The following is a 56,321-nucleotide window of genomic DNA, read 5'->3' as shown; positions in this document are numbered from 1 at the left end:
CCGCCGTACTGGTCGCGGCGGCCCTGATGGTTGCCGGCGCCGCGCACGCCGAGGTCAAGATCGGTTTTTCCGGGGTGCTGTCGGGCCCCATGGCGGCGCTGGGCCAGGACCAGTACGACGGCTTCATGCTGGCTGTCGAGCAACTGGGCGGCAAGCTGGGCGGCCAGCCCGTGACCGTGCTGCGCGAGGATGACCAGCTCAAGCCGGACGTCGGCGCGCAGATCGTCCAGAAGTTCATCGAGCGCGACAAGGTCGACGCCATCGTCGGGCTGGGCTTCTCGAACGTGCTGATGGCCGAGACCCGCCGCATCAAGGATTCGGGCGTCGTCGCGCTGTCGACCAACGCCGGTCCGGCCCCGATCGCCGGCAAGGGCTGCATGGCCAACCTGTTCGTGATGGGGTGGCAGAACGACGGCATGTCCGAAGCCATGGGCAAGTACGCCAAGGAACAGGGCTACAAGAACGTCTACCTGATGACGTCGAACTACCAGGCCGGCAAGGACAAGCTGGCCGGCTTCAAGCGCTTCTACGGCGGCGCGATCCAGAACGAGGTCTACACCCCGCTGGGCCAGCTCGACTACGCGGCCGAGATCGCCGCCGTCCAGAGCGCCAAGCCGGATGCCCTGTTCGTGTTCTATCCCGGCGGCGTGGGCGTGAACTTCGTGCGCCAGTTGAACCAGGCCGGCCTGATGGGCAAGCTGCCGTTCCTGTCCGAGAGCCTGATCGATTCCAACTCGCTGGCCGCGCTCAAGCAGCAGGCGGTCGGTTCGATCTACGGCACGCCGTGGGCGCCGGTGCTCGACAATCCGCAGAACAAGAAATTCGTGTCGGGCTACGAAGCCAAGTACAAGCGTCCCCCCACCGAGTACGCGGTGGCCGCCTATGACGCCGCCTACCTGCTGGATGCCGCCATCACCAAGCTGGGCGGCAAGGTGTCGAACAAGAAGGCCTTCGCGGCCGCCGTCAAGGAAGCCGGCTCCAAGTTCCCCACGGCCCGTGGCAAGTTCGCCTTCAACACCAACAACATGCCCATCCAGCACTACTACGCCTACGAGATCGTCAAGAACGGCGACGGCGTGGGCTACAAGCAACTGTCGCAGGTCCTGACGGACCACAAGGACGCGTACGCGGCTGAATGCAAGATGTAGACCCCCCCCTACGCGCTTACGCGCGCAAGGAAAGCCCACCCCCTACGCCCTTCGGGCGCCCCCTCAAGGGGGCGATGCGGGTGGACCGGCGGAGCCGGATCCACCGCATCCTGGGTCTAGGTCCCTTATCCTGGGTTGGGGCTTCCCTTTCAGGGGTGGCACCGATGGATGATGGGGGCGGGCGCCGGTATGCTGGGTGGCGATCGCCGCCACGGGATCGGGGAGTGCATGGGCACTAAGAACGAAAGAACCGGGTATGCGGGGAAGACCCGGGTTTTGACACGGAAGTCTGTCAATGAATAGTTCGCTGTTTTTGTCGCAGTTGCTCAATGGTGTGCAGCTCGGCGTCTTGTTGTTCCTGCTGTCATCAGGGTTGACCCTGATCTTCGGCATCATGAATTTCATCAATCTCGCGCACGGTTCGCTGTACATGGTCGGCGCGTTCATCGGCGCCGCCACCTACAACGCGAGCGGGTCCTTCATCTTCGCCATCGCCGCGGCCATCATCTCGGCCGGGCTGGTGGGGCTGCTGCTGGAGCACCTGGTCGCCAAGCCGCTGTACCGGCACGACCACCTGTACCAGGTGCTCGCGACCTTCGGCCTGATGATGTTCTTCAACGAGCTGGCCATCGTCATCTTCGGCAACCGTCCCTACTACGCGGCCATTCCGTCGGCGCTGGACGGCGCCGTGACGCTGTTCGGGTCGCAGTATCCCGTCTACCGGATCCTGATCATCGCGGTCGGCGTGCTGGTGGCGCTGGGTGCCTGGTACCTGATCCAGAAGACGCGCTTCGGCATGCTGATCCGCGCCGGCGCCAGCAATTCGCCCATGGTCAGCGTGCTGGGCGTGAACATCGACCTGCTCAAGAAACTGCTGTTCATGCTCGGGGCGGGGCTGGCGGGACTGGCTGGCGCGCTGGCCGGGCCCATCCTGTCGGTGCAGTCCGGCATGGGCGAACCGGTCCTGATCCTTGCGCTGGTGGTCATCGTGGTGGGCGGTATCGGGTCCATCCGCGGCGCATTGGTGGCGGCGATGATCATCGCCGTGATCGATACGCTGGGGCGCGCCTACATTCCGCACCTGCTCGGCTCGTTCATGCAGCCCGCCTCGGCCAACGCCGTCGGCCCGGCCATGGCCTCCATGCTGATCTATGTGCTGATGGCGCTGGTGCTGGCTTTCCGCCCCAATGGCATCCTGAACAAGAAGTAGGCCCCCCCTACGCGCTTCGCGCGCCCCCCAGGGGGCGGCACTGACGGACCGGCGGAGCCGGATCCGCGGTGCCCTGGGTCTGGTTGCGGCGGTAACTGATATTCCTGCAAGGTAGACGATATGAATCGCGTCAAATTCGGGGCCTGGATGATCCCGGTCCTGTTCATAATCCTGGCGGCCGTGCCGTTCGTCGCGCAGGCGATAGGCGAGCCGTTCTACGTGACGTTCTTCGCCCGCGTGCTGATCTATGCGCTGGCCGCCTGCGCGCTGAACCTCGTGCTGGGATTCGCCGGCCTGGTCAGCTTCGGCCATGCCATGTTCATCGGCCTGGGCTGCTATGCCGTGGGCATACTCAGCTACTACGGCATCAGCGATGGCTGGCTGCAACTGCTGACCGCCGTGGTCGTGTGCGCGCTGGTCGGCCTGGTCGTGGGCACCGTATGCCTGCGCACCTCGGGCATCGGCTTCATCATGATCACGCTGGCCTTTGCCCAGATGTTCTACTTCCTGATGGTCAGCATGACCACCTTCGGCGGCGACGATGGCCTGAACATCAATGAGCCGAGCAACTTCGGGCTGTTCGAGCTGTCGGGCAGTTCCGAGGTCTACTGGGCGGCCTGGGCCGTGCTGCTGGCGGTCACGGTGTTCCTGGCGCGGCTCAAGAAGTCGCCGTTCGGCATGGTGCTGCAGGCCACCCACATCAACCCCCGCCGCGTCAACGCCTTCGGCTACTCGGTCTTCCGCGTGCAGCTGGCCGCCTACGTCCTGTCCGGCGTGCTGACCGGGCTGGCGGGCCTCCTGCTGGCGAACCTGACGGCCTTCGCCTCGCCCAGCTACATGTCGTGGCCGGTGTCGGGCGAACTGATCGTCATGCTGGTCATCGGCGGGCTGGGCACGATCACCGGTCCCATCGTGGGCGCGATCGCCTTCCTGGTCATGGAAGAGTTCTTCAAGGGCCTGACCCAGCACTGGATGCTGATCATGGGGCCGGTCATCGTCGTGATCGCTCTGCTGACCAGGAACGGCTTCGCGTGGCTGATCCGCCCGCGCGAAGCGTCCGCCCCGGCGCCGTCCGCGGCGCCTGCCGCGGCGCCCAAGGTCGCCGCCGTTTCCGCGGGAGAATCGCAATGAACGCCATCGGACTGCGTACCCAGGACCTGGTCAAGCGCTTCGGCGGCTTGCGCGCCACCGACGGCGTGACGCTGGAGATCGAGCCGGGCGAACTGCACGCCATCATCGGCCCCAACGGCGCCGGCAAGACCACGCTCATCAACCTGCTGACCGGCGAGCTGCGCTCGGACGAAGGCAGCATCGTGCTGGGCGGCGAAGAAGTCAGCGGCACGCCCGTGCAGCACCGTGTGGGCATGGGCCTGCTGCGGTCCTACCAGATCACGTCCATCTTCGACGCCTTCACCGTGGTCGAGAACGTGTGCCTGGCGGCGCTGCGCAAGAAAGGCGTGCGCTGGGCCGTCTGGAAGCCCATGTCGTCCTACGGGGATGTCATGGAAAAGGCCCGCGCGATCATCGAGCAGTGCCACCTGTCCGACGTGGCCGACACCGTGGTGTCCAACCTGGCCTACGGCCAGCGGCGCCAGCTCGAGGTCGCCATGGCGCTGGCGGCGGATCCGCGCATCCTGCTGCTGGATGAGCCCATGGCCGGCATGAGCGCGGCCGAAGGCGCCGCGGCCATCGAGCTGTTGCGTTCCCTGAAGGGCCGCTACACCATCCTCCTGATCGAGCACGACATGAACGCGGTCTTCTCGCTGGCCGACCGCATCAGCGTGCTGGTCTACGGCAAGATCGTCGCGACCGGCTCGATCGAGGAAATCCGCAACCATCCCGAAGTGCGCCGCGCCTATCTGGGCGACGACGCCGATGCCTGAGGCAGGAGTTCACGCATGCTTTCCATACAAGGACTGGCGGCCAAGTACGGTTCCTGCCAGGCACTGTTCGACATCGACATGGAGGTCAAGCGCGGCGAGGTCGTGGGCCTGATCGGCCGTAACGGCATGGGGCGCACGACGGTGATCAACTGCCTGTTCGGCCTGCTCAAGCCGGCGGCCGGCAGCATCACTTTCGACGGGCAGACGCTGAACGGCATGGCGCCGTACCGCGTGGGCCGGCTGGGACTGTCGCTGGTGCCGGAAGGGCGCCAGATATTCCCCACGCTGACCGTGGAGGAAAACCTGATCGCCACGTCCAAGCGCACCGACGCCTCGGCCTGGACGCTGGACAAGATCTACGGCCTGTTCCCGCGCCTGAAGGAGCGGCGCTCCAACCTCGGCACGCAGTTGTCGGGTGGCGAGCAGCAGATGCTGGCCATCGGCCGCGCGCTGATGACCAACCCCCGCCTGCTGGTGCTGGACGAAGCCACCGAGGGCCTGGCCCCCATCGTGCGCGCCGAGATCTGGAGCGTGCTGGCCCAGCTCAAGCAGGAAGGCCTGACCATGATCGTGGTGGACAAGAACACCAAGGCCCTGCTGCGCTTGTCCGACCGCAACTTCATCCTGGACAAGGGCGTGACGGTCTGGCGCGGCACGTCGCCGGAACTCTCGGCACGTCCCGAGCTGATCGCCCAGTACGTCGGCGTCTAGGACCCACCCCCTACGCCCCCTCAAGGGGGCGGCACTGACGGACCGGCAAAGCCGGATCCGCCGTGCCCCCGGGGCACCATCCGGCTGACGATGGCCGGCGTTTTTCCCGCTTGTAGTCATGGGATCGATTGGAGTAGCAATGAGGTTGAAGGACAAGACGGCGCTGGTGACCGGCGCCGCGGGCGGTATCGGGCTGGCGATCGCCAAGCGGTATAGCCAGGAAGGCGCCAACGTGGTGCTGGTGGATCGCGCCGAGAAGGTCGAGGGCGAGGCCTTGGCGGCCATGCCCGGCCCGGCGCGCGCGATGCGCGGTGACGTCACCGATCCGGCCCAGGTGGCCGAGATGGTGGCGCTGTGCGAGCGCGAGTTCGGCGGGCTGGACATCTGCGTCTGCAATGCCGGCGTGATCCGCGCCGCCGAGTTCCTGGACGTGACGCTGGAGGACCTGGACTTCGTGATGAACGTCAACGTCCGCGGGACCTTCCTCGTGGCCCAGGCCGCCGCCAAGGCCATGGTGCGGGGTGGACGCGGCGGCAGCATCATCACGCTGTCGTCGATGACGGCCGAGCTGGCGATGTCCAACCAGCTGGCCTACGGCGCCAGCAAGGGCGCGGTGCGGCAGATGACCAAGGCCATGGCGCTGGCGATGGCGCCGCACGGCGTACGCGTCAATGCGCTGGGGCCGGGCAGCATCGATACCGACATCATGTCGACCATCACCGACAATCCCAAGGCGCTGCACACGGTGTTGTCGCGCATCCCGATGACGCGGCTGGGGCGGCCGGAAGAAGTGGCCGGCGCTGCGGTGTTCCTGGCCAGCGAGGACGCCAGCTACGTGACCGGGCAGACGGTATTCGTCGACGGCGGCCGCCTGGCGCTGAACTATACGGTGGAAGTCCCGGGCGCGGCCCGGGAGTAGGCATCGCGCGGTGATCGACAAGGGCCTCGGGGCATGCGCCGCCGGGGCCTTTGCATTTCAGCGCGGGATTTCCGCTTGGCCGGTCAGTCGAGTGAAATGTTCGCCTTCCTGATCACCGGCCCCCACAGCGCATGATCGGCCTTGATGCGCGCGGCGAACTCCTCCGGGCTGGAGGTGTAGACCACCGAGCCGTGCGCGTCGTAGAGCTTCTTCATGTCCTCGGCCCGGACCGCCTTGGCGATCTCGCGATTCAGCCGCTGGACGATGTCGGCGGGCACGCCGGCCTGGGCCACGACTCCCAGCCAGACGGTGTCTTCCAGGCCCTGGTAGCCCTGCTCGGCGAAGGTGGGGACGCCGGGCAGGCCGGGCAGGCGTTCCCGGGTGTTCACGGCCAGGGCCTTGAGCCGGCCGTCCTTGACCTGCGGCTCGATCAGGGCGGAGCCGGCCAGGTAGAGCTGGGTCCGGTCGCTGATGGTGGAGTTGAGCGCGTCGGGGCCCGACTTGAACGGGACGTGGAGGATGTCGGCCCCGGTCTGCAGCTTGAACATCTCGAACAGGACGTGAGGCGGCGAGCCGGTGCTGGAGGAGGCGTAGTTCAGCACCCCGGGCCTGGCCTTGGCCAGCGCGACCAGTTCCTTGAGCGAGCCGGCGGGCAGGGCGGGGCTGGCGGTCAGCACCATGGGGATGACGGCGATGGGGCTGACGGCCTGGAGGTCGGCCTGCGGGTGGTAGGGCAGCTTGCTGAACAGATACTGGTTCCAGACGGCATGCGCGTTGGTGACCACCGCCAGCGTGTAGCCGTCGGCGGCGCTGTTCTTCAGGTTCGTCATGGCGAGCAGGCCGCCCGCGCCGGGGCGGTTGTCGATCACCACGGCCTGCCCCAGGGATGTCCGCATCTTCTCGGCGATGGGGCGGGCGAACAGGTCGGGCAGGCTGCCCGGCGCACCGTTGACGATCAGGTGGATGGGGCGCGTGGGGTAGGCGGTCTGGGCCTGCGCCGGCGCGGCGGCAAGCATGAGGAGCCCCAGGACGGGGGCGGCAAGGTAGCGGGATGCGTGCATGGCGGAGTCCTCGGTTTGGGGTCAGGCCACCAGACGGCGGCGCGCGATCTCGATCATCATCGACATGCCGACGGGCAGCACGTCGTCGTTGAAATCGAACTTGGGGTGGTGGCACATGTGGCCGCCATTGCCCAGGAAGAAGTAGCAGCCGGGTTTTTCCTGCAGCATGTAGGCGAAGTCCTCGGAGGCCATCAGCGGCGGAATGTCGGGCTCCAGGCCGTCCGGGCCGACGACGGCCAGCGCGGCCTCGCGTACGACCTGCGCCTGTTCGGCGTTGTTGATGGTGGCGGGGGAGGTCTGCAGATGCTCGAACTCGATGCGGCAGCGGTGGGCCTGTTCGGCGCCGGCGCAGATTTCCTTCAGTCGCTTGAGGACCTCCGCCTGCACGCCGTGGTCCAGCGTGCGCACCGTGCCCTCCAGCACGGCCTGGTCGGCAATGACGTTGATGGCGGTACCGGCGTGGAACTGGCAGACGCTGACCACCGCGGTCTGCAGCGGATCCACCGAGCGGCTGACGATGGTCTGCAGCGACTGCACCAGCGCGCTGCCGACCACCACGGGATCCACCGTGCGGTGCGGGCTGGCGGCATGGCCGCCGACGCCGTGGATGCGGATGCGGAACAGGTCGCAGGCCGACAGCGTGGCGCCGTTGCGCACGCCGACGCGGCCGGGCTCCAGCGGGGGGTGGTTGTGCAGGCCGTAGAGTTCGTCGCACGGAAAGCGTTCGAACAGGCCGTCCTGGATCATGGTCGAGCCGCCGCGCAGCGTTTCCTCGGCAGGCTGGAAGATCAGGTTCAGCGTGCCGCGGAAGTCGCGGTTCGACGCGAAATGGCGAGCCACGCCCAGCAGGATGGCGGTATGGCCGTCGTGGCCGCAGCCATGGAAGCGGTTGGGACGCACCGACTGGTAGGGCAGCCCGGTCTGTTCCTGCATGGGCAGCGCGTCCATGTCGGCGCGCAGGCCGAGGTTGCGGCCGGGACCCTGCGCGCCGTGGATGACGCCGACCACGCCCGTTCCGCCGATGCCGGCATGGGTTTCGATGCCCCATTCACGCAGGCGTTCGGCGACGAAGGCCGCCGTCTCGTGTTCCTCGAAGCCGAGTTCGGGGTTGCGGTGGAGCGTGCGCCGCCATGTGGTCATGTCCTGGGCGTGCGTGTCCGAGACCTCGATTTTCATTGCAATCCTATCGTCTGAAGCGAAAAATAGGATGCTATTTCAACTATTGAAAATTGCACTCAGTATTTACCCCGCTGGCGAGGCGCGGCATACAATGCCGCGATGCCCCGCCGCCCGCACGAGACCGCCGTGACCAAGAAACTCGAGACCTACTTCACCTACAAGCTCGATCTCATCAAGAGCGAGGCGGTGCGGCAGGTCAACGAGCTCTATCGGAAGGAACTCGGGCTGGTGGTGCGCGACCTGCGGGTGTTGCGCCAGATCGGCGATGCGCCCGGCATCAGCGTGTCGGCCCTGCAGGCCGCGACCTTCATAGAAAAGACCGTGTTGTCCAAGGTCGTGTCGCGGCTGATCGAACTCGGCCTGGCCGAGCGCAGCATCAGCGCGCGCGATGCGCGGGCGTTCGAGCTGACCCTGACCGCCCGTGGACGCCGCGTGCGCGAGCAGGCCGACCGCATCGGCGGCGGCCATGAGCGCGAGGTGATGTTCGGCGATTTCAGCGAACAGGAATTGCACCAGCTCGACGCGCTGCTGGACAAGCTCATGCGGTCGCTGCGGGCTGCGCGCGACGGCGGGACGGGAGAAGCGGCCTGACCGGTCAGGCGGGAGCAGGCGCGGACGGCGGGGCCGCGATGCTGCGCGCCAGTTCGTCCCACAGGGCACGCGCGGGCCGGCTCAGCGTCGTGTCGCGCCGCCGCACGAGGCAGATGCGGCGCGCGATGGTCGGGGCCGTCAAGGGGATGGTGGCGACCCGGGTCGTCGCTGCCAGCGCCAGGCGGGGCAGCACCGCCATCCACCCGCCGTGTTCCAGGAATCCGATCATGGACGACAGGTGCTCCACCTCGTCGAACCAGGGCGCGGGCACGCCCGCCACGGCCAGAGCGGCGTCGATCTGCTGGCGGTTGGCGCTGCTGCGGCGCAGGGCCAGCACCCGCTGCCCCGCCAGGTCGGCCCAGGCCGCCTGGGCGCGCGCGGCCATCGGGTGGCCGGGAGCGCATGCCAGCACGTAGGGGTCGTCGCGCAGCGACTGGCAGGCCAGCTCGGGTTCGTCTTCCCACAGAACCGTGATGCCGAACTCGGCTTCCCGCCGCAGCACGGCATCGCGCACGCGCGCCCCCGTGTCGTCGCGCAGATCCACGCGCACGTCGGGATGCCGCTGCCGCAGGCGCGACAGGGCTGCGGGGAACAAGGAATACGCCACGGTGGTGATGCAGGCCACGGTCATCTGGCCGCCTTCGCCGCGCGCCATGCGTGCGGTTCCGGCCAGGCAGTCGTCCAGGCTGTCCAGCAGCGGCGCCAGGCGCTCGTGCAGGGCCAGGCCCAGCGGCGTCAGCACCATGGTGCGCGTGGTGCGTTCGACCAGGCGTCCCCCCAGGGCTTCCTCCAGTTTGCTGATGCGCCGGCTCAACGCCGAGGGCGAGAGCGCCAGCAGGTCGGCGGTCTTGTTGAAGCCGCCGCAGCGCACGAGGGCGCAGAAGGCCTGGAGGTCGGGAAGGTCGCAATTGGTGCGCATGACGCAATAATATCGCAATAATTTGCACTGGATTTCATTATTGGCCGTCGGCATCATGGTCGTCATCTTTCGTTCGTGATCGCCATGCCCGTCATCAAAGCTTTCGTTTCCAGTCCCTTGCTGGCCGGCGCGCCGCTCGATCCGCTGGGCAGCGCCACCGAGCGCGCCTGCGTGGACTTGTTGGGCGCGCAGGCCGCCCAGGTGCAACTGGTGGTGGTGGCGGCGCACGCCGTCCCGCGCGGCTGCCCCGTCTACCTGGAGGTCCAGTTCCGCCGCAACGAACGCCGCGACGCCCAGGTCGTCGCGCGTTTCATGGCGGCCATGGAGGACGCCCTGGGCGCCTGCTTCGGCGCCGTGCCCCGCATACGCTGCTTTTCCGAGGACCAGGATTTTCTCCATGCCCGCAACTGAACCGGCCCCGGACGAGATCTGCCTGCGCGCGATCGAAAGCTTCCACGTGGGGGGCGAGGTGCGCACGCTGCGCGGCCTGCCCACCGAGGCCAGGCGCCTGGCGCAGGGGGCCGAGCCCAGGCCGGTCGATCCCAACGGCGACCATGTCGTCGGCCAGATGTACGTGCAGGCCTACCGGCTGGCGCGGCCACGGCACGCGCTGCCCGTGCTGTTCTGGCACGGCGGTGGCATGACGGGCGCCAACTGGGAGACGACTCCCGACGGGCGTCCGGGCTGGCTGTGGCGCTTCCTGGGCGCGGGATACGACGTCTATGTGTCCGACGCCGTGGAGCGCGGCCGCGCTTCCTGGGCGCGCTTTCCCGAGTTGTATGCCGGTGCGCCGCTGTTCCGCACCATGGACGAGGCCTGGGACATGTTCCGGATGGGGCCGGCCCACGGCTACCGCACGGATCCGGCCGCCCGCCTGGCCCACGCCGCGCAGCAGTTCCCGGTCGGCGCCTTCGATCAGTTCGCGCGTCAATGGGTGCCGCGCTGGGCCGGCCACGAGGCCGTCACCAGCGCCGCCTACCGCGCGCTGCTGGATCGGGTGGGGCCTTGCATCGTCGTCGGGCACAGCCAGGGCGGCGGGTTTGCACTGCTGGCGGCCCAGGAGCGGCCCGAGTCCGTGCGCGCCGTGGTTGCGCTCGAACCTTCCGGTGCGCCTGCCGCCCCGCCGGCGGCGATCCCGCCGCACCTGATCGTGTGGGGCGACCATATCGGCGACCACCCTGTCTGGCGCCGATATCGCGCCACGGTGGACGCGTACGCCGCCGTGCTGGCGCGCAGTGGCGCGGCGGTCGAGTCCCTGGACCTGCCCGCAGAAGGCGTGCGCGGCAATTCCCATTTCCTGATGATGGACCGCAACAGCGGTCTCATCGCCGACCGGGTGCTGCGCTGGCTGGACGCGCTCGACCCGCGGCACCCTTGAACCATAAACCGGAGACAACATGACCAAGAGCATCCGCATGGGCGCGTACGCCCTGGCTTCCCTGGCCGCGCTCGGCGCGGCGGGCGCCATGGCGGCCGATTCCTATCCCCATCGTCCCGTGACCGTGCTGGTGCCGTTCGGACCCGGCAGCGGCGTGGACACGACCGCCCGCATCGTCGGCGAGGCGCTGTCGCGCGAACTGGGCCAGCCGCTGGTGATCGAGAACCGCGCCGGCGCGCAGGGCGCCATCGCGGCCCAGGCGGCGGCGCGGGCCGCTGCCGACGGGTACACCCTGTTCTTCACCACGCAGACCACCCAGGCGGCCAATCCCGCCCTGATGAAGACGCCGGGCTACGACCCCGTCAAGGACTTCGCGCCGGTGGGGCGCGTGGCCTACACGCCGGCCTTGCTGGTCGCCAATCCCGCGCTGCCGGTCAGGACCCTGGCCGATCTGGTCAAGCTGGCCAAGGCACAGCCCGGCAAGCTGTCCTATGCCTCGGGCAGTGCCGGCACCCTGGTGCCGGGCGCGATGCTCACGACCGCCGCTGGCATCCAGATGCTGCACGTGCCCTACAAGAGCATTCCGCTGGGATTGAACGACGTCATGGCCGGCCACGTCTCGGTCATGTTCACCGACATCGTGACGGGCACCCAGCAGGTCAAGGCCGGCAAGGTCCGCGCGCTGGGCATCAGTTCCGCCAGGCCGTGGCCGCTGCTGCCCGAGGTGCCGCCCATCGCCGAGCAGTATCCCGGATTCGAGCTGCTGGCCTGGTATGCGCTGTATGCGCCGGCGGGTACCCCCGCGCCGGTGATCGAGCGGCTCAGCCGTGCGCTGGAGAAGACCACGCGCGATCCGGCCGTGCGCGAACGCCTGGTCGGCCTGGGGCTGGAGATGTCCTACAGCACGCCCGCGGAACTGGCGGCTTTCGGCCGCTCCGAACTGGACAAATGGAGCCGGGTCATCCAGGCCGCGGGCATCGAGAAGGAGTAGGGCCTGCCCGCGGGGAAAGGGGGCGCAGGGGGTGTCCCGGACCCTGCGCCGAGAGGCTAAAATGCCGGCATGTCCCAGTCGCCTACCCCCCCATTCGTCCACCTGCGCGTCCACTCCGAGTTCTCGGTGTCGGACGGCATCGTCCGCATCCCCGACCTGGTCAAGAAAGTCGCCGCGCTGGAACAGCCGGCCATCGCGCTGACCGATCTTTCCAACCTGTTCGGGTTGATCAAGTTCTACAAGGCGGCGCGGGGCAAGGGCATCAAGGCCATCGCCGGCTGCGACGTCTGGGTGTCCAACGACGCCGACCGCGACAAGCCCTACCGGATGCTGCTGCTGGTGCGCGATCGCGCCGGCTACCTGAACCTGTGCGAACTGCTGACGCAGGCCTTCCTGACCAACCAGCATCGCGGCCGCGGCGAGATCCGGCCCGAATGGCTCGAGACCTACGGCGCGGGGCTCATCGCCCTGTCCGGCGGACGCCAGGGCGACGTGGGCCAGGCGCTGGAGGCCGGCAACCACGACGCGGCGCTGGCGTTCGCGCGGCACTGGCTGAAGGTGTTTCCGGGCGGCTACTACATCGAGCTGCAGCGCGCCGGCCGCGAAGGCGACGAGACCTACGTGCAGGCCGCGATGCGGCTGGCGGCCGAATGCGGCGCGCCGGTGGTCGCCACGCACCCGGTACAGTTCCTCGAACGCGACGACTTCCGCGCCCACGAGGCCCGCGTCTGCATCGCCGAAGGCGAGATCCTGGCCAATCCGCGCCGCCAACGGCTCTACACGGAAGAGCAGTACCTGCTGTCCTCGCAGGAAATGGCCGAACGCTTCGCTGACGTGCCCTCGGCGCTGGCCAATACGGTGGCGATCGCCACGCGCTGCAACCTGACGCTGGAACTGGGCAATCCCAAGCTGCCCAATTTCCCCACGCCCGAGGGCGTGACGCTGGCCGAATACCTGGTGCAACTGTCCAAGGAGGGCCTGGCGCGCCGCATGGCGCAGCTCTTCCCGGACGAGAAGGAACGCGCCGCGCACCAGGAGGAATACGACCAGCGGCTGGACAAGGAATGCCAGACCATCATCGACATGGGCTTTCCTGGCTACTTCCTGATCGTTCAGGACTTCATCAACTGGGGCAAGAACAATGGCGTGCCGGTGGGGCCGGGCCGGGGATCGGGCGCAGGCTCGCTGGTCGCGTTCAGCCTGGGCATCACCGATATCGATCCGATCCGCTACGACTTGCTGTTCGAGCGCTTCCTGAACCCGGAGCGGGTCTCCATGCCCGACTTCGATATCGATTTCTGCCAGGACAACCGCGACAAGGTCATCGAGTACGTCAAGCAGAAATACGGGCGCGACGCGGTCAGCCAGATCGCCACCTTCGGTACGCTGGGCGCCAAGGCGGTCATCCGCGACGCGGGGCGGGTGCTGGACCTGCCTTACCTGTTCTGCGACGGCCTGTCCAAGATCATCCCGCACTCGCCGGCCGACCCCTGGAGCCTGGAGCGGGCGCTGAACGAAGAGCCCGCCTTCAAGGAGCGCTACGACAACGACGAGGAAGCGCACGCGCTGATCGACCTGGCCCAGCCGCTCGAGGGACTGACGCGGAACATCGGCATGCACGCCGGCGGCGTGCTGATCGCCCCGGGCAAGCTGACCGATTTCTGCCCGCTGTACTGCCAGCCTGGCCAAAGCCACATCGCGGTGTCGCAGTTCGACAAGGACGACGTGGAAGCCGTGGGCCTGGTGAAGTTCGACTTCCTGGGCCTGCGCAACCTGACCATTCTCGACTGGGCCGTGCGCTACGTGCGCGAGTTCAACGAGGGCATGCGCGACTTCGACGTCATGGCGCTGCCGCTGGACGACCTCGATTCCTACAAGCTGCTGAGCGACGGCAACACCACCGCCGTGTTCCAGCTGGAATCGCGCGGCATGAAGGAACTGCTCAAGAAGCTGCGCCCCAGCAACTTCGAAGACATCATCGCCGTGCTGGCCCTGTACCGGCCGGGCCCGCTGGGCTCGGGCATGGTGGACGATTTCGTCAACCGCAAGCACGGCCGCGCCAAGGCCGAATACTTCCACCCGGACCTGGAACCGGTCCTCAAGAGCACGTACGGGGTCATCGTCTACCAGGAACAGGTGATGCTGATCTCGCAGATCATCGGCGGCTACACGCTGGGCGGCGCCGACATGCTGCGCCGGGCCATGGGCAAGAAGAAGCCCGAGGAAATGGCCAAGCACCGCGAGATCTTCCAGTCGGGCGCGGAAAAGAAGGGCTATGACCCCGAGATCGCGGTCACGCTGTTCAACCTGATGGAGAAGTTCGCGGAATACGGCTTCAACAAGTCGCATACCGCGGCCTACGCGCTGATCGCCTACCAGACGGCCTGGCTCAAGGCCCACCATCCGGCCGAGTTCATGGCCGCCACCATGTTGTCCGACATGGACGACACCGACAAGGTCCAGATATTCTGGGCCGACACGGTGGCCAACAAGGTCAAGGTGCTGCCCCCCGACATCAACCTGTCCAATTACCGCTTCGAGCCGGTGCTGGACGAATATTCGGCGCGCGGGCAGCCGCCGCGCACCATCCGCTACGGGCTGGGGGCGGTCAAGGGCACCGGGCAGAGCGCGGTCGAGGAAATCCTGCGCGCGCGGGCCGAGAAGGGGCCGTTCACCGACCTGTTCGATTTCTGCCGGCGCATCGATCGCCACGTGGTGAACCGCCGCGCCATCGAGGCCCTGATCAAGGCCGGCGCCTTCGACACGCTGTCGCCCAACCGCGCCGCGGTCCTGGCGACCCTGGGTACGGCGATGGACGCCGCGGAACAGGCCGCCCGCGCGGCCAGTCAGGTGTCGCTGTTCGGCGGCGACGACCACGCCGACCTGGCGGGCGAGCTGGCCGATGTCGAGCCCTGGGACGAGCGCGAGCGCCTCGGCCAGGAAAAGACCGCGCTGGGTTTCTACTTCAGCGGCCACCTGTTCGACGCCTATCGCACCGAAGTCCGCCGGTTCGTGCGCACCCCCCTGTCCAACCTGCAGCCCAGCCGCGACCTGCAATGGATGGCGGGCATCCTGTCGGCCGTGCGCACGCAGATGACACGGCGCGGGAAGATGGTGTTCGCCGTGCTTGACGATGGCACGGCGCAGGTCGAGATCTCGGTGTTCAACGAGCTGTACGAGCGGCACCGCAGCCGGCTGCGCGAAGACCAGTTGCTGATCGTCTCCGGCAAGGTCAGCAACGACGAGTACTCCGGCGGCATGCGTATCGTGGCCGACGAACTGTTCGACCTGCAGATGGCGCGCGAGGCCAAGGCCCGCGCGCTGTCCATCCGCCTGAACGGCAACGCGCACGCGGACTCCCTGCGTGAAGTCCTCAACCCGCATCGCGCCGACCCCGAGAACGGCTTCCCGGGTACGCCGGTCGAGATCGTCTACAACCGCGGCGATGCCAAGTGCGTGGTGCGCCTGAGCGAGGACTGGCGGGTACGGGTGCCCGACGTGCTGATCCAGCAACTGGGCAAGCTGACGGGGCAGCCGGCCGACGTCGGGCTGGAGTACTAGGGCCTAGGCGGCCGGCTCGTGCCGGCCGGCGCGTATCACGATGGCCATCAGCGCCGCGATCATCAGGGTGTAGAACGCGGCGACCATCGACATCGCGAACATGACCTCGGTCATGCCGAATACCAGGAAGCCGATCGCCAGCAGCAGGCCCATGGTGCCGGCGATTCTTTCATCGCGGCCGCCACGGCGCGTGGCCCGCGCGAAGAAGAAGGCGGGCACCAGCCAGGCCGCCGCGATCGCCAACCCGCCCAGGATGCCGAGCGTGGCCAGGTTGAACAGGAACTCGTTGTGCGAGTGCCGGAACTCGGCGGCGTGCTTGGTGATCAATCCCTGCCTGGCCGCCTCGCGCATCGTGCGGCGGTAGTCCTGCCGGCTCACGCCGACCAGCGGATGGGCCTCGAACACTTCCAGCGCCGCGGACCAGAGCTGCAGGCGGTTGCCCACCGATGAGTCGAGGGCCTGGCCCTTGCGATACTCCTGTATCTCCGTATAGGCCTCGTCCACGCGCTGGTTGACGAGGTCGCTGGCGTGGTACACGGCCAGCACCGCACAGGCAAGCGCCGCCATGGCCAGGAGCTTGCGCCAGACGCTGCCCGACATCAGGAAGAAGAACACCAGCGCGAAGGCCCCCAGCGCCAGCCAGCCGCCGCGCGTGCCGGAGGCATAGGCGACGTACAGGCCCGCCGCGCCGCCCAGCAGCTTCAGCGCGATGCCGATCCGGCCCCGCACCGTGGCGCGATCGGACCAGCCCAGGGTCAGCAGCGAGAACAGGCCCAGCAGGAGCGTGATGTTGCTGAACGGCAGCAGGTTGGAGAACAGGATCTGTGCGGGGCGGCCCTCGGGCGACAGGCCGATCTGGTAGTGGAGGATGCCGGCACCGATCAATGCGCCGGCCACGCAGCCCCATTGGATCTGCCTGAGCCAGCGCGACGGCACGTTCAGCAGCAGCCACAGCAGCGGACCGAACAGGGCCATGCGCAGCGGGGTATCGAGCACGCTGGGGTCGTCGAACACGCGCGCATCGCGCAGGCCCACCACGACGGTGCTGACACAGGCGGCGAGAAACTGCGCAGCCAGCGCGGCCCAGACCGGCCAGTACCGGCGGACGACGGGAACGAAACGATCCCGGGGCGCCAGGCGGCCCCGCCACGCGGTGCCGACCAGGGCGAAGAGCAGGAGCAGGAACAGCAATTGGTTGGCGCTTCCCCGCATCCACAGCGCGAGGGCGGGTACCAGGGAAACGGCCAATGCGGAAAGAAACAGCAGCGGGACAGGGAGCCCGCCGTGCTGGGGCATGGAACGGCTCATGAAACCTCGGAAGGAGAGCGCAGGAATGCGGACAGGTCCAGGAGGGCCTCGACATGGGCGCGGGTGTCGGGGGCGTAGGAGAGATGGCTCAGCGGGCTTGCCAGGCGGGCACGGCCTTCCCGTGCCCGCGATTCTGCCCGCCTGACGGCATCCGCGAGCGACGCCGGCGCATCGACGTCGAAGGCCAGGCAAGCTTCCTCGGACAGCGCCTCGGTGCTGCCTATGCCGCGGGGCAGCACGGTGGGCGTGCCGCACAGCACCGATTCCGGCCCGACCAGGCCGAAGGGTTCGTAGCGCGAGGCCAGGATGGTGTAGTCGGCCGCCCGATAGCAGTCGGCGATGTCCTGGCGGTAGCCGACGTAGCGGATCTTCGGGGAACGCGGCTCCACCGGCCGGCCGGCCACCAGCAGCGAAACCGGCAGGTCGGTCGCGCCGAAGCAGGCTTCCAGCATCGGATAGCCCTTGCGTTCGTGGCCGGTGGAGGGAAACAGGAAGGCGGTGGTGCCTTCCGGAATGCCCAGTTCGCGGCGAAGCTCGGCCCGCCGCGCGGCGTCCACGGGGCTGAATGTGTCCACGTCCACCGGTGGGTACAGTACGCGTATCCGCGCCTGCGGCACGTCGTAGTAGCGGCGCAGTTCGTCGGCCATCATGCGCGAATGCGCCAGCACCAGGTGCGCCTGGGCGTAGTGTGCGCGTTCGAGCCGGATCTGCCAGCGGTCCCAGCGCGTGGGCCGCCGGTTCGCATGGGCCAGATGTCCCAGGTGCGTGCCGCCGCAGATGGCCACGTCGGAGACGGCCGTGCGGCTGCAGCCGATCAGCAGGTCAACGCCATGGGCGGCCTTCAGCGTTCGCAGGCGCCAGGAGAAATAGTGATCGCGCAGTTTGCCCGGCAGGGCCCGGACCGCGATACGCACCGGTTCGATGAACGCGTATTCCGGGATGTCCGTATCGAAGCTGCGGGCGAAGACGACCGGGCGGATGCCGAGCTGGCGCAGGCCCTTGACTAGGTCCATGGCGTAGCGCTCCATGCCCCCGCCGTAGCCGAAACGATGGCAGGCGATCGCCAGCTTCATGCGCCGGCTCCCTGCCCGGCCGGCACGGCGGCGTCCACCAGGGACTGCGCCGCGGCGACCACGGTGGCGGTCGCGAGCCCGTCCAGGCAGTCGCTGTGGCTGCCGCGATGCCGGTCGCACCCTTCGCGCTGACAGGGCACGCAATCGCGGACCAGTTCCTGCAGCATGAGCACGTTGCCGCGTATCTGCCGCGGCGCGGCCTTGGACCACGGCTGATCCAGTCCTGCGGCGGGGCTCGGACCCCATTGCCGCGGGTCGGTGGGACCGAACAGTGCCAGCGTGGGCGTGCCACAGGCCGCCGCCAGGTGCGTGGTGGCGGTGTCGGGGCCGGCGTAGACCGTGGCATGGCGCAGCAGGTCGGCCAGTTCGGCCAGGCTCAGCCGGCCCTGGACCCGGACGATGGCCTGCCGGACGTTTTCGTCCAGGCCCTCCAGCAGGCTGTCGAGATACTGCGACTCGGTTTCGCCGGGCCCTCCGCTCAGGACCAGTTGCAGGCCGCGCGCGTGCAGGCTGGCGAACAGGCCGCGCCAGCCCTCGGCGTGCCACTGCTTGTAGCGCCAGCGCGGAGAGGGGTGGATGACCGCATAGGGCCGGCGTGCATCGAAGGGGGGCGCTTCGGGCGCCAGGGCGGCCAGCCGGGCGCCCCAGGCGTCGCGCAGGACGTGGGCCGTGGGCGGCACGAGCGTGCGCGCGGGCGCAAGGTCCAGCAGGGCGGCCACCCTTTCGTTCTCGTGCACGCGGTGCATGTGCTCGTCGATGACCAGCGGATGGCGCAGCGACAGCCGCTTCCACCAGGCATGGCCGGCCTCGGGCGGCACCAGTCCGACGCGTACCCGCGCCGATGTCAGGCCGAACAGATGGGGCTTGTCGCCGGGCTGCGGGACCAGCGCGAGATCGTAGCGGCGCCAGAGCCGGCGGACCATGGCGCGGACTTCGCCCTTGGCCGGGCGTTCGGCAATGGTGAAGACCTGGTGGACGTCCGGGTTGTTCTCCAGCATGCCCTCGGTTCCGCGGAACACCAGCATGTCGACCTGGCAGTCCGGGTAGCGTGCGCGCAGCGCATGGGGCAGCGGGGTGGTGAGCAGGACGTCGCCGAGATAGCGCAGGGCGATGACCAGCACTCGTCGGGGGGCGCGGGCGGGCATGGGGCTCATGTCGAAGAAGAGGACACCAGGCGCCGTATCGCGTCGAGCACGTCGGGCAGGGCGGGCCATTGGCCTTCGGCGCCCAGGCAGATCGCTTCGGGCGACCAGGGGCCGGTGCGTTCCCGGCGCGTGACGCCGAACAGGGTGATCTGGCGCGCGCCGGCCGCCGCGGCGACGTGGGAGGTGCCCGAGTCGTTGCAGACGACCGCCGCGGCGCTGGCGGTCAGGGCGGCGAAGGCGCCCAGCCCCAGGGGCGGCAGCACGGTCGCCGCCGGGGCAGCCTGGCGGGTGGCGTCTGTTTCGTGGGGCGGAGGGCAGACCACGCATGCCACCCCCTGGGCGGCTAGCGCCCGGGACAGATCGGCGAACAAGGGCCACGCCTTGGGCCGCCCGTGGTGCAGGCCGGTCGCGACCGGGGCCAGCAGAACGAAGGGGCGGCCGATGCCGGCATCGGCCAGCACGCGATCGGCCGTGTCCCGGTGCGCGGGCGTCAAGGGCAGCTCCAGCCGCGGGCCGGGGGCGGCCGGCAGGTCGATGCCCGGATGCCAGCGCCGCAGCGTCTCGCGCGCCAGGTGGTGGAAGATTTCCACTTCATGGAGCCCCCGTGGCTTGGGCAGGGCCCAGCGCAGGAACAGCGCCCGTCCGTCGCCGCGATAGCCGGCCGCGCGGATGCCGGCCAGCCGGAACAGCGCGGCGCTGGAAAGCGAGTTGGGAAAGACCACGCCGCGGAGCTTGCCGCCCGCGCGCGCCGCCTGCCGGGTGGCGGCCAGGTTGGGCCCGAACGCCTTGCCCAGCGGGACGAACCCCGCGGGAGACAGCCCTTCGAGCAGTTCGCGCGCCCAGGGGCGTCCGTGCAGGACCAGGGGATGCCCGGCATGCCGGATCATTTCCAGCGCGGGCAGGCACATGCAGGCGTCGCCCACCCAGTTGGGCAGCCGGACGTGTACGGGATCGGCTTCAGGCATCGAGGACGTCAACAAGGCAGGTCGGGCGTGGCGGCTGCGCGTACAATCGGAAGCTTTCTATTGTAAGCGGCGGGCCTGCCGTAGCGCGAATCGCGCGCCACCCGCGGCCGGGCCCACCACGAGCACCTTGTGAACTCCCAACCCGTCAAATCCGAACTGTGGCGCCGCGTCTATAGCCGTGTCCTGAAATACTGGAAGGCGCTGGCCCTCGGCATGTTGTTCCTGGTCGGCGTGGCCGCTTCCCAGCCGCTGCTGGCCATACTGATGAAGCCGCTGCTCGACGGCGGCTTCAACGGCCAGAATCCGGACTATGTATGGAAGATCCCGCTGGCCATCGTCGGCATCTTCCTGGTGCGCGGCGCGTTCAATTTCCTGAGCGACTATCTCATGGCCTGGTCCGCCAACCACGTGCTGGCGGACCTGCGGCGCGAGATGTTCGACCGCCTGTTGCGCCTGCCCGACGGCTATTTCAAGCGCATGGGGTCGTCGGTCCTGCTGAACCGCTTCGTGGTCGACGCCACCAACGTCATGCAGCTGGCCACCGAGGTCATCACGGTGCTGGTGCGCGAGACCCTGATCGTGATCTCGCTGGCCTGCGTGCTGTTCTACCTGTCGTGGAAGCTGACCCTGATCGCGCTGGTGGCCTTTCCGCTGTCCACCTTCATCATGCGCGCCATCGCGCGCCGCATCCGCCGCATCAACCGCGAGACCATCACCATGAACGGCGAGCTGACCCGGGTGGTGAGCGAGGCCATCGATGGCCAGCGGGTCATCAAGCTGTTCAGCGGCTATGCCCACGAGGAAGAGCGCTTCCTGCACATCAACGGCCGGCTGCGGCGCTTCGCGATGCGCAACACGGTGGCCGGCGCGGCCTCGGCGCCCATCACCCAGGCCATCGCCGCCGTGGCGCTGGCGGTCGTGGTGTCGACCGCGCTCGGGCAGTCGGGCGCCAACCAGATCACCGTGGGCGGCTTCGCCGCTTTCGTGACCGCCATGCTGCAGATGCTCGATCCGCTCAAGCGGCTGGCCAATGTCGCCAGCCCCATGCAGCGCATGCTGGTGTCCGCGGAAAGCGTGTTCGCGCTGGTGGACGAGGAACCCGAACGCGATGACGGCGTGCGTCAGCTGCCCAGGCCGGCGCGCGGGCATATCGAGTTCGAGCGGGTGTCCCATCGCTTTCCCGACGCCGGCCGCGACACGCTGGAGCAGATCTCGTTCACGGTGGAGCCGGGCCAGACGGTGGCTTTCATCGGGCGGTCCGGCAGCGGCAAGACCACGCTGGTCTCCATGCTGCCCCGCTTCGCGCTGCCCACGGCGGGATCGATCCGGGTGGACGGCATTCCCATCGACGAATTGACGCTGACCAGCCTGCGCGACGCGATCTCGCTCGTGAGCCAGGATGTGGTGCTGTTCGACGACACCATCGCCGCCAATGTGAGCTACGGCGCGAATACCGAGCCGTCGGAAGCGGCCATCCGCCAGGCGCTGGCCGATGCGAACCTGCTTGAATTCGTCGATTCGCTGCCGCGGGGCATGCACAGCCAGGTGGGCGAGAACGCCGCCCGGCTGTCGGGCGGCCAGCGGCAGCGCCTGGCCATCGCGCGGGCGCTGATCAAGGACGCGCCCATCCTGATCCTGGACGAGGCCACCTCGGCCCTGGACAACGAATCCGAGCGCCAGGTCCAGGCGTCGCTGGAGCGCCTGATGGCGGGGCGCACGACGCTGGTCATCGCCCACAGGCTGACCACGGTGCAGAACGCCGACCGCATCATCGTGCTGGACCAGGGGCGCATCGTCGAACAGGGTTCCCATGCGGACCTGCTGGCTGCGGAGGGCCTGTACGCGACGCTCTACAAGATGCAGTTCAGCGAAGCAGCGTGATCCCGGGCAGGCCTGCGGCCTGCACCGTTTCCTGGCCCCGCAGGCGCGCGAAGGCCCGGGCGACCCGGCCAGGCGTCAGCACGTACTTCCACAGCTTTTCCTTGAGCCGGCCGGTGGGTATGCCGGCGCTGCCGATCAGCACCTGTCCCGGCCCCCAGTCGGGTCGCCAGGTCCTGGCGCCTCCCTGGCGCATGAACAGCGACAGGGTCGGGACATGGAGGTTGGAGGCCAGATGGCCGATGCCCGAGTCGTTGCCGATGAACCAGCCCGATTCGAATACCCAGGCGGCGACGTTGTCCAGGCCGCCGAGATCCGGCAGCCCCAGCCCTTGCGCGCGCAGCAGGGGTTCCCATTGCGGGCGTTCCGCGGGGCCGACGATGAATTGCGGATCGAATCCCTCGTCGCGCAGACGGCTGGCCAGGGCGATGAAACGCGCGGGCAGCCAGCACTTGTCCGGCGTGCTGGCGGCGGGGTGGATGACCACGCGCGAGGCATGCAGTCGATGGGCGAGGCCGGCGGGAGGCTGGAGGCCGTTGTGTTTTTCCGCGTCCACCAGCCCCAGGCCGTTCCGGCAGAACTCGGTCAGCCGGGTGGCCATGGACTTGGGCGAGCGCATGCGGCACAAGTCTTCCAGGACCATGGCGCGGGGGTGAAGTCCGGTGAAGTCCGGGAGCGGCCTGTGGTCGTGCAGCTGGATGACGGTGCCGAAGGCTTCCAGCGCGAGGCCGGCGCCGTCGGGCGACAGCCCGGGCTGGATGTCGATGCCGGGAAACCAGCGCCGCAGTGCATGAACATGGGGACCGAAGACGGTGACCGCCGATCCGGACCGGCGCAGGTTGTGGGCCACCGTCATCGACAGCAGCGAATCGCCGATGGCGGGAGAGGTGACCAGGGCGACTTTCGCCAGGGAGTCCTTGTTGGGCGGCACGATGTCTGGGCTAGGATGAAACCGTGGGCCGGGCGGCCCACGGGGTCCTATTGTATGCAACCCATGGCGATGCCACGGGGGCCAGCATCACTTCATCTGGCATTCGCCCGCATACGAGTCCTTGCTGTGCTCGTAGATCACCCCCTTGGTCACGAACGCCGGCTTGCCGTTGGCGTCCTTGGCCACGTCGACCCGGTAGAACGGCGCGATCGGGAACTGGTTGGTGTTGAACGCGAAGGAGCCGCGCACGGAATCGAACTTGGCTTCCCGCAGCGCCGCGCGGAACGCGGCCTTGTCGGACACATTGCCCTTGGTCTTGGCCAGGGCCGAGGCGATCAGGCTGGCGGCGTCGTAGGATTGCGCCGCATACATCGAGGGTTCGCGGTTGTACTTCTTGCGGAAGGCCTCGGCGAATTTCTTGTTGGCCGGATTGTCGAGGTCGGGCGAATACGGAGCGGCCGTGACCGCGCCCAGCGCGGCGTCCTGCAGGGCGGGCAGGGTGGAGCCGTCGATGGTCGAGGTCGACAGCATGCGGACCTTGTCGAACATGCCGGCCTGCCGGTACTGCTTGACGAAGTTCACGCCCATGCTGCCCGGATAGAAGGTGTAGATGGCCTCGGGCTTGCTGGAGGCCAGGGCGGAGATCTCGACCGAGTAGTCGGGCTGGTTGACCTGGGTGAAGGTCTCGCCCACCACCTGGCCCTTGAAGGTTCGCTTGAACCCTTCCATGGCGTCCTTGCCGGCCTGGTAGTTGGCGGCCAGCAACTGGATCTTCTTGATGCCCATCTTGTTGGCGAGCTCGCCGCCGGCCTCGTGCAACTGATCGTTGTTCCACGAGGTGGAGAAGAAGTAGGGCGAGCAGCCCTTGCCCGTGATCGGGGTGGGGCCGGCGTTCGAGCCGACCAGGAAGACCTCCGCGCTGGTGATGGGACGGTGGACCGCCATCATGACGTTCGAGTAGATCAGGCCGGTGATGAGGGGGACCTTCTCGCGCTCGAGCAACTGGCGCACGACCTGCAGGCCGACCTCGGGCTTCATCTGGTCGTCTTCCTTCAGGACCTGGACGTCGACCCCGCCCAGCTTGCCCTGGCCCTGTTCCACGGCCAGCATGAAGCCGTCGTACTGGTCCTGCCCCAGCACCGAACCCGGACCGGACAGCGTGGAGACGAAGCCGATCTTGACGGCGGCGAAGGAGGGGGCGGCGAAGGCCGCTTGCAGTATCGATGCGATGGCTATCAGTTTGGCGGTTTTCATGCGGACTCCTGGCTTGCCTGCGGGGTGGATGAGGCCGGATGCCCGGCCCCCGGGATACTGCGGTCGGCGGCGCGACGCCGGTGCCGGACGGTTATTTCAGCTTGCATTCCCCATGGTAGGGGTCCTGGTGGTCCGGGAACACGGTTTCCCGCGTGGCCAGCGTCACGCCGCCCGCGGGGTCGCGCACCACTTCGAATGCGTAGTAGTTCGATACGGGGAAGTGATTATTGTTAAATTTGAAGTTGCCCCGCACTGAGGGGAAATTCGCCTTGACCATTGCCTGTTCGAAGGCTTTCTTGTCGTCCAGGCGGCCGCCGGTGGCCTTGAGCGCGGCATTCAGGGCCTGCGCGGAGTCGTAGCCATAGGCCGCGTAGTGCGAGGGGATGCGCCCGTATTTCTTGCGGAACTGCTCGACGAAGCTGCGGTTGGCCGCATTGGGCAGGTCGGGCGACCATGGCCCGCCCGACATCACGCCCAGCGCCAGGTCCTGCAGCGCCGGCAGGGTCGTGCCGTCCACCGTGGAACCCGACAGCAGCGGTACCTTGCCCAGCAGGCCGGCCTGGTGGTATTGCTTGACGAAATTCACGCCCATGCCGCCGGGATAGAAGATGAACACGGCGTCGGGGCTGGCGGTGCGCAGCTGGGTGATTTCCACCGAGTAGTCGGGCTGGTTGACCTGGGTGTAGGTCTCGCTCAGGACTTCGCCCTTGAAGTAGCGCTTGAAGCCCGTCAGCGCCTCGCGGCCGGCCTGGTAGTTCGGCGCCATCAGGGCGACGCGCTTGTAGCCTTTCTGCTGGGCGTACTTGCCCATGGCCTCGTGCTGCTGGTCGTTCTGCCAGGACGTGGAGAAATACAGCGGCGAGCACATCGAACCGGCGATCTGGCTGGGGCCGGCGTTGTTCACCAGCAGGAAGGTGCCGCTGTTGATGACGTCGCGATAGACCGCCATCAGCACGTTCGAGAAGCTCAGGCCGGTGATGAGCTGCACGCGGTCGCGCTCGATCAGCTTCTTGGCGGCCTGGCGGCCCACCTCGGGCTTGAGCTGGTCGTCTTCCTGGATGATCTTGACTGCCTGCCCGCCCAGTTTGCCGCCGGCGGCTTCCACGCCCAGCATGAAACCGTCGTACTGGTCTTGGCCCAGCGTGCCGCCGGGTCCGGACATCGTGGCCAGGAAGCCGATCTTGATGTCGGCGTGCGCGGCGGCGGTGACGCCGAACGCGAGGCAAAGGCTGGCCACCAGGGCCGGGACCGGGCGCTGCAAAGTCATGGGCGGTTCCTTGGACTTACGTTTTAAGTTTAAAGTAATTTTTGGAATTCGAAACGAAATTCGTGTTCGTCTTCCGGTGCCGCGCGGCGGATGTGGCCGGCGGTGGGGGCGGGGAAGTGGGCTGGCAGGACCAGCGTGCCGTCGCGGGCGCAGGCTTCCAGCAGCGATTGCCGGGTGCGGCGGGCGTGGTCGGGGTCGGCGCAGAAGCGCGTGCTCCACTGGGGGTAGCAGCACTGCAGCGGGTGGTGGAAGGCATCGCCGGTCAGCAGGACGCGCTGGTGCTCGCCCTGGATCTCGACGGCCACGTGGCCGGGCGTGTGCCCGGGCGCGGGAACGAGGCGGATGGCTTCGTCGATGCGGTGGTCCATGTCGACCAGGTCGGCCAGGCCGGCTTCGAACACGGGCAGGACCGAGTCGCCCACGTAGTCGCCGGTGCGCACGAGCCCCGAGTGGCCCTCGTGCTCCTTCCAATAGGCCCATTCCTCGTGGGTGAAGAGATAGCGCGCGTTGGGGAAGGTGGGCACCCATGCGCCGCCGACCAGCCGCGTGTGCCAGCCGACGTGGTCGACGTGCAGGTGGGTGGAGACGACGATGTCGATGTCCTCGGGGCGCACGCCGGTCGCTTGCAGGCGATCCAGCCAGCCCCAGTGCTGCCGGTCGAAGTCGGGGCGTACCCGCGCCTTGCAGTCGCCCACGCAGGTGTCCACCAGGATCAGGCGGCCGCGGCTTTTCAGCAGGAAGGACTGGATGGAGATGACCAGCCGGTCGGAGGCCGGGTCGTAGAACCGCGGGGCCAGCCAGTCCAGGTTGGCCTGGATGGCCTCGGGGGTCGAATCGGGGAAGATTTCCGCGGGGCGCAGCAGCGGGCCCTCGGCCTCGACGATGCGGGTGAGTTCGACCCCGCCGAAGTCGAACCGTGCCGTCATGCGGTGCCCGGAACGTGCTTGCCGGGATGCACCGTGCCGCACGAGGGGCAGCGGCGCTTGTCCTCGCTGGCGTAGAAGGCCTCGAACAGCGGCGGCAGGTCGGTCACGATGCTCTTGAGCTGGACTTCGACGCGGTGCACCAGGTGTCCGCAATGCAGGCAGTACCACTCGAAGCCGTCCACCAGGCCTTCGGGGCGCTGGCGTTCGATGACGAGACAGGCACTGCCGGTCTCGGGGCGCTGGGGAGAGTGGCGCAGGTGCGGAGGCAAGAGGAAGATGTCGCCTTCCTTCAGGTCCACGCGCTCTTCCTTGCCTTCCACCCAGAGTTTCAGGTAGGCATTGCCGCGGATCTGGTAGAAGAATTCTTCCAGCGGGTCGTCATGGTAGTCGGTGCGGTGGTTGGGGCCGCCGACCACGGTGACGATGAAATCGGAGTCCTGCCAGATCTGCTGGTTGCCGACCGGGGGCTTGAGCAGGTGGGCGTTGTCGTCTATCCATTTCTGGAAATTGAGCGGAAGACCGTATTTGTACATGGTGCTCTCGTCCTGTCTTCGGTGAGCGCGCCATGGCCGAGCCCGGCGACATCGGCCGGGGCCGTCGATGGCGGCTGGCTTGTGGGTGCTGCGCGGCTTGCGCGAGCCAGAGAATTCCGATCCTGACCGGCAGTCTATGTGAGATGCGAGGCGGGGCGAAATAGAAAGTACCGACGGGGGTATGCGGAATGGCTATGGCGAGCCGGCCCGCCATGGCGATGGACGAGGCGCCAGGCGGTTCAGGCCACGGCCGAGGGGTAAGGGCTGGTCTCCGAACACGCGATCATTTCCTGGGCGAGCCGGTGCAGCAATCCGGTCCGGATGTCGGCGTAGGCCGGGTCGTTCCAGCAATTGCGCATTTCGTGCGGGTCGCGGCCGCGGTCGTAGAGTTCGGCCCAGCCCACGCCTTCGTACACGCTCAGCCGGTAGGGCGGCGAGATCAGCGTGCGCATGCGTATCCGGTCGGGAAAGCCGCAATAGGTGCGCTGGCCTTCTTCCTCGATCAGCAGCGCGTCGCGCCAGTCCGGCCGCTCGCCTTGAAGCAGCGGCAGCAGGGACCGGCCCTGCATGCCGTGGTAGGCGGGGACGCCGGCGCGGGCGAGTATCGTCGGTGCCAGGTCCACGGTGCTGGCGAGTTCGGTCCGCGTGGCCGTGCCGGATCCGGCCGGGTCGCACCAGAGGAGCGGCACCCGGATCAGGCCTTCATAGTGCAGGGGGCCCTTGAGCAGGAGCTGGTGGTCGCCCATGTAGTCGCCATGGTCGGCGGTCAGGACGACCACGGTATCGCGCTCCAGCCCATGGGCCCGGAGCGCGCCGAGAATGCGGCCGATGGCGTCGTCGATGAAGGAGATCGAGCCGTAGTTGAGCGCGATCGCCTCTCGCGCCTCGCGCTCGGTGCAGCCGAACATCACCTGGGTGTGCTTGACCGCGGCGCCTTCGTCGCGCCGGGCGAGCAGCCAGGCCAGGTGGGGCGGAGGCGCGTCGTGCGGCGCGAAGGAGGCAGGCAGGGGCATGTCGTCCGGGTCGTACATGGACCAGTAGCGCCCCGGCGGCGTGAACGGGTGGTGCGGGTCGGGAAAGGAGCATTTCAGGAAGAACGGGCGGCCTGCGCGGGCGAACTCGCCCAGGCGCTCCTCGGCCCGCCGGGCGATATAGGCGGTCGAGTACAGGTCTTCCGGGACCCGTGTGCGCCAGGCCTGGCCGCAGTCCGCCAGGGCGTAGCCGGGCGCCGGCTCGGCATGTTCCGGGCCGATCAGCGCGTCGATGTCGGAGCGTTGTTCGCGGGCCCAGCGGCGATAGTGGCCCCATATGTCGTCGCCGTGCTCGATGGTCAGGTCGACGTGGTCGAAACCGTAGAAGGGCAGGGCCGTGTCCTGGGCCGGGTCGTCGCGCCAGGACGGCATCCATTCCTGGTCATAGCGTCCGTCGCCGGGCTCGAATGCCTCGCGTTCGAATCGCGCTTCGGGGGGCGGATAGAACGCCGGGCGGCCGGTCATGTTCTGCAGGTGCGACTTGCCTATCATCGCGGTGGCGTAGCCGGCGCGTCGCAGCGCGTCGACGAAGGTCGCGGCGCGCATGTCGAGCGGGATCCCGTTGTGGCGGACGCCATGGGTCAGGGGCATGCGCCCGGTCATCAGGCTGGCCCGGTTGGGCATGCAGATGGGAGAAGCGACGTAGCAGGCGTCCCACCGCGTTCCGCCGCGCGCCAGCGTGTCGATGTGCGGGGTGCGGACGACCGTGTTGCCGTAGGCGCCCAGGTGGTCGGCGCGCAACTGGTCGGCGATCAGGAAGACGAAATTGGGTTGCATGGATTTCCCTTCAGGACAGGCCGTAGCGGGCGGGGGAAAGGACGTGGCGCGGATCGAACAGATCCTTGATGCCGGCCTGGAGAGCGCGTACCTCGGGCGACAACTGGCCGAAATGCAGGGCCTGGTAGTCGATGGGCGAGCGTCCCACGGAGTAGCCGGCCTCGGCGAACGAGCGGGCCAGCTCCAGGTAGGCGTCGTCCGCTCGTTGACGTTCCTCGGGGTTCTCGCGGTTGAAGACGATCTGGTGCAGGCCGCGGGCGAAGCGCGCCGCGCATACCCACATCGAGATGTACTCCAGGCCGTGGCGGGCCAGGATGGCGCGGGCCAGGTCCTGCAGGCGCAGGGCTTGTTCGCCGACGAGCGGCGTGCCGGGCGTGAAGGTGGTCAGCCCGCCTCCCGGACGCCATTTGCACTGCCTGAGTTCCTGCGAAGACGGGATGCCGTAGAACACCGATTTCGCCGTCGACAGGCCGGGTAGCGCGTCCGCCTCCTCGTCGCTGATGTAGCGTGCCCGGCCGGATTTGCAGAAATGCCTGCGTATCCTGTCGACGACGGGGTCGAGCGCCTGGGCCGAGGCGCCGTAGACCGCGCCGGAGGCAACCCAGGCGCCCAGCCCGTGCCGTGCCTGGAGCTCGCGGCGCGCGCTGTCCGACAGCGCGGTCCTGCCCTGGGTCCGGGCATATTCCGGATGGGTTTCGTGTTCGGCGATCAGCCACAGGTCATTGGCGACCCGGAACAGGCTGGGGACGAGATTGGTCAGTTTCAGCGGCCGCACCAGGTCCAGGATGTCGCCCAGGTCGGCGTCGTCGGGAAAGCTGAAGTGGAAAGTCTTCATGGCGGGAGGGCGCATCTGCAGCCAGATGCCCGCCCGCGTCACGATGCCGAAGTTCGATTGCACGAACAGGCCGTCCAGCGCGGGGCCGAACGAATATTTGGAGACATGCCACATCCGGCTGCTGTCCATGCCGCCGTCGCCGGTGCGGATGACCTCGCCGTTGCCCAGCACGATCTCCATGCCGCAAATGGCGCCGAAATGATCGAAGGACGGGGTGTAGCCCGCGCCGCGGTCCATGGCGTTGCCGAGTACGGAGCCCTGGGGCGGGCCCGAGGTGCAATCGCTCATCAGGTGATTGCCCCGCCGCACGAGTTCGTCATGGAGCGCCTGGTAGGACACGCCCGGCTCGATCTCGGCATAGCAGAGCGTGTCGTTGACCTCCAGGATGCGATTCATGCGGCGTCCGAGATCGACGACGACCTGGCCCGCCTGCATGGCCGAGCGGGTACCCAGGCCGATGTTGTTGCCCGAGCTGATGGGGTGGAGGGCGACGCCGTGGCGGTTGGCGGCCTTGACGATGGCCTGGACCTCGGCCGTCGAGGAAGGATAGAGCACCGCGGCGGGCGGACGGTTGCCGCCGGGCAGGGTGTTCTCTCCGTAGCGATACAGCGTGTCGGGTGCCGTGTTCACCCAGTCGGGGCCCAGCAGGTCGTGCATCGCGGAAAGGAAATCGGTCAGGGAGTCGGTCATCGTCGGATTCCGTCTGGGTCGAAACGGGTAGGGGGCGTCGTGGCGACGGTCACCACAGCGTGTCTTCGTCGGCCGTCGCCATGTTGGCCTCGGTCGCCTCGGGGGCGGCCGCGGGCGGGATGGCACCAAGGGTTTCCAGGGAGGCTGGGACGGGACCCCCGGTGGCCCAGTCCAGCAGTTCCACGGTGTGGAGCAGCGGCAAAGAGGCATGCCGCTGCAACTGCTCGAGGCAGCCCAGGTTGCCGGCGCAGGCCACGTGCGCGCCCGTGCTGGCGATATGGCCGGCCTTGCGGCGGCCCAGTTCGGCGGCGGTGTCCGGTTGCAGCATGTTGTAGGTGCCGGCCGAGCCGCAGCAGAAATGGCGCTCCGGAATGTCGAGCACCTCGAATCCGGCCTGTCGGAGCAATTGGCGCGGCGGCTGGACCACCTTCTGCCCATGCTGCAGCGAGCATGCGTCGTGATAAGCGACCCGCAAGCCGGTGCGGCGCACCGGAGGATTCAGGCCCAGGTCCAGCAGGACCTCGGTGATGTCCCGGACTCGCCCTCCGATGGCGGCGGCCTCATCGGCCTGCGGCTCGCCGGCCATCAGGTGCGCGTAATCCTTCATGGTCGTGCCGCAGCCCGAGGCGTTGACGATGATTGCGTCCAGGTCGAATTCGCGCTGGAGGCGGCCCAGTGTGGACAGGGTCTGGGCGGCCGCGCGGCGGGCGGGCCCGGTCTTGCCCATGTGCAAGGTCAGGGCGCCGCAGCATGACATGGCGGGAACCACGACGTCGCAGCCATGCCGGCGCAGCAGGCGGATGCTCGCTTCGTTCAGGTGAGGCGCCAGGGCCTGTTGCGCGCAACCGGGAATGAGCGCCACCCGCCGCCGCGCCTGCCCTTCGGCGGGCAGCAACCGACCCGTGGGGATGGCTGGCGCCGCGGCGCGGCGGGCTGGGGCAAGCTCGACCATGCCCCGCAGCCGTCCGGGCAGCAGCGGTGCGATGGGTCCGGCAAGGCGGGCGGCCCGGAGCGCGAGCCGCATGAGGGCGGGGCGCGGAATGACCGCCGCCACCAGGCCGCGCATGAGCCGGTCGGCCAGGGGGCGGCGGTAGTGTTCCTCGATGTGGCTGCGCGCGGTGTCCACCAGGTGCGCGTAGTCCACGCTGGCTGCGCAGGTGGACATGCACGACAGGCAGGACAGGCATCCGTCGATGTGCCTGACGGTGGCGGGCCGGGGCGGCTGGTCCGATTCGAGCATCTCCTTGATCAGGTCGATGCGGCCTCGGGGGGATTCGTTCTCGTCCCGCGTCAGGACGTAAGTCGGACAGACGGAGACACAGAAACCGTAGTGCACGCAGTCCTGGAGGATGCGGTCCGCCTCGGCGATCCCGGGGTCTTCCAACTGGCGAATCGTGAACGCGGTTTTCATGGTGGCAACGCCGAGGGTATTGGTGAAAGCCATTGTTGCCCCGGTCGTTCCAGATATCTAATATATATTTCATCGGTTTTGATATCGAATGGATATGGTATGGAGTTCCGGCACCTGCGCTACTTCGTCGCCGTGGCAGAGGAAAGGCATTTCAGCAAGGCCGCGGAACGCCTGCACATTTCCCAGCCGCCCCTGAGCCAGCAGATCCAGGTGCTGGAAGCCAGGCTGGGCTTCGATCTGTTCGACCGGCGGTTCCGCAAGGTGACGCTGACCGAGGCGGGGGAGGCTTTCCTGATACGGGCGCGTGTCATCCTGAAGGCCGTCGAGCAGGCGGTGGATGAAGCCCAGCGCCTCGCGCGGGGCGCCCAGGGCAGGCTGGCCATCGGTTTCATGAGCGCGGCCATGCTGCCGCTCATCACGCCCTTCCTGGGCCGGTTTCGCGAGGGCTATCCGGGAGTGGAGCTGGATCTGCGCCAGATGTCCTCGGCCGAGCAGACGCATGCGGTGGCCAATGGCGCGCTGGACGTGGCGCTGGTCGACGTGCCGGGGCGCTGGGGGCCGCTCAGGGTCGATGGCAGCGAACTGCAGTTGCGCACCTTGCGGGAGGATCCCATGGAGATCGCGCTGCCGAACGGCCACCGGCTGGCGCGTCGCCGTCGCCTGGCGCTGCGCGACCTGGACGGCGAGACGCTCATCACGCTGTCGCGGTATCCGGCGCGCGGTTATTACGACCAGGTGCTGGAGCTGTGCCACGGCGCCGGCTACGTGCCGGAACACATCCGCGAAGCCGCGCAGATTCCGGTGATGCTTTCGCTCGTGGCCGCGGGCACGGGCGTGGCGTTGGCGCCTGCCTGTTGCGTGGCGGGATGGCAGGACCAACTGCTGTTCATCCCGTGCGCCGAGCCCGGGGTCATGGAGATTTCCGCGGCCTGGCGGGTGGACAACAATTCCCGTGTGCTGGAAGCGTTTCTCGGGATGTTGCCCGCCTGAGGGCCGCGTGGCCGGTCAGTCGACCTGCAGATCCAGTTTCGCCGCCATGCCGCCCCAGAGCGCACGGTAGCGTGCCAGATAGGCGCCGGCCTGCGCGGGCGAGCCTCCGCCGGGCGCGATGTCCAGGGCCGAGAGCCTGGCCCGCACGTCGTCGGCCCGCAGTGCCCGGTCGATGGCGCGGTTCAGGGTATCGATCACCTCGGGCGGTGTGCCGGCCGGCGCCATGTGCAGCATCGCGAACATGGCTTCGAAGCCCGGCAGGCCGGCCTCGGAGAACGTGGGCGTAGCGGGCGACAGCGGCGAGCGGTTGGCGCTGGAGACGGCAATGGCTTTCAGCTTGCCCGCCTTGATGTGAGGCAGGACGCCCGGTGTCGCCAGGAAGCCGGCGTCGACCTGGCCGCCCAGCAGATCGCCCACGGCCTGCGAGTTGCCCTTGTACGGAACATGGGTGAGCGGGATGCCCGACTTGTCCGCGAAATACATGCCGGTCAGGTGGCCGGGGCTGCCGTTGCCGCCGGATGCGAACGTCACGGGCCGCTGCCTGGCCAGCGCCATGAACTGCTCCAGCGTGGTTGCCGGCATGGCGGGATTCACCACCAGCATCTGGGCGAAGGTGGCCGCCAGCGATACCGGTGTCAGGTCGCGTGCGGCGGAAAACGTCAAGCGTTTGTAGATGAACGGGTTGACGGTCATGGGCGTGTCCGTTGCGCACAGGATGGTGTAGCCATCGGGACGGGCGCGTGCAACCTGTTCTGCGCCGATGTTGCCGCCGCCCCCCGGTCTGTTCTCGACGATGACCGGTTGCTTGAATTCCGCCGCCATCTTTTCGGCCACCAGCCGGGCCAGGATGTCGACCGGGCCGCCCGCGGTCAGGGGAACGACGATGGTGATCGGCTTGGCGGGAAAGGGCGGCGCGGTGGAGACTGCCTGGGCCGGGCAGACGAAGAGGATGGATGCAGCCAGGGCAAACGTGATCGGCGCTCGCATGAGGACTCCTTCGTGAGGATCTGGGTGAGGGAGATTCTGCGCAGGGCTCGCGCGCCTGGCCAATACAAAATTGGAAGCGATTGATATCCGTTCGATATCGTGGCGCGGGATCCGCCGCTTCAGTCCGCCTGGGCCCCGGTCCGGCGCAGGTCGCAGATGCGATGCAGGTATTCGATCAGGTGCTGGCTGGCGGGCGTGAGCTGCCGATTCGCCCGCACCGAGTAGCCCACGCGTCCGAACAGGCCGAATTCGGCCAGCGGCAGGAGCTTGAGCAGTCCGTGGTCCAGAAACTGCGCGGCGGCGTCCTGCGGCATCAGGGCGATGGCCTCGCCGCGCAGCAGGATGCCCAGGTTGGTCAGCAGCGACAGGGATTCAATGTGGCGGGGCGGGATGCCCAGCCCGGTGCGGTGGAAGCTCTGCTCCACCGCGGAGCGCAGCGGCGATTCGGCGGAGGGCAGGATCCAGGGCAGATCCATCAACTGGCCCAGTTCCAGGTTTTCCGCGTGCGCCAGCGGGTGATGGGCGCCGACGACGGCATGCAGTTTTTCTTCGTACAGCGTGTGGTGGGTGAGCGGATAGGCATAGCCCAGCGCGATGTCGCGCTCGGGCAGGCGTCCCACCACGATGTCGAGGTCGCCCGTGGCCAGGGCGGGGAAGAGCTGCGACGAGGGGCCTTCGGAGACGGTGACGCGGATGCCCGGGTGCTCCCGCATCAGCATCGAGATCGCCTCGGGCAGCAGCTTGGCCGACGCGGCGATCAGGGTGCCGACGATGACGTGTCCGCTTTCCCCCGTCAGCGCGGCGTTGAGCTCGTCGGTCATGTAGCGCAGCTCGGCCATCAGCGTCTTGACCCGCCGGCCCAGCAGGTGAGCCAGCTCGGTCGGGACCACGCCGCGGTTGGACCGCTCGAACAGCGGCGCGCCCACGAACTTCTCCAGCTCGTAGATGGCCTTGGTGACGCTGGGCTGCGTCAGGTTCAGTTCATTGGCCGCGCGCGACAGCGACCGGCGCTCGAGCACCCGCTCGAAGATCTGGAGTTGGTGCAGCTTGAGCTTGTGCCCCAGCGCGTTGGGAGTCAGACGGAAGTTGGACATGGCGGCCGCAGGGGACATTCCCCTGCGATTATCGCCCATTCGCGCGCCTACAGCTTCACGCAGACGTTGGTCGGCTCGGTATAGAAATGCAGCGAGTGGCGGCCGCCTTCACGCCCTATGCCCGACAGGCCGCTGCCGCCGAAGGGCGTGCGCAGGTCGCGCAGGAACCAGCAGTTCACCCACGCCAGGCCCACCTGCATGGCCTGGGCCACGCGATGGCCGCGGGTCAGGTTGGTGGTCCAGACGGCCGCCGCCAGCCCGTAGTGGGTGTCGTTGGCCAGCCGGATGGCTTCTTCCTCGGTATCGAAGGGGGCGATGTGGCAGACCGGGCCGAACACCTCTTCCTTGATGCAGCGGGCGGTCTCGGGCAGGCCGGTCCAGATGGTCGGCTGGATGTAGGCGCCCTGGTCGCGCTCGTCGCCGAAGGTCGGCACGCCGCCGCCGGTGACCACGGTGGCGCCTTCCTCGACCGCCAGGCGCAGGTAGGACAGCACCTTCTCGCGGTGCTCGTGCGACACCAGCGGGCCCATGGTGGTGGCGCTGTCCATGGGGCGGCCCAGCACCAGTTTCTCGGCTTCGAGCTTCAGGGCGGCGACGAAGCGGTCGTAGATCGGCCGCTGGACGTAGACGCGCTCGGTGCACAGGCAGACCTGGCCGCAGTTGGCGAAGACCGAGCGGGCCACGCCGGCGACGGCCGCGTCGAAGTCGGCGTCCTCGAACACCAGCGCGGCGTTCTTGCCGCCCAGTTCGAACGATACCGGCTTCACGCCCGGCGCGACCGCCTTCATGATGGTGCTGCCGGTGGCCGATTCGCCGGTGAAGGTGATGCCGTCGATGTCAGGGTGGGTAGTGATGAATTCGCCGGCCGAATTCGGGCCGAAGCCGTGGACCACGTTGAACACGCCGGCGGGCAGGCCGACCTCGGCCGCCACTTCGGCCAGCAGGGTGGCGGTGGAAGGCGTGACCTCGGAAGGCTTGGCCACCACGGTGTTGCCGAAGGCCAGCGCGGGCGCGACCTTCCAGGTGAACAGCAGCAGCGGCAGGTTCCACGGCGAGATGACGCCCACCACGCCCAGCGGCTTGCGGTAGGCGTAGTTCAGCGCCTGCCGGCCGTCCGGCGTATCGGTCATGAAGCTTTCCATGTCCAGCGTGCGGGCGATCTCGGCGAAGGCGCGGAAGTTGGCCGCGCCGCGCGGGATGTCGATCTGGCTGGCCCAGCCCACGGGCTTGCCGGTGTCGCCGATCTCCGCCGCCAGGAAATCGTCGAAGCGGCGTTCGATGCCGTCGGCCAGCGCGTACAGGTAGTCCGTGCGCTGGTTGACCGGCAGCGCCGCCCAGGCCGGCAAGGCCTGGCGGGCCGCCGCCACCGCGGCGTTCACCTGGTCGCGGCTGGCTTCGTGCACGCGCGCCACCAGTTCGCCGTTGGCGGGGTTGAGTTTGTCGAAGGTGCGGATGCCGTCTTCGAAGCGGCCGCCGATGAAGTTGCGCAGGGATTTGACCGACATGGTGCTGGGTTCCGTTGAGGTATAGTACGTATACGTCATAATATAGTGGAATTTCGCGCGACCGGTCCATCCCCGGGGGCATAACAACTTCGGTGCCAGCCATAGCCGGTTCGAAGAAACGCCAGGGCGCCGCTGGCCGGGCGCGCGACATCAGTTAAGATCTCAAGTCCGCTCCGGCTCGCCACCATGACCCGATCCTCCGCCTTGCGACGCCCGCCCGCCGCGCCGTCTCCCGAACCGGAAACCGTGCCTTGCACGGATGCCGTGCGGGCGTTCGAGCTCACGGACGTCGTGTCGCACCTGCTGCGGCGCGCGCATTTTCGCGCCGAGGCCCTGTTCATGCAGACCTTCCACGACGAGGACCTGACGCCGCGCCAGAAGGCGCTGCTGATCACCGTCTGCAAGCATCCGGGCGCCACGCAGAATCAGCTGGCCGAGGACATCGCGCTGGACCGCAATTCGCTGGCCGACATGATCAACCGCCTGGTGCGCAAGGGGTACCTGCGGCGCCGGCGCTCGGCGGACGACAAGCGTGCGTATGCCGTCACCATCACCCAGGCGGGCGTGGACGTGCTCGAGCGCGTGCTGCCCCGCGACCGGGAGGTCGAAGAAGCCATCATCGCGGCCCTCCCGCCCGAATATCGGGCGTTGTTCGTCAAATGCCTCAAATTGATGGCCGGAGTGGGGCCATGAACCGCCGGCATTGTCCGCGCGCAGGTTTCTCCCGTATATTCGTACGTATACGGCATAAAGGTGTTTTTCTCTTTTCTCCAACTTCCAAACAGGACTACCCATGGGGCAGATAGGACAGGGGGGCGTCGCCGCCGAGGCGATCGCCGGGCTTGCGCAACGCCTGCGCAGTGCTCATGAAAGCCGCGTCGCGATCGATCCGATCCGGGATCAATTGCCGGCCGGCGACCTGGACGCCGCGTACGCGGTGCAGCAGGCCAATACCGACCACTGGATCAAGCAGGGCCGCCGCCTGGTCGGCCGCAAGATCGGCCTGACCTCCAAGGCGGTGCAGGCGCAGCTGGGCGTGGACCAGCCCGACTACGGCATGCTGTTCGCCGACATGTCGGTGTGCGACGGCGAGGAAGTGCCGCTGTCGACCCTGATCCAGCCCAAGGTCGAAGCCGAGATCGCCTTCGTCATGGAGCGCGACCTGGCCCAGCCCATGGCCACCATGGCCGAACTGATCTCGGCAGTGGCCTATGCCGTGCCGGCCATCGAGATCGTCGACAGCCGCATCGCCAACTGGAAGATCAGCATCGTCGACACCATCGCCGACAACGCCTCGTCCGGCCTGTTCGTGCTGGGCAACCGGCCGGTCAAGCTGGGCGACTTCGACGCCCGCCTGTGCGGCATGGTCATGGAGCGCAATGGCGACCAGGTATCGATCGGCGCCGGCGCCGCGTGCCTGGGCCACCCGCTGAACGCGGCCCTGTGGCTGGCGCGCAAGATGGCCGAGCGTGGCAATCCGCTGCGTGCCGGCGACGTGGTGCTGAGTGGTGCGCTGGGCCCCATGGTCGCGGTGCAGGGAGAGGAGATTCTGGAAGCGCGCATCGCCGGACTGGGTTCGGTGCGCGCGGTGTTTGGCGCGAAGGAGCAAGCATGAGCGGTCCGCTGTTGTCCCTACCCGAAGTGGCCCGCGAGCTGGACGAAGCCGCCAGCACGCCGCGCGCCGCCGAGCAGTTCGTCGAACGCCGTCCGCTGACGCTGGCCGAGGCCTACGAAGTGCAGCGCATGCTGATCCAGCGCCGCATCGACCGCGGCCATCGACGCATCGGCATGAAGATGGGCTTCACCAGCCGCGCCAAGATGGTCCAGATGGGCGTGCACGACATGATCTGGGGCCGCCTGACGCATGACATGCGCGTGGACGAGGGCGGCGAACTGAAGCTGTCGACCCGCGTGCATCCGCGCGTCGAGCCCGAGATCGCCTTCCTGCTGCGCAAGCCGCTGTCGGGCATGGTGTCGCCCATCGAGGCCCTGGACGCCGTCGAGGCGATCGCCCCGGCGCTGGAGATCATCGACTCGCGCTACAAGGCCTTCAAGTTCTCGCTGGAAGACGTGGTGGCGGACAACGCCTCGTCGTCGGGTGTGGTGCTGGGAGCCTGGCACAAGCCCAGCATCGACTTCTCCAACCTGGGCCTGATCATGTCGTGCAATGGCAAGGCCCAGCAGGTCGGCACCACCGCCGCCATCCTGGGCCATCCCGTGCGCTCGCTGGTCGCGGCCGCGCGCCTGGTGGCGCAGGCGGGCGAGATCCTGCCCGAGGGGTCGATCGTGATGGCCGGCGGCGCCAGCGCCGCCGAGGCGCTCGTGGCCGGTACCTGGGTCGAGCTCGAGATGCAGAATCTCGGCCGCGTGGGCTTCCACGTCACGGCCTGAGGCGGTTCACGGCCGTTACGGGCAGCCCCGGCCGGGGTTGCCCGATGCCCTGGCCCGCGCCCTCCGGGCGTATGGCCAGGAGCTATATTCACAGCGCTTTCATATAATTTAATGTTATATGAATATGGGGGCTTGGTCTGAGCCATCCCCTGGCCAGGTCTTAAAATTCTCAGGATGCCCATTCCCTGCGCGCCGCGCGCAATCATCATGAGAATCCTTGCCATTCTTTCCGCCTGGCTGATCGCCTTCGCCGCGCAGGCCGGCGCCCAGGCCGCCCCGTCCCCCATCCTGTCGCCCGACGAACTGAAGGCGGTGCTGTCCTCGCCCTCGGTCACGGTCATCGACATCCGGCCGCCCGCCGATTACCTGCAAGGCCACATCCCCGGCGCCTTGTCCGCTCCCTACGGCTCCTGGCGCGGACCGGCCAACAGCCCCGGCACGCTGCCGCCGCTGGACAAGCTGACCGCGCAAGTGCGCAAGCTCGGGCTGGCGCCCGAGCGCCATGCCGTGGTGGTGTCCTCGGGCGCGGACGTGACCGACTTCGGCGCCGCCGCCCGCGTCTACTGGACGCTCAAATACCTGGGCCTGACCCAGTTGTCCATCCTGAACGGCGGCATGCAGGCCTGGCAGCAGGCGCAGCAGCCCCTGAGCCAGGACGCGCCGGCCCAGCCGGCCCCCAGCCGCTACGAGCCCAGGCTGAACACCGCCATCAAGGCTACCCAGGCCGACGTGCTGGCAGGCACGACCGGCGGCGGCACCCGCTTGATCGACGCGAGGCCCAAGAATTTCTTCGAAGGCCTGGTCAAGGCCCCGACGGCCTCGGTGCCCGGCACCATCCACGGCGCCACCAACGTTCCGCACAGCGTCTGGTTCGCCCCCGGCAGCACGCAGATCGTCTCGGCCGCCGAGGCCCGCGCCATCGCCGCCCGGGAATTCCCGGACGCGGGCGGCGACAACATCGCGTTCTGCAACACCGGACACTGGGCGGCGACCGACTGGTTCGCGCTGTCCGAACTGGCGGGGCTGCCGCACGTGCGCATGTATCCGGAATCCCTGGCCGACTGGACCAACGCGGACCAGGCCTTGCCCATGGACAACGTGCCGGGCCGGGCCAGCCAGATCTCGGAAAAATTCAAGAAGTTGTTCGGCAACTCCTGAGGCGCCAGCACGAAAGGAATCCCCCTGATGCAAACGACGCTTTCCCAGGCGGGCTCGCCCGCCATCGCTTCTCCCGCGTCCTCCGCGCTTGGCCATGCACGCTGGCCGCTGACGGCCGCGATCCTGCTTGCCGTGCTGGCGCTGGCCTGGTTCGTGACCGTGCGCCAGTCGGTGCTGTTCGTCATCGGCATCGGCATGGGCGGCCTGCTGGCCGGCGCGCGCTTCGGCTTCACCACCGGCTGGCGCCGGTTGATCGAGGCCCGGGACGCCAGCGGCGTGTTCGCCCAGATTGCGCTGCTGGCGGTGGCGGCAGCCATTTCCATTCCGCTCCTGGCGAAGTTTCCCGGCGACCTGGCCGCGGCCCTGGGCCCTCCCAGCATCAGCCTGCTGATCGGCGCCTTCGTGTTCGGCATCACGATGCAGATCGCCGATGGCTGCGGGTCGGGCACGCTGTACAAGGCCGGACTGGGCATTCCGCTGAACATGGGCGTGCTGCCCTTGTTCGCGCTGGGCAGTTTCTTGGGATCGGTGCACCTGCACGGCTGGCTGTCGCTGGGCGCCATCGCGCCGGTCAGCCTGGTCCGCGACTGGGGAGCGGGCGGCGCGTTGGCGCTGACCTTCGCCGGCCTGGCCGTTTTCGGCCTGGCGGCCTGGGTCTGGAGCCGCAAGGGCGGGGCGGCCGCATCTTCTCCCTGGAACCGCAAGCTGCTGCTGGCCGGCGTCGGCCTGGCCCTGCTGGCGGTGGCGAACCTGGTGGTGGCCGGCCAGCCCTGGGGCGTGGTCTACGGTTTCGGCCTGTGGGCGGCCAAGGTGGCGACGGCGGCCGGCGTGTTCGATCCCGCCGCCAACGCCTTCTGGAGCCAGGCGGGCAACCTGCGCACGCTGGACCAGAGCGTGTTCCTGGACGTCACCTCGATCACCAACATCGGCATCATGGCCGGCGCGCTGTGGATCGCCGCCCGCAAGCCGTCCAGCGGCAAGCCGCTGACCGGCCGCCAGTGGGCGGCCGTGCTGGTCGCGGGTTTCCTCCTGGGCTACAGCTCGCGGCTGGCGTTCGGCTGCAACGTTGGCGCCATGGTCAGCGGCATTTCCACGGGTAGCCTGCACGGCTGGATCTGGGTCGTGCTGGCCTTCGCCGGCTCGCTGATCGGCGTGCGCCTGCGCCGCCGGCTGGGCGTGTGAACGGGGGACATGGACATGACTTCCCGTACTTCCGCCGTCGTGCTGCTCTGGGCCGTGCTGATCGCCTTCTTCGCCTGGGACTGGACCCACTCCAGTCCCGTCAACCATCGGAAGGAACCCGCCATCCTGGCCATAGGCTCGGGGCAGGCTCCCAGCGGGGGGCATTGCTCGGCGTTCTGATCCGCACCCGCCAGGGTTCCTCAGGTGCAACCATTATGCATATGCAATAGAGTTGCATTAACTTCGGTTTTGAGCAAGAATGCCGCTCGCGGCCGGCAAGGATCTGCCTTGCCGGCGGCCTGCGGCATTTTTGCGCCATCCATGAAGAAGGAACCGTGATGTTGGGAAGGCTGAACCCCCTCGTATTGGCATTGATGAGTGTTTCCTGGGGCCTGCCCGCGGCCGCCTGGGCACAGGCGGAAACGCCTACCGCGCCCGCGCCGCAGACCCTGAAGGAAGTCACCGTATCCGCCACGCCCCTGTCGCGCAGCGAACAGGACCTGGCGGCGCCGGTTACGGTGCTGGACGAGAACGACTTGCTGACCAAGCGCGCCGCCACGCTGGGCGAGACGCTGGAGCAGGAGCCGGGTATCACTTCATCGCATTTCGGCGCGGGCGCCAGCCGCCCCATCATCCGGGGCATGGACGGCGCGCGGGTCAAGATCGTGTCCGACGGCGCCGAGGTCCAGGACGCCTCCACCATCAGCCCCGATCATGCGGTGGGCCTGGAGCCCATGCTGTCCCAGCGCGTGGAAGTGCTGCGCGGGCCGGCGGCGCTGCTGTATGGCGGCGGGGCGATGGGCGGGGTGGTCAACGTGCTCGACAACAAGATTCCCACCGAAATGCCGGAGAACGCCGTGGAAGGCAGCGTGGAGCTGCGCGGCGCGACCGGGCCGCGCGAGACGTCGGGCGCGTTCGAGCTGACCACCGGCGGCAAGGGGCTGGTCCTGCATGCCGAGGGGCTCAAGCGCAACGCCAACGACTACAAGGTAGGCCGGGGCTGGGCCGGCGGCAACCGCGTGGACGGTTCGTACAACCACACCGAGACCGGCAGCGTGGGACTGTCGTGGGTGGGCGATCGCGGCTACATCGGGCTGGCCTACACCAGCCAGCGCAACCGCTACGGCCTGCCGGGCCATGACCACGCCTACGAGGGCTGCCATGTGCATGGCACGCACCTGCACTGCCCCGACGACGGACATGGCCACGATCACGGCGACGAGGACGGCCACGACCATGGCCACGACGAGGACGGCGACAGCCACGGCATACCTTTCGTGAAGCTGCGCAGCCAGCGGTGGGACGTGCGCGGCGAACTGCGCGATCCTTTCGCCGGCTTCACCCGGCTGCGCGTGCGCGCCGGCTTCACCGACTACCAGCATGACGAGATCGAGGGCGACACGGTCGCCACCACGTTCAAGAACAAGGCGCACGACGGCCGCGTCGAACTGGAGCACGCGCCCATAGGCGGACTGCGGGGCGTGATCGGCGCGCAGACGACGCGCCGCGCCTTCAGCGCCCTGGGCGAGGAAGCCTACGTGCAGCCCACCGTCACGCGCAACAACGGTTTGTTCATGCTCGAGGAATACACGGTGGGCGATTGGCGCTTCGAGGGCGGGCTGCGGCACGAATGGCAGCGCATCGACGTGCAGGGTGGCGCGCCCGACACGCGCCACCGCGGCACTTCGGTGTCGGCCGGAGCCGTCTGGAAGTTCGCGCCGCAGTATTCGCTGGGCGTGTCGGCGTCGCGCTCGCACCGCCTGCCGACCGCCGAGGAACTCTATGCCAACGGCCTGCATCTGGCTACGTCCACCTACGAGATCGGCAACGCCAGCCTGAAGAAGGAAACGTCCAACAACATCGACCTCACGCTGCGCAAGTTCGCCGGGCCCACCACGTTCTCGGTCTCGGTGTTCCACAACAAGATGGACAACTTCATCTATGGACGCACGCTGGACGTCTACCAGAACCTGCAATTGCTGGAATACACGCAGCACGATGCCACCTTCACCGGGCTGGAGGCCAAGGTGCGCCACCAGATCGACCGCATCTTCGCCGTCTCGCTGATGGGCGACTACGTGCGCGCCAAGCTGGACGGCGGCGGCAATCTTCCGCGCATCCCGGCCTACCGGATCGGCACGCGGCTCGATGCGCGCTGGCAGGCCTGGAGCGGCGACGTCGAGCTGTCGTACGTGGGTCGCCAGGACAAGGTGGCCGAGTTCGAGACCGAGACGGCCGGCTACACGATGCTCAACCTTGGCGCGGCCTACGAGGGCCGCATGAGCGGGACCCGTTACCAGATCTACGTCCGCGCCAACAATCTCACGAACAAGCTCGCCTACCGGCATACGTCGTTCATCAAGAATGCCGCGCCGCTGATGGGGCGGAACATCGTCATGGGCGTGCGGCTGACGTTCTGATTGTTACAGCGGTGACCGGGGGCGCGGCCTATCCTGGATGGAGTTTTCACTCGAGACAGGAGAGCAATATGGAGCAGGCAGTCAAGCCGCAGGCCCCCAGTGCCGAGAAGTTTTCCATCGATGTGGAGGCCATGCGCGCCCGGGCGCGCAAGCATCTGGACGAGGGCGCGGTGACCCAGGACTACGGCGCCGACCGCGACGTCGTGCTCAAGATGCTAAACGAGGCCCTTGCCACCGAGCTGGTCTGTGTGCTGCGCTACAAGCGCCACTATTTCATGGCGCGCGGCATCCATGCCGATCCGGTCGCGGCCGAGTTCGCCGAGCATGCCGCGCAGGAACAGCAGCACGCCGACCAGATCGCCCAGCGCATCGTGCAGCTCGGCGGCGAGCCGGACTTTTCGCCCGACAGCCTGTCCCGGCGCAGCCATTCCCAGTACGTGGAGGCCGACACGCTGGAAAGCATGATCAAGGAGAACCTGGTGGCCGAGCGCATCGCCATCGACAGCTACCGGGCCATGGTCCGCTACCTGGGGGACAAGGACCCGACCACGCGCCGCATGCTGGAGGAAATCCTGGCGGTCGAGGAAGAGCACGCGGACGACATGTCCGACCTGCTCGCGCGCGGCTAGCCCCGAGGCCGGCCTCTAGGCGGCGGGCGGCTCGGGAGCCGCTGCCGCCTGCGGGGACGGCGACGCCAGCGAAGCCGATGGCGCGCCGAACAGATAGCCCTGGGCGTATTGCGCGCCCAGCGTCGCGAGGCGGGCCAGGCTGGCCTCGTCCTCGACACGCTTGAACACCACCTGGCACGAAAGTCCCGCGGCTGTTTCCAGCAGCGGGGGCAGTTCGCGTTCGGGATCGGCCACCGTGCGCAGGTCCAGCTTGATGACCTCCGGCGCATGCAGGTGCAGCAGCGACTGCGCCTCGCCCACGTTGTTGGCATGCACGCCTGACTGGAAGCCGGCCTTCTTGTAGTTGCCCAGTATCATGCCGGCCAGCAGGACGTCCTGCGCGGCCTCGGCCGGCAACTGCAACACGATGCGCGCGGGCGGGATGCCCAGCGCCTCGACCATGCGGCGGAACGCCTGCCCGTGGTCATGCGTGATGGCGGCCAGCAGCCGGCCGTGGACGCGCAGATACAAGGGGTGGAGGGCGTCGGCCTTCGAGAAATAATTCAGCGTATGGACCAGGCGGCACAGCCGGTCCAGCCGTACCAGCGTCGCGTCGTCCGCGGCCCGCGAGAACAGGCCCCAGGGGCTGATGACGTCGCCGTCGGTCGCGTGCGAACGGGCATAGGCGTCATAGCCGGCCACCGCCCGCGTATCTATCCTGACCACCGGCTGGAAGCCGCTGGCCAGTTCGAATTCGTAGAACCTGCCCAGGACGGTGCCGTCGGGGGCCAGGCGCAGCGCAGCGTGCAGGTCGGGCTGGCTGGAGAGCTTTTCTATCAGTGTCCGGATCGCCGCGTATGCCACGGAATGCTCCTGAAGGGACGCTTGGAGGATTCCCCCGAGCGTACCGCCGAACACCATAACGCCAAACGATTGTTTCGCCGATCGGATATTTCTTCAGGTTCTGAAGGCTCAATAGCGTTGGCCGAGCTGCAGTTCGTCCAGCAGCCGGCCGTAGAGCGCATGGCGCTGGGGCGCGATCCGGCCCGCCTCCAGGGCTTCCAGCACGGCGCATCCCGGTTCGTGGATATGGGTGCAGTTGTAGAAGCGGCAGTGTCCCAGGTAGGGCGAGAATTCCGGGAAGCCCTTGACGATCTGCGCGCCGTCCAGGTGCTGCAGGCCGAAGGCCTGGAATCCCGGCGAGTCGATCAGGTCGGCCCCGGCGGCCAGCGTGGCGGGCAGGTGATACAGGCGCGTGCTGGTGGTCGTATGCTTGCCGGCGCCCAGCGCCTGAGAGTGCTCCTGGGTGGCGGCCAGGGCATCCGGGACCAGGGCGTTGAGCAGCGTGGACTTGCCCATGCCGCTCTGGCCCAGCAACAGGCTCGTGCGCCCGGCCAGCCTGGGCGCCAGGGCGGCCCGCGTGGCGGTGGCGTCGTGGGCGCTGAGTTCCAGCACCGGTACGCCGAGTGCCTGGATGGGCGCCAGCTTGCGGCGCGCGGCCGCCAGGCCGGCCGTGCGGTCGACCTTGTTCAGGATGACGATGGGAGCGATGTCGGCATTGAAGGCCCCGACCAGGGCTCGTCCCACCAGTTCGTCGGAGAAATCGGGCTCGGTGGCCACGACGATGAGCAACTGGTCGACGTTGGCGGCGAACTGCTTGGTCCGCATTTCATCGGAGCGGTAGAGCAGGTTGCGGCGTGGCAGCACCGACTGGATGGCGCCTTCTGCCGGGCCCTCGGGCGCCACCTCGACCCGGTCGCCCACGGCGGCGGTGCCTTTCTTGCCGCGCGGGTAGCACTGGCGGGTCGAGCCGTCGTCGCACTCGACCGTGAAATGGCGTCCGAAAGCGGCCACGACACGGCCCTGCAGGCCAGTCCCCGGAGTGCGCCGCTGGGGCTTCATGGTTCGTAGCGCGCGTCGATCTTGGCCGCACAGATGAAGTCGTTGATGGAAATGCCGCCTATTTCGTGCGTGGTGTAGTGCACGCGTACCCGCCCGTGACCCACCAGCATCTCGGGGTGGTGGTTCTCCTGCCCGGCGATCTCGGCCACGGCGTTCACGAAGGCGATGGTGCGGGCATAGTCCGCGAATTCGTAGTCGCGCTCCAGGACGTCGCCGCGCCGCGCCCAGATGGGCAGGACGTGGATCTGCTCGTCGATGTGGGCCGGGCTCATCGGCGCCCGGTTCTTCATGGGCACGCAGCGGCCCGAGCGCAGCTGTTCGATACTCAATACGCGGTTCATGCCGGTTCCTGGAGACGGTCGAGCGGGGCGGCATGCGGCGCGGCGGCTCGCAGCCTGCCGATGCGTATGCCGGCGGGCGGGTGCGAGTCGTAGAAGGCCGAATGCACGAGGTCGGGGGTAAGGGTGGCGGCGTTGTCGTCGTAGAGCTTGACCAGCGCCGAGACCAGGTTCGCGGGATCGGTCTGCTCGCTGGCGAAGCGATCGGCCTCGAACTCGTGCTTGCGCGAGTACCAGCTCGCGAGCGGGATGAAGGCGAAGGTGAAGACCGGCGCCACGAGGAAGAACAGGATCAGGGCCAGGCCGTCGTTGTGTCCGCCCAGCAGGGGCATGGTACCGAGCCCGGTGTAGAACCACACCTGCCTGGACAGCCAGCCCAGCAGGGCGAAGAACACCAGCGACACGCCGAAGCTGAACGCCAGGCGCTTGAGAATGTGCCGGTGCTTGAAGTGGCCGAGCTCGTGCGCCAGCACGGCCTCGATTTCCTCGGGGGCCAGGCGGGCCAGCAGCGTATCGAAGAAGACGATGCGCTTGCTCTTGCCGAAGCCGGTGAAATAGGCGTTGCCGTGCGCCGACCGCTTCGAGCCGTCCATGACGAAAAGCCCGTTCAGCGCGAAGCCGGTGCGGCGGGCCAGCGCCTGGATGCGCTCGGCCAGCGCCTGGTCGGCCAGCGGCGTGAACTTGTTGAACAAGGGCGCGATGACGGTGGGGAAAAGCAGCATGACCGAAAGGTTGAAGACGATCCACAGGCCCCAGCCCCACAGCCACCAGTAGGTTCCGGCACCCGCCATGAGCCAGAGCAGGGCCGAGAGCAGCGGCAACCCGAACACCACCGCCAGCGCGAGGCCCTTCATGGTATCGGCAGCGAACAGCCGCAAGGTCATCCGGTTGAACCCGAACCGGGCCTCGAGCACGAACTGCCGCCACAGGGTGAAGGGAAGGTCCAGCAGCGACAGCAGGGCTGCGGCCATCGCCACCAGCAGCAGCTGGCGGATGAAATCGGACGAGGCCAGCGAGGCGGCCAGCTCGTTCAGGGCCTGCAGTCCACCAAGCAGGGTCAGGCCGATCAGCACCGCCGTATCGAACAGCAGCGCCACGATGTCGAAGCGGATGCGGGCGATGGTGTAGTCGGCCGCCCGCCTGTGGCTGGTTTCCCCGATGCGGTCGGCGAACTCGGGCGGTACGCGGTCGCGGTGCAGCGCGACGTGGCGGGTCTGGCGGGTGGAGAGCCACAGCCGGGTAGCAACGCCGGCCAGCAGCATCAGGACGAACAGCAGGGTAAACACAATGACGGCTCGTAGTCAGGGGGGGCGTACGCACAAGCCCCGACGGACCCCGGTGCGGGTTCGGAAAGAGGAGGCGCCAGCCTGTGAGAAAATTGCCATTTGTGCCCGCGCCGCCGTCCTGGCGCCGCGCGCGCGATCATGCATGGTTCCGGAGCACCGATTATATGGCGTTGAACGAAAATCACCTGGTTTGGCTCGACATGGAAATGACGGGCCTGGATCCGGAAAAGGAACGGATCATCGAAGTCGCGGTGGTCGTGACCGACGCCCAGCTCGAAGTGGTGGCCGAAGGGCCGGTCCTGGTCCTGCACCAGTCCGACGAACTGCTCGACGGCATGGACAACTGGAACAAGGCCACCCATGGGCGCAGCGGGCTGATCGACAAAGTAAGGGCTTCCTCGTTGACCGAAGCCCAGGCCGAGGACGAGCTGCTGGCGTTCCTGGGCCAGTACGTGCCGGCTGGCAAGTCGCCCCTGTGCGGCAACACCATCAGCCAGGACCGCCGCTTCATGGTCCGCTACATGCCGCGGCTCGAGGCGTTCTTCCACTATCGCAACCTGGACGTCAGCACGCTGAAAGAGCTCTGCCGCCGCTGGAAGCCCGAGATCTACAAGGGGTTCGAGAAGAAAAGCCGGCATGAGGCGCTGGCCGACATCTACGAGTCCATCGACGAACTCAAGTACTACCGCGAGCACTTCCTGCGCGTCTAGGCCCTGGGCTGCGGCACCGCGGGAGTGGCCGGACGCCGGGCGGCCACCCGCCAGTAGACGTATTGCAGCATGAGCGACGAAACCGCCATGCTGAAGGTCGCCATCAACCACATGGTCCCGGCGCCCGTGGGCGCGCCGGGCATCAGCATCCCGACCACGCCGCGCAGCGCGCCGGCGCCCGGACCGAATGCCAGCCACCATCCTCCCAGCAGGCCGATGCCCCACAGCGCGCCGGCCTGGATCAGCATGGGGCCGACCGCCATCTTGTAGGCGCGCAGCAGGTAGCTGGTCATGCACTGCAGCGAATCGAACAGGTGGAAGAAGGCCAGCATGCCCAGCAACCCCAGCGCCACCACGGCGACCTGCGCATCGCTGGTGTAGGCCTGGACGATGGGGCCGCGCGCCAGCATCACGGCCGCGATCGTCAGCAGCGCGCCCGTGGTGCTGATCATCAGTCCGGCCGCGCCCGTGCGCCGTGCGCGCAGCGGATCTCCCGAGCCGATGGCCTGCGCCGTGAGCGCGCCGGTCGACACCCCCAGCGCCAGCGGCATCATGAAGCACAGGGCGACCAGGTTGGCCATGATCTGGTGTCCGCCGGTGGCGTAGACGCCCTCGCGCGCCACCAGCAGCGCCATGAACGTGAAGGACGTGACCTCGATCAGGTACGAGCCGCCCATGGGCAGGCCCAGCCGCAGGAGCTCTCCCAGCGTCTTTCTGTCCGGACGGCCGATGCGCAGGCCGAATTGCCGGTAGAACGGGTCGCGGCGCAGGACGAGGGCGCTCAGGCCCACGCTTATCCAGAAGACGAGGGCGGTGGACAGTCCCGCCCCCACCGCGCCCAGCGCGGGCAGGCCGAACTTGCCGTAGATGAAGAGCCAGTTGAACAGCGCCTTGAACCCGATGCCGGCAATGTTGATCATCATCACGACCTTGGGCCGCGATACCGCGGTGTTCAGAGCGTAGACGGTGCGGAAGACCAGCGCGGCGGGCAGGGCGACGATCAGCATGGCCAGGTAGCCGCGTACCTGGGCGCGCACGGCAGGGTCCACGTCTCCGGACATCGCCAGCCAGGTATCGGGAAACAGCATCGCCAGTCCGCCCACCACCGACAGGCCCAGCGACAGCCAGACCGCCTGCCCCCAGGCGCGGCCGATCTCGGCCAGCCTGCGGCCGCCGAAGTGCTGGGCGGCGATGGGAATCAGCGCGTGCAGCACGCCGGTCAGGCCGATGAACACGGTGACGTAGATGGACACCGCCAGCGCCATGGCGGCCAGTGCCACGGGCGAGGCATGGCCCGTCATCGCGGTATCGAGCACGCCGAAGGCCATGCTGGCCCACTGGCCGACCAGGACCGGCCAGCCCTGTTGCAGGATGCGGCGCAGGGTCGCGCCCCAGCCGGATGGGAGCGCGAGCCCGGCTTCGCTCACGAGGCGGGACGCCCGGCCGGGGCCGGGCGCAGCAGGATGAAATACTCGCGGAACTGGGGCGCGCGGCGGAATTCCGCCGCCCGGGTGCCTTCCCACAGCACGCGGCTGCCGGCGTACTCGCCGCGCTGGAGCACGTTGCGCAGTACGCTGGCGTTGCCTTGCAGCAGGACGAGGGGGCAGTCGCCGGACAGCTCGAAGCGCAGGTTGTCGAAGACCGCGAACGAGGCGCGCTGCGACAGCCCCAGGCCCGAGCTGCGCACGCATTCCTGCCGGCCCGTGCGGACCCGCTCGGCGGCCAGGGCATGCGCCATGCCGTTCGAGACCTCGCGGTAGCTCTTGTTGTAGTTGATCGAGGGCAGCCACAACGTCATGATCAGCAGCCAGCACGCGACCACGCCGCCCGCCGACAGCACCGTTCCGCGCCACAGCCCGGTGGGGCGCGAGCGGAAGCGCCAGATGATCAGCGCGATCCAGGCCAGGCTGGCCGCGACCGCGGCGGTGAAGGCGAACAGCGAGAAATCGGCGTCGAAGCCCGGGGTCTGGCGGGCGATGTTGCGGGCGATCTTGGGCGGTACGCCGGTCATGATGGCGATCCATCCCATCCAGACCACGCAGGCGGTTGCCGAGAACACCATGACGGCAAACCAGTCCAGGGCGTTGATCAGGCCCCGCCGCAGCGTGGGCAGCGCGAGTGCGCCCAGCATCGCGCAGGGGATGACCAGCGCCAGGTATTCCGCATCGACCGGCTCGCGGGTGGCGAGCAGCATGGCCAGGCCCGCCAGCATCAGCGCTGCCGGGATCTGCACGTGGGGCGAGAGCAGGTATCCACGCCACCGCCAGAGCGCGAGCAGCGCGAGCGGTCCGGTGGGCCACAGGAACCACGGCATGTTGCGCAGCGCGTCCGACAGTCCGCGCGGGGTCAGCATCCCGAACACGCTGGCGTTCCAGTGCCACCAGCCGCTCATCCAATAGGGGTGGAGCTGCGCGGTGGCGATCCACCAGGCCAGCGACAGCGCCAGGCCCAGCGGCAGGCTCAGCAGCGCGATCCAGCGCACGGCGGGCCGCAGCGCCGGGCTGGTGCCGGCCAGGACCGCGACGGCCAGCAATTGCGGCATGACGGCGGGGAAGCCTCGCGCCAGGAATGCGCCGCCCAGCGCAAGCCCCAGCGTCAGCGCGCCGGAGCGGGGATGGTCGAGCATCCGCGCGAGGGAATAGAAGGCGAGCGCGTGGAAGGCGAGCGCGGCCGGCTCGGCGGAGGTCTCGTGGGACCGCCACAATATGCCCAGGGTGGCCAGCAGCAGGAGCAGCGCGGCGTCGGCCAGCATGCGGCCGTAGTCGCGCGGTTCGGGCTGGCCGCCAAAGGGCAGCGCCAGCGGCTGGGCCTCGGCTCGCCGGCCCAGCAGGTAGGCGCCGTACCAGAGGCTGGTGCTGGCGATGCCGAACCAGATGAGGTTGGGGACGCGCGCCGCCAGGATGTGCCCCAGCAGCGGCGAGAAGACGGCCATGCACAGCGCGCCCACCCACGTCGCCAGGGGGCCTTCCTGCGACACCGCCACGCCGGCCGCCTCGGGCGCCAGCCATTGCGCCCAGCCGCCATCGTAGGCGGACCACATCTGCGCCAGGCCGATGACGTCTTCGCTCTTCCAGGGTTCGCGCATGACCAGGCCGGTCACGATGTACAACAGGCACAGGGCCAGCAGGCCCCAGCGCGGCAGCTTGGTTGCCGCGAGCGCGGTCAGCCGCGCGGGGGTGGGCGGCAGGATGGACGTATGGAAGGGCGACGGGAATCGGTGAGGCATCGAACCGCTGGGATTACCTAACAGGCGACAAGACGGATTCTAGTGTCCCGGCAGGCCGCGACACGCAAAAAATGGCGGAATGCGAAGCCGGATTGCAAGCAATTGCAGCGGCGGGCGGATTCCCGCGCCATGAACCCCGGCCGGGCGAGCGCAAGCAGGGCGCAGAAAAAAGGCAGCCCGCAGGCTGCCTTCTGGGTGCGCGGACGGTGCCGTCAGGCGGACGTCTTGCCGGCGCCGGTGGTGCGGGCGAAACGGGCGCGGAACTTCTCGACGCGGCCGGTTTCCACGATGCGGGTTTGCGCGCCGGTGTAGAAGGGGTGCGATTCCGAGGTCACGTCGCACTTGAACAGCGGGTAGGTCTTGCCATCGAGTTCGATGGTTTCGCGCGTGTTCAGGGTCGAGCGGGTAATGAACTTGTTGCCGGTCTGCAGATCCTGGAACACGACGTCGCGGTATTCGGGGTGGATGCCTTCTTTCATGGTCTTCCTTGGGAGTATGCGGGTCGCCAGCCGGACGAAGGTTTGCGCCTTGGGGGCGGTTTTCCCCAGGGGGGGTTCCTTTATGGCGGCTTCCGTGTGTTTACTGCTGGACGGAGCGCCGGCCCGACAACGTGCCCAATTTCTAGAGCTAAGCCGTAAATTATCGCGGGATTCCCGGATTTGTGCAATCAGTACGATGTTTTGGGCGTTTTGCGCTTCAAAGGCATCGCTTGACGAGGCGATCGGGTTCTTTATCCGGCCGTCTCCTGGGCGGGCGCAGCCCCGTGGGCGCAACGGAGCCGGTCCCGGCGTTGCCGGGACTACCCGGTGTCGGCACGGTTGGCGGGGCGGGCGCAGAACTCGCACCGGGGTAGCCCACTGGGCTACCCCGAAAGCCGTGCTCAAACAGCTGCGCCCTTGCTTCCCCGCCAACCGTGCCGACACCGGCGGCTCCAATGCGCCCACGGGGCTGCGCCCGCCCAGGAGACGGCCTCCGGCGGAAGTTGGCCGGGAAGAGAGCAAGGAGGGCAGAAAACGTGGGGGAAGGCGGAAGTGAGGTGGGGGAGATGGCGGCATGCAAGAACGCCACGCCCCACCAGCCTGGTAGTACCCCAGGATGCGGTGGATCCGGCTCCGCCGGCCACCCGCATCGCCCCCCGGGACCCGGCGCCGGGCCGCCCCAAGGCGGGTCCCGGCCCCCTCGGGGGGCTGCCGCGTAGCGGCTGGGGGCTCACCATACTGGGCGCGCGAAGCGCGTAGGGGGGACCTATTTTTTCATCATGTCGAAGAACTCGGCGTTGTTCTTCGTCGAGCGCATCTTGTCCAGGATGAATTCCATGGACTGGATCTCGTCCATGTCGAAGATGAACTTGCGCAGCACCCACACCTTCTGCAGCACGTCCGGCTTGATCAGCAGCTCTTCGCGGCGGGTGCCGGACTTGTTCAGGTTGATGGCGGGGTAGACGCGCTTCTCGGCCAGGCGGCGTTCCAGGTGGACTTCGCTGTTGCCGGTGCCCTTGAACTCTTCGTAGATCACGTCGTCCATGCGGCTGCCCGTTTCGATCAGGGCGGTGCCGATGATGGTGAGCGAGCCGCCTTCCTCGATGTTGCGGGCCGCGCCGAAGAAGCGCTTGGGCCGCTGCAGGGCGTTGGCGTCGACGCCGCCGGTCAGGACCTTGCCGGAGGCGGGCACCACGGTGTTGTAGGCGCGGGCCAGGCGGGTGATGGAGTCGAGCAGGATGACGACGTCGTGCTTGAGCTCGACCAGGCGCTTGGCCTTCTCGATGACCATCTCGGCCACCTGCACGTGGCGGGTGGCGGGTTCGTCGAAGGTGGAGGCGACCACTTCGCCGCGCACCGAGCGCTGCATTTCGGTCACTTCTTCCGGACGTTCGTCGATCATCAGGACGATCATCGTGACGTCGGGATGGTTGGCGGTGATGGCATGCGCGATGTGCTGCATCATCACCGTCTTGCCCGATTTCGGGCTTGCCACCAGCAGGCCGCGCTGGCCCTTGCCGATGGGGGCGAAGATGTCCATGATCCGGCCGGTCAGGTTTTCTTCGCTCTTGATGTCGCGTTCGAGGCGCAGCGGCTTGTTCGGATGCAGCGGCGTCAGGTTCTCGAACATGATGCGGTGCTTCATGGTCTCGGGCGCCTGGCCGTTGACCTTGTCCACCTTCACCAGGGCGAAGTAGCGTTCGCCGTCCTTGGGAGTGCGGACCTCGCCCTCGATGGAGTCGCCGGTATGCAGGTTGAAGCGCCGGATCTGGGAAGGCGATATGTAGATATCGTCGGTGCTGGCGAGGTAGGACGTTTCGGGCGAACGCAGGAAGCCGAAACCGTCGGGCAGCACTTCCAGTACGCCATCGCCGAAGATTGGCTCGCCCTGCTTGGCGCGCCGCTTCATGATGGCAAACATCAGCTCCTGCTTGCGCAGGCGGCTGGCATTCTCGATCTCGAGCGTGGCGGCCATTTCCAGCAGTTGCGAAACGTGCAGCGCCTTCAGTTCATTGAGATGCATCTCGGGTAAAGCTCCGGGGGGAGTTCTTGGTGGTGACACGTCCTCGTGGGAGGACTTTGCGCAGGGAGTCTGGTGCTCTTGGGGCGGAGGGCTGGATCCCGAGGCCGGGGCGCGCCGCCGGTGCGCAAGGAGAGGGCGTGGTAAAGGTTGATCGGAAAGGACCGGCTCTGGGCCGGTCCGTGTCGTGCTACCTGCTTACAGCGAGCTGTCCAGGAAGGCGGTGAGCTGCGACTTGGACAGCGCGCCCACCTTGGTGGCCACGACCTGGCCGTTCTTGAACAGCATCAGGGTCGGAATGCCGCGGATGCCGTACTTGGCGGCCGTGGCGTTGTTGTCGTCGACGTTCAGCTTGGCGACCGTCAGCTTGCCCTTGTACTGGGAGGCGGCCTCTTCCAGGATGGGGGCGATCATCTTGCAGGGACCGCACCATTCTGCCCAGTAATCGACCAGGACAGGCTCATTGGCTTGAAGTACGTCGGCATCGAAGCTGGAGTCGCTCACGTGCTTGATCGCGTCGCTCATGGTTTTCCTTCTGAGGTGTGCGCAAAGCGCGGGAAGAGTGGTGCAGTGCGCGGTAAACGGGTATGTGATTCGATAGATATATGTGGGCGCGTGTGCTTGGATTCCAGACCCCTGAGGGGAATTTTTTTATATGCGCGGATCCTGACGGGAGTACCCCTGGGCGATGCGTGGGAAGCGCGAAACGCGAGGGGAGCGGGGCAGGTAGGCGCCGGAATCGGTCGGCGTAGAGCCCGAGATAAACCAATGGTAACCGCAAAAAAGCGGTTTTTCCAAGAGCCTGTCCGGCTAGTGTGGTTTTTAGAGCCCAGGACAAGGGAATTGGGTGGCGAGCCTGACTTCGGCACTGACGGTTTACAGCTATGGCTGCTTCGTTCCCGACCTGACCAGGTTCACCGCTCCGCCATGCGAAGGGGCCCGCCAATAAGAATTATAGCACCCCCCCTACGCCCTTCGGGCGCCCCCCAGGGGGCGGCACTGGCGGACCGGCAAAGCCGGATCCGCTGTGCCCTGGGTCTAGGGCCGGTTTCTTGGGTTGGGGCACCGGTGCTTCGCTGGCAGCAGCGGTAAATGGGTGCCCCAAAATCAGGGCAAAGGGGTTAGGCCCAGGATGCGGTGGATCCGGCTTTGCCGGTCCACCCGCATCGCCCCCTTGAGGGGGCGCGCGTCAGCGCGTAGGGGGTGGGTTTCCCCATCGCCCGAAGGGCGTAGGGGGGTACAATATCCTTCATGACATATCTGGTGCTGGCTCGTAAATGGCGGCCGCGTTCATTCGATACGCTGGTCGGACAAGAACACGTGGTGCGTGCGCTGACGCACGCGCTTTCCACGCAGCGCCTGCATCACGCCTGGCTGTTCACGGGCACGCGCGGGGTGGGCAAGACCACGCTGTCGCGCATCCTGGCCAAATCGCTCAATTGCGAGACCGGGATCACGGCCACGCCGTGCGGCCAGTGCCGGGCGTGCACCGAGATCGATGCCGGCCGCTTCGTCGACTACCTCGAGCTCGACGCCGCGTCGAATCGGGGCGTGGACGAGATGACGCAGCTGCTCGAGCAGGCGGTCTATTCGCCCACCTCCGGCCGCTTCAAGGTCTACATGATCGACGAAGTGCACATGCTGACCGGGCATGCGTTCAACGCCATGCTCAAGACGCTGGAAGAGCCGCCGCCCCACGTCAAGTTCATCCTGGCCACCACCGATCCGCAGAAGATCCCCGTCACGGTGCTGAGCCGCTGCCTGCAGTTCAACCTCAAGCAGATGCCGCCGGAGGCCATCGTCGGCCACCTCGAGCACGTGCTGGCGCATGAACAATTGCCGTTCGAGATCCCGGCCCTGCGCCTGATCGGCCAGGCGGCGCGCGGTTCCATGCGGGATGCCTTGTCGCTGACCGACCAGGCCATCGCCTACAGCGCCGGCAACCTGTCGGAAGAGGCCGTGCGCGGCATGCTGGGCACGATCGACCAGCGCCACCTGGTGCGCCTGCTCGACGCGATCCGCGCGGCGGACGGCGTCGGGGTGGTGGGCGTGGCCGACGAGCTGGCGGCGCGCAGCCTGTCGTATGCCGGGGCGCTGGCCGACCTGGCCGTGATGCTGTCGCGCATGGGCATGGCCCAGCGCGTGCCGGGCGCGGTGTCGGAAGAGGATCCGCTGGCGCCGGACATCCAGCGGCTGGCCGGGGAATTTTCCGCCGACGAGATCCAGCTGTTCTATTCCATCGCCGTGCACAGCCGCGCAGAGCTTGCGTTGGCGCCCGACGAATACGCCGGGTTCGTGATGGCGTGCCTGCGCATGCTGGCATTCACGGCCGAACCGCAGGGCGCTTCCCAGGAAGCGCCCGCGCCGGCACCGCGATCCGCCGCCTTGAAGGCGGCGCCCGCGGTGGCCGCGTCGATGCCGGCGCCGGCTCCAGCCCCGGTGCCGCCGGC

General features: G+C 67.9%; 50 protein-coding genes and 1 other RNA gene (1 of these 51 running past the window's edge). 23 read left to right on the top strand and 28 right to left on the bottom strand.

Annotation, left to right across the window (positions count from 1 at the left end; genetic code table 11):
- The 6 genes from CDO46_RS22265 to CDO46_RS22240 form a co-directional block, all read left to right on the top strand.
- Window positions 1-1,148: the 3' portion of an ABC transporter substrate-binding protein gene (locus CDO46_RS22265; protein WP_087840865.1), read on the top strand. 13 nt of this gene lie to the left of the window's left edge; 1,148 of the gene's 1,161 nt are visible here — the last part of the coding sequence; its start codon lies off the left edge, out of view; the stop codon is at window positions 1,146-1,148.
- A 295-nt stretch (window positions 1,149-1,443) separates the two neighbouring features.
- Window positions 1,444-2,358 (top strand): branched-chain amino acid ABC transporter permease, encoded by a 915-nt coding sequence (locus tag CDO46_RS22260; protein WP_087840780.1) that lies wholly within the window; start codon window positions 1,444-1,446, stop codon window positions 2,356-2,358.
- A 120-nt stretch (window positions 2,359-2,478) separates the two neighbouring features.
- Window positions 2,479-3,489, top strand: a complete 1,011-nt coding sequence (locus tag CDO46_RS22255) for a branched-chain amino acid ABC transporter permease (RefSeq protein ID WP_087840779.1) — start codon at window positions 2,479-2,481, stop codon at window positions 3,487-3,489.
- The gene (locus CDO46_RS22250; protein WP_087840778.1) at window positions 3,486-4,241 is read left to right on the top strand and encodes an ABC transporter ATP-binding protein; all 756 of its coding nucleotides are present in this window, start codon (window positions 3,486-3,488) and stop codon (window positions 4,239-4,241) included. The genes CDO46_RS22255 and CDO46_RS22250 overlap by 4 nt, the downstream gene beginning before the upstream one ends.
- 15 nt (window positions 4,242-4,256) lie before the next feature.
- Entirely contained in the window at window positions 4,257-4,952 is a 696-nt protein-coding gene (locus CDO46_RS22245) for an ABC transporter ATP-binding protein (RefSeq protein WP_087840777.1), read from the top strand.
- Between the two features lie 139 nt (window positions 4,953-5,091).
- The gene (locus CDO46_RS22240; protein WP_087840776.1) at window positions 5,092-5,871 is read left to right on the top strand and encodes an SDR family NAD(P)-dependent oxidoreductase; all 780 of its coding nucleotides are present in this window, start codon (window positions 5,092-5,094) and stop codon (window positions 5,869-5,871) included.
- A gap of 83 nt (window positions 5,872-5,954) precedes the next feature.
- On the opposite strand, the gene CDO46_RS22235 is transcribed toward CDO46_RS22240, so the two are convergent.
- Together CDO46_RS22235 and CDO46_RS22230 are read right to left on the bottom strand one after the other, a co-directional pair.
- Window positions 5,955-6,932 (bottom strand): tripartite tricarboxylate transporter substrate binding protein, encoded by a 978-nt coding sequence (locus CDO46_RS22235; protein WP_243724443.1) that lies wholly within the window; start codon window positions 6,930-6,932, stop codon window positions 5,955-5,957.
- Window positions 6,933-6,953: 21 nt separating this feature from the next.
- Window positions 6,954-8,108, bottom strand: coding sequence for a M20 aminoacylase family protein (locus tag CDO46_RS22230; RefSeq protein ID WP_243724442.1), 1,155 nt, complete (start codon window positions 8,106-8,108; stop codon window positions 6,954-6,956).
- Between the two features lie 129 nt (window positions 8,109-8,237).
- Between CDO46_RS22230 and CDO46_RS22225 the strand changes: the two genes are divergently transcribed.
- Window positions 8,238-8,702, top strand: coding sequence for a MarR family winged helix-turn-helix transcriptional regulator (locus CDO46_RS22225; protein WP_165963088.1), 465 nt, complete (start codon window positions 8,238-8,240; stop codon window positions 8,700-8,702).
- Window positions 8,703-8,706: 4 nt separating this feature from the next.
- On the opposite strand, the gene CDO46_RS22220 is transcribed toward CDO46_RS22225, so the two are convergent.
- Window positions 8,707-9,621 (bottom strand): LysR family transcriptional regulator, encoded by a 915-nt coding sequence (locus tag CDO46_RS22220; RefSeq protein WP_176400821.1) that lies wholly within the window; start codon window positions 9,619-9,621, stop codon window positions 8,707-8,709.
- Between the two features lie 84 nt (window positions 9,622-9,705).
- Between CDO46_RS22220 and CDO46_RS28115 the strand changes: the two genes are divergently transcribed.
- The 4 genes from CDO46_RS28115 (at window position 9,706) to dnaE (ending at window position 15,551) form a co-directional block, all read left to right on the top strand.
- On the top strand, window positions 9,706-10,032 hold the full coding sequence (locus CDO46_RS28115) for a hypothetical protein (protein ID WP_140416898.1): 327 nt from the start codon (window positions 9,706-9,708) through the stop codon (window positions 10,030-10,032).
- Window positions 10,019-10,999, top strand: a complete 981-nt coding sequence (locus CDO46_RS22215) for an alpha/beta fold hydrolase (RefSeq protein WP_087840773.1) — start codon at window positions 10,019-10,021, stop codon at window positions 10,997-10,999. The genes CDO46_RS28115 and CDO46_RS22215 overlap by 14 nt, the downstream gene beginning before the upstream one ends.
- Window positions 11,000-11,018: 19 nt before the next feature.
- Complete coding sequence (locus tag CDO46_RS22210; protein WP_087840772.1) at window positions 11,019-11,990, top strand: tripartite tricarboxylate transporter substrate binding protein; 972 nt, start codon at window positions 11,019-11,021, stop codon at window positions 11,988-11,990.
- A 69-nt stretch (window positions 11,991-12,059) separates the two neighbouring features.
- The gene (dnaE, locus tag CDO46_RS22205) at window positions 12,060-15,551 is read left to right on the top strand and encodes a DNA polymerase III subunit alpha (protein WP_087840771.1); all 3,492 of its coding nucleotides are present in this window, start codon (window positions 12,060-12,062) and stop codon (window positions 15,549-15,551) included.
- A gap of 3 nt (window positions 15,552-15,554) precedes the next feature.
- On the opposite strand, the gene CDO46_RS22200 is transcribed toward dnaE, so the two are convergent.
- From CDO46_RS22200 to CDO46_RS22185, 4 genes are read right to left on the bottom strand one after another with little or no spacing between them, the layout of a single operon-like run.
- Entirely contained in the window at window positions 15,555-16,859 is a 1,305-nt protein-coding gene (locus CDO46_RS22200) for an O-antigen ligase (protein WP_087840770.1), read from the bottom strand.
- The gene (locus CDO46_RS22195; RefSeq protein WP_087840769.1) at window positions 16,856-17,932 is read right to left on the bottom strand and encodes a glycosyltransferase family 4 protein; all 1,077 of its coding nucleotides are present in this window, start codon (window positions 17,930-17,932) and stop codon (window positions 16,856-16,858) included. The genes CDO46_RS22200 and CDO46_RS22195 overlap by 4 nt, the downstream gene beginning before the upstream one ends.
- Complete coding sequence (gene rfaQ / locus CDO46_RS22190; RefSeq protein ID WP_165404772.1) at window positions 17,929-19,077, bottom strand: putative lipopolysaccharide heptosyltransferase III; 1,149 nt, start codon at window positions 19,075-19,077, stop codon at window positions 17,929-17,931. Before rfaQ ends, CDO46_RS22195 begins: the two co-directional genes overlap by 4 nt.
- 5 nt (window positions 19,078-19,082) lie before the next feature.
- Window positions 19,083-20,042: a glycosyltransferase family 9 protein gene (locus tag CDO46_RS22185; RefSeq protein ID WP_087840767.1), complete on the bottom strand. Its 960-nt coding sequence runs from the start codon at window positions 20,040-20,042 to the stop codon at window positions 19,083-19,085.
- A 213-nt stretch (window positions 20,043-20,255) separates the two neighbouring features.
- Between CDO46_RS22185 and msbA the strand changes: the two genes are divergently transcribed.
- Window positions 20,256-21,923: a lipid A export permease/ATP-binding protein MsbA gene (gene msbA / locus CDO46_RS22180; protein ID WP_242621632.1), complete on the top strand. Its 1,668-nt coding sequence runs from the start codon at window positions 20,256-20,258 to the stop codon at window positions 21,921-21,923.
- On the opposite strand, the gene CDO46_RS22175 is transcribed toward msbA, so the two are convergent.
- The 8 genes from CDO46_RS22175 to glcF all read right to left on the bottom strand — a co-directional run bounded on the left by CDO46_RS22175 (window position 21,907) and on the right by glcF (window position 31,575).
- Window positions 21,907-22,851 (bottom strand): glycosyltransferase family 9 protein, encoded by a 945-nt coding sequence (locus CDO46_RS22175; protein ID WP_242621598.1) that lies wholly within the window; start codon window positions 22,849-22,851, stop codon window positions 21,907-21,909. The two genes, msbA and CDO46_RS22175, sit on opposite strands and share 17 nt — an antisense overlap.
- Before the next feature lie 87 nt (window positions 22,852-22,938).
- On the bottom strand, window positions 22,939-24,105 hold the full coding sequence (locus CDO46_RS22170; RefSeq protein WP_087782233.1) for an ABC transporter substrate-binding protein: 1,167 nt from the start codon (window positions 24,103-24,105) through the stop codon (window positions 22,939-22,941).
- 91 nt (window positions 24,106-24,196) lie between these two features.
- Window positions 24,197-25,372: an ABC transporter substrate-binding protein gene (locus CDO46_RS22165; RefSeq protein ID WP_087782232.1), complete on the bottom strand. Its 1,176-nt coding sequence runs from the start codon at window positions 25,370-25,372 to the stop codon at window positions 24,197-24,199.
- Window positions 25,373-25,401: 29 nt separating this feature from the next.
- Entirely contained in the window at window positions 25,402-26,298 is an 897-nt protein-coding gene (locus tag CDO46_RS22160) for an MBL fold metallo-hydrolase (RefSeq protein ID WP_087840765.1), read from the bottom strand.
- Window positions 26,295-26,831 carry a 3-hydroxyanthranilate 3,4-dioxygenase gene (locus tag CDO46_RS22155; protein ID WP_087840764.1) on the bottom strand — a complete coding sequence of 179 codons (537 nt, stop codon included), beginning with the start codon at window positions 26,829-26,831 and terminating at the stop codon, window positions 26,295-26,297. The genes CDO46_RS22160 and CDO46_RS22155 overlap by 4 nt, the downstream gene beginning before the upstream one ends.
- A gap of 239 nt (window positions 26,832-27,070) precedes the next feature.
- Entirely contained in the window at window positions 27,071-28,639 is a 1,569-nt protein-coding gene (locus CDO46_RS22150; RefSeq protein WP_087840763.1) for a sulfatase, read from the bottom strand.
- 10 nt (window positions 28,640-28,649) lie between these two features.
- On the bottom strand, window positions 28,650-30,164 hold the full coding sequence (locus CDO46_RS22145) for an FAD-binding oxidoreductase (RefSeq protein ID WP_087840762.1): 1,515 nt from the start codon (window positions 30,162-30,164) through the stop codon (window positions 28,650-28,652).
- Between the two features lie 49 nt (window positions 30,165-30,213).
- On the bottom strand, window positions 30,214-31,575 hold the full coding sequence (gene glcF, locus CDO46_RS22140; protein WP_087840861.1) for a glycolate oxidase subunit GlcF: 1,362 nt from the start codon (window positions 31,573-31,575) through the stop codon (window positions 30,214-30,216).
- A 99-nt stretch (window positions 31,576-31,674) separates the two neighbouring features.
- Here glcF and CDO46_RS22135 point away from each other — a divergent pair, with 99 nt between their 5' ends.
- Window positions 31,675-32,565 carry a LysR family transcriptional regulator gene (locus tag CDO46_RS22135; RefSeq protein ID WP_087840761.1) on the top strand — a complete coding sequence of 297 codons (891 nt, stop codon included), beginning with the start codon at window positions 31,675-31,677 and terminating at the stop codon, window positions 32,563-32,565.
- A 15-nt stretch (window positions 32,566-32,580) separates the two neighbouring features.
- Here CDO46_RS22135 and CDO46_RS22130 read toward each other — a convergent pair whose 3' ends face one another.
- The 3 genes from CDO46_RS22130 to CDO46_RS22120 form a co-directional block, all read right to left on the bottom strand.
- A complete protein-coding gene (locus tag CDO46_RS22130) occupies window positions 32,581-33,552 on the bottom strand; it encodes a tripartite tricarboxylate transporter substrate binding protein (RefSeq protein ID WP_087840760.1) in 972 nt (323 codons plus the stop codon).
- A 119-nt stretch (window positions 33,553-33,671) separates the two neighbouring features.
- Complete coding sequence (locus CDO46_RS22125) at window positions 33,672-34,646, bottom strand: LysR substrate-binding domain-containing protein (protein ID WP_087840759.1); 975 nt, start codon at window positions 34,644-34,646, stop codon at window positions 33,672-33,674.
- Window positions 34,647-34,693: 47 nt separating this feature from the next.
- Window positions 34,694-36,151 (bottom strand): 2-hydroxymuconic semialdehyde dehydrogenase, encoded by a 1,458-nt coding sequence (locus tag CDO46_RS22120; RefSeq protein ID WP_087782228.1) that lies wholly within the window; start codon window positions 36,149-36,151, stop codon window positions 34,694-34,696.
- A 186-nt stretch (window positions 36,152-36,337) separates the two neighbouring features.
- On the opposite strand from CDO46_RS22120, the gene CDO46_RS22115 reads away from it, so the two are divergent.
- From CDO46_RS22115 to CDO46_RS22085, 8 genes are all read left to right on the top strand, one after another.
- On the top strand, window positions 36,338-36,844 hold the full coding sequence (locus CDO46_RS22115; protein ID WP_087840758.1) for a MarR family winged helix-turn-helix transcriptional regulator: 507 nt from the start codon (window positions 36,338-36,340) through the stop codon (window positions 36,842-36,844).
- 100 nt (window positions 36,845-36,944) lie between these two features.
- Window positions 36,945-37,766, top strand: coding sequence for a 2-keto-4-pentenoate hydratase (locus tag CDO46_RS22110; RefSeq protein WP_087840757.1), 822 nt, complete (start codon window positions 36,945-36,947; stop codon window positions 37,764-37,766).
- A complete protein-coding gene (locus CDO46_RS22105; protein WP_087840756.1) occupies window positions 37,763-38,542 on the top strand; it encodes a 2-keto-4-pentenoate hydratase in 780 nt (259 codons plus the stop codon). The genes CDO46_RS22110 and CDO46_RS22105 overlap by 4 nt, the downstream gene beginning before the upstream one ends.
- 207 nt (window positions 38,543-38,749) lie before the next feature.
- A complete protein-coding gene (locus CDO46_RS22100) occupies window positions 38,750-39,700 on the top strand; it encodes a sulfurtransferase (protein WP_087840860.1) in 951 nt (316 codons plus the stop codon).
- Between the two features lie 123 nt (window positions 39,701-39,823).
- The gene (locus CDO46_RS22095; protein WP_243724465.1) at window positions 39,824-40,882 is read left to right on the top strand and encodes a YeeE/YedE thiosulfate transporter family protein; all 1,059 of its coding nucleotides are present in this window, start codon (window positions 39,824-39,826) and stop codon (window positions 40,880-40,882) included.
- A 15-nt stretch (window positions 40,883-40,897) separates the two neighbouring features.
- Window positions 40,898-41,062, top strand: a complete 165-nt coding sequence (locus tag CDO46_RS28445; RefSeq protein WP_165963085.1) for a hypothetical protein — start codon at window positions 40,898-40,900, stop codon at window positions 41,060-41,062.
- A gap of 194 nt (window positions 41,063-41,256) precedes the next feature.
- Window positions 41,257-43,302 carry a TonB-dependent receptor gene (locus CDO46_RS22090; RefSeq protein WP_243724440.1) on the top strand — a complete coding sequence of 682 codons (2,046 nt, stop codon included), beginning with the start codon at window positions 41,257-41,259 and terminating at the stop codon, window positions 43,300-43,302.
- Window positions 43,303-43,370: 68 nt separating this feature from the next.
- A complete protein-coding gene (locus CDO46_RS22085; RefSeq protein WP_087840753.1) occupies window positions 43,371-43,931 on the top strand; it encodes a bacterioferritin in 561 nt (186 codons plus the stop codon).
- A gap of 15 nt (window positions 43,932-43,946) precedes the next feature.
- On the opposite strand, the gene CDO46_RS22080 is transcribed toward CDO46_RS22085, so the two are convergent.
- The 4 genes from CDO46_RS22080 to CDO46_RS22065 form a co-directional block, all read right to left on the bottom strand.
- Complete coding sequence (locus CDO46_RS22080) at window positions 43,947-44,774, bottom strand: EAL domain-containing protein (RefSeq protein WP_176400820.1); 828 nt, start codon at window positions 44,772-44,774, stop codon at window positions 43,947-43,949.
- A 108-nt stretch (window positions 44,775-44,882) separates the two neighbouring features.
- Complete coding sequence (gene rsgA, locus CDO46_RS22075; protein WP_087840751.1) at window positions 44,883-45,812, bottom strand: ribosome small subunit-dependent GTPase A; 930 nt, start codon at window positions 45,810-45,812, stop codon at window positions 44,883-44,885.
- Window positions 45,809-46,153, bottom strand: coding sequence for a 4a-hydroxytetrahydrobiopterin dehydratase (locus CDO46_RS22070; RefSeq protein ID WP_087840750.1), 345 nt, complete (start codon window positions 46,151-46,153; stop codon window positions 45,809-45,811). Before CDO46_RS22070 ends, rsgA begins: the two co-directional genes overlap by 4 nt.
- Window positions 46,150-47,412, bottom strand: a complete 1,263-nt coding sequence (locus CDO46_RS22065) for a M48 family metallopeptidase (protein WP_087840859.1) — start codon at window positions 47,410-47,412, stop codon at window positions 46,150-46,152. Before CDO46_RS22065 ends, CDO46_RS22070 begins: the two co-directional genes overlap by 4 nt.
- A gap of 188 nt (window positions 47,413-47,600) precedes the next feature.
- Between CDO46_RS22065 and orn the strand changes: the two genes are divergently transcribed.
- Complete coding sequence (orn, locus tag CDO46_RS22060; protein WP_087840858.1) at window positions 47,601-48,146, top strand: oligoribonuclease; 546 nt, start codon at window positions 47,601-47,603, stop codon at window positions 48,144-48,146.
- On the opposite strand, the gene CDO46_RS22055 is transcribed toward orn, so the two are convergent.
- The 6 genes from CDO46_RS22055 to ffs all read right to left on the bottom strand — a co-directional run bounded on the left by CDO46_RS22055 (window position 48,143) and on the right by ffs (window position 54,815).
- Window positions 48,143-49,573: an MATE family efflux transporter gene (locus CDO46_RS22055; protein WP_087840749.1), complete on the bottom strand. Its 1,431-nt coding sequence runs from the start codon at window positions 49,571-49,573 to the stop codon at window positions 48,143-48,145. The two genes, orn and CDO46_RS22055, sit on opposite strands and share 4 nt — an antisense overlap.
- Window positions 49,570-51,372 carry a glycosyltransferase family 39 protein gene (locus tag CDO46_RS22050; RefSeq protein ID WP_243724439.1) on the bottom strand — a complete coding sequence of 601 codons (1,803 nt, stop codon included), beginning with the start codon at window positions 51,370-51,372 and terminating at the stop codon, window positions 49,570-49,572. The genes CDO46_RS22055 and CDO46_RS22050 overlap by 4 nt, the downstream gene beginning before the upstream one ends.
- Before the next feature lie 212 nt (window positions 51,373-51,584).
- A complete protein-coding gene (locus tag CDO46_RS22045; protein WP_087840748.1) occupies window positions 51,585-51,851 on the bottom strand; it encodes a type B 50S ribosomal protein L31 in 267 nt (88 codons plus the stop codon).
- A 766-nt stretch (window positions 51,852-52,617) separates the two neighbouring features.
- Complete coding sequence (gene rho / locus CDO46_RS22040) at window positions 52,618-53,874, bottom strand: transcription termination factor Rho (protein ID WP_087840747.1); 1,257 nt, start codon at window positions 53,872-53,874, stop codon at window positions 52,618-52,620.
- Window positions 53,875-54,069: 195 nt separating this feature from the next.
- A complete protein-coding gene (gene trxA / locus CDO46_RS22035) occupies window positions 54,070-54,396 on the bottom strand; it encodes a thioredoxin TrxA (RefSeq protein WP_087840746.1) in 327 nt (108 codons plus the stop codon).
- Window positions 54,397-54,717: 321 nt separating this feature from the next.
- An RNA gene (gene ffs, locus CDO46_RS22030) (signal recognition particle sRNA small type) lies at window positions 54,718-54,815 on the bottom strand.
- Window positions 54,816-55,122: 307 nt separating this feature from the next.
- Between ffs and dnaX the strand changes: the two genes are divergently transcribed.
- Window positions 55,123-56,321, top strand: a 1,199-nt coding sequence (gene dnaX / locus CDO46_RS22025; RefSeq protein ID WP_140416897.1) for a DNA polymerase III subunit gamma/tau, incomplete at its 3' end; no start/stop codon positions are given.

Origin of the sequence: Pigmentiphaga sp. NML030171, assembly GCF_002188635.1 — a bacterium.
In the GTDB taxonomy this organism is placed as follows: domain Bacteria; phylum Pseudomonadota; class Gammaproteobacteria; order Burkholderiales; family Burkholderiaceae_B; genus Pigmentiphaga; species Pigmentiphaga daeguensis.
This window is presented reverse-complemented; position numbering and strand designations above follow the sequence as displayed.

Excerpts from the sequence above, each read along its gene's own strand:
- glcF (WP_087840861.1), bottom strand. The coding sequence starts at position 31,575 with ATGAAAACCGCGTTCACGATTCGCCAGTTGGAAGACCCCGGGATCGCC.
- CDO46_RS22065 (WP_087840859.1), bottom strand. The coding sequence starts at position 47,412 with ATGCTGCTGGCCGGCGTTGCTACCCGGCTGTGGCTCTCCACCCGCCAG.
- rho (WP_087840747.1), bottom strand. The coding sequence starts at position 53,874 with ATGCATCTCAATGAACTGAAGGCGCTGCACGTTTCGCAACTGCTGGAA.
- CDO46_RS22155 (WP_087840764.1), bottom strand. The coding sequence starts at position 26,831 with ATGTACAAATACGGTCTTCCGCTCAATTTCCAGAAATGGATAGACGAC.
- CDO46_RS22195 (WP_087840769.1), bottom strand. The coding sequence starts at position 17,932 with ATGAAGCTGGCGATCGCCTGCCATCGTTTCGGCTACGGCGGGGGCATG.
- rfaQ (WP_165404772.1), bottom strand. The coding sequence starts at position 19,077 with ATGCCCGCCCGCGCCCCCCGACGAGTGCTGGTCATCGCCCTGCGCTAT.
- CDO46_RS22185 (WP_087840767.1), bottom strand. The coding sequence starts at position 20,042 with ATGCCTGAAGCCGATCCCGTACACGTCCGGCTGCCCAACTGGGTGGGC.
- CDO46_RS22125 (WP_087840759.1), bottom strand. The coding sequence starts at position 34,646 with ATGTCCAACTTCCGTCTGACTCCCAACGCGCTGGGGCACAAGCTCAAG.
- CDO46_RS22145 (WP_087840762.1), bottom strand. The coding sequence starts at position 30,164 with ATGACCGACTCCCTGACCGATTTCCTTTCCGCGATGCACGACCTGCTG.
- CDO46_RS28115 (WP_140416898.1), top strand. The coding sequence starts at position 9,706 with ATGCCCGTCATCAAAGCTTTCGTTTCCAGTCCCTTGCTGGCCGGCGCG.
- CDO46_RS22120 (WP_087782228.1), bottom strand. The coding sequence starts at position 36,151 with ATGTCGGTCAAATCCCTGCGCAACTTCATCGGCGGCCGCTTCGAAGAC.
- CDO46_RS22090 (WP_243724440.1), top strand. The coding sequence starts at position 41,257 with ATGAGTGTTTCCTGGGGCCTGCCCGCGGCCGCCTGGGCACAGGCGGAA.
- dnaE (WP_087840771.1), top strand. The coding sequence starts at position 12,060 with ATGTCCCAGTCGCCTACCCCCCCATTCGTCCACCTGCGCGTCCACTCC.
- CDO46_RS22255 (WP_087840779.1), top strand. The coding sequence starts at position 2,479 with ATGAATCGCGTCAAATTCGGGGCCTGGATGATCCCGGTCCTGTTCATA.
- CDO46_RS22220 (WP_176400821.1), bottom strand. The coding sequence starts at position 9,621 with ATGCGCACCAATTGCGACCTTCCCGACCTCCAGGCCTTCTGCGCCCTC.
- CDO46_RS22150 (WP_087840763.1), bottom strand. The coding sequence starts at position 28,639 with ATGCAACCCAATTTCGTCTTCCTGATCGCCGACCAGTTGCGCGCCGAC.
- CDO46_RS22135 (WP_087840761.1), top strand. The coding sequence starts at position 31,675 with ATGGAGTTCCGGCACCTGCGCTACTTCGTCGCCGTGGCAGAGGAAAGG.
- CDO46_RS22230 (WP_243724442.1), bottom strand. The coding sequence starts at position 8,108 with ATGAAAATCGAGGTCTCGGACACGCACGCCCAGGACATGACCACATGG.
- trxA (WP_087840746.1), bottom strand. The coding sequence starts at position 54,396 with ATGAGCGACGCGATCAAGCACGTGAGCGACTCCAGCTTCGATGCCGAC.
- rsgA (WP_087840751.1), bottom strand. The coding sequence starts at position 45,812 with ATGAAGCCCCAGCGGCGCACTCCGGGGACTGGCCTGCAGGGCCGTGTC.
- CDO46_RS22260 (WP_087840780.1), top strand. The coding sequence starts at position 1,444 with ATGAATAGTTCGCTGTTTTTGTCGCAGTTGCTCAATGGTGTGCAGCTC.
- CDO46_RS22215 (WP_087840773.1), top strand. The coding sequence starts at position 10,019 with ATGCCCGCAACTGAACCGGCCCCGGACGAGATCTGCCTGCGCGCGATC.
- CDO46_RS22110 (WP_087840757.1), top strand. The coding sequence starts at position 36,945 with ATGGGGCAGATAGGACAGGGGGGCGTCGCCGCCGAGGCGATCGCCGGG.
- CDO46_RS22070 (WP_087840750.1), bottom strand. The coding sequence starts at position 46,153 with ATGAACCGCGTATTGAGTATCGAACAGCTGCGCTCGGGCCGCTGCGTG.
- CDO46_RS22130 (WP_087840760.1), bottom strand. The coding sequence starts at position 33,552 with ATGCGAGCGCCGATCACGTTTGCCCTGGCTGCATCCATCCTCTTCGTC.
- CDO46_RS22045 (WP_087840748.1), bottom strand. The coding sequence starts at position 51,851 with ATGAAAGAAGGCATCCACCCCGAATACCGCGACGTCGTGTTCCAGGAT.
- CDO46_RS22200 (WP_087840770.1), bottom strand. The coding sequence starts at position 16,859 with ATGAGCCGTTCCATGCCCCAGCACGGCGGGCTCCCTGTCCCGCTGCTG.
- CDO46_RS22105 (WP_087840756.1), top strand. The coding sequence starts at position 37,763 with ATGAGCGGTCCGCTGTTGTCCCTACCCGAAGTGGCCCGCGAGCTGGAC.
- CDO46_RS22170 (WP_087782233.1), bottom strand. The coding sequence starts at position 24,105 with ATGAAAACCGCCAAACTGATAGCCATCGCATCGATACTGCAAGCGGCC.
- CDO46_RS22050 (WP_243724439.1), bottom strand. The coding sequence starts at position 51,372 with ATGCCTCACCGATTCCCGTCGCCCTTCCATACGTCCATCCTGCCGCCC.
- CDO46_RS22160 (WP_087840765.1), bottom strand. The coding sequence starts at position 26,298 with ATGACGGCACGGTTCGACTTCGGCGGGGTCGAACTCACCCGCATCGTC.
- CDO46_RS22165 (WP_087782232.1), bottom strand. The coding sequence starts at position 25,372 with ATGACTTTGCAGCGCCCGGTCCCGGCCCTGGTGGCCAGCCTTTGCCTC.
- CDO46_RS22210 (WP_087840772.1), top strand. The coding sequence starts at position 11,019 with ATGACCAAGAGCATCCGCATGGGCGCGTACGCCCTGGCTTCCCTGGCC.
- CDO46_RS22240 (WP_087840776.1), top strand. The coding sequence starts at position 5,092 with ATGAGGTTGAAGGACAAGACGGCGCTGGTGACCGGCGCCGCGGGCGGT.
- CDO46_RS22085 (WP_087840753.1), top strand. The coding sequence starts at position 43,371 with ATGGAGCAGGCAGTCAAGCCGCAGGCCCCCAGTGCCGAGAAGTTTTCC.
- msbA (WP_242621632.1), top strand. The coding sequence starts at position 20,256 with ATGTTGTTCCTGGTCGGCGTGGCCGCTTCCCAGCCGCTGCTGGCCATA.
- CDO46_RS22100 (WP_087840860.1), top strand. The coding sequence starts at position 38,750 with ATGAGAATCCTTGCCATTCTTTCCGCCTGGCTGATCGCCTTCGCCGCG.
- CDO46_RS22235 (WP_243724443.1), bottom strand. The coding sequence starts at position 6,932 with ATGCACGCATCCCGCTACCTTGCCGCCCCCGTCCTGGGGCTCCTCATG.
- CDO46_RS22250 (WP_087840778.1), top strand. The coding sequence starts at position 3,486 with ATGAACGCCATCGGACTGCGTACCCAGGACCTGGTCAAGCGCTTCGGC.
- CDO46_RS22245 (WP_087840777.1), top strand. The coding sequence starts at position 4,257 with ATGCTTTCCATACAAGGACTGGCGGCCAAGTACGGTTCCTGCCAGGCA.
- orn (WP_087840858.1), top strand. The coding sequence starts at position 47,601 with ATGGCGTTGAACGAAAATCACCTGGTTTGGCTCGACATGGAAATGACG.
- CDO46_RS28445 (WP_165963085.1), top strand. The coding sequence starts at position 40,898 with ATGACTTCCCGTACTTCCGCCGTCGTGCTGCTCTGGGCCGTGCTGATC.
- CDO46_RS22115 (WP_087840758.1), top strand. The coding sequence starts at position 36,338 with ATGACCCGATCCTCCGCCTTGCGACGCCCGCCCGCCGCGCCGTCTCCC.